The sequence below is a fragment of the Pseudoalteromonas aurantia 208 genome (assembly GCF_014858725.1).
GTDB lineage: Bacteria > Pseudomonadota > Gammaproteobacteria > Enterobacterales > Alteromonadaceae > Pseudoalteromonas > Pseudoalteromonas aurantia.
Genome location: NZ_AQGV01000012.1, coordinates 634,386 through 692,056, shown reverse-complemented (window position 1 = coordinate 692,056; position 57,671 = coordinate 634,386). Strand labels below are relative to the sequence as shown.

The following is a 57,671-nucleotide window of genomic DNA, read 5'->3' as shown; positions in this document are numbered from 1 at the left end:
CGTGATCATCAAACATCATGAGTGTTGACGTATTGGCAAACAACCGTTGCGCCTTTGGTAATTGGGTAATAAAGGTTTGTAATGCGATCCACTCGTTAGAAAACTTGCTCACCTTGGCTGGATTGTTGCCGTCGTACGTAATTAAACTTCGATCAATCAAAGTCCATGCAATAGGACTAAAAGCGAGCAAATAGTAAGCGATAAACTCTTCAAAATGAATAAGGTGATTACATGCATGTGCACTGGTAAAGTGTGGTTCATCTTTTTTAAAGTGATACCCCAAAGACCATTTACTGCACTTTTTCCATGGGGTTTTTGGCAAAAAGTTATGTCGGCAGAATAGTTGTTCTTGTCGCAACTTAGGTAATTGCAACCCATTGTCCGCTTCTTTATACAAGCCAAGTTTATCTATTAACTGACCTATAGCAAGTAGCATTGCTCCCGCTACATCATCTGCATAGATCTGATCGCCAGACATTAACAATAAGCTTGGGCCAACTTGTCTGCGCTGTCGATATTGCTGTACTTGATCATCGGCACTGGCTAAGCTATCTGCACTAGGGTGATGGGGGTTACGACATGAGCCATGTAGAATTTGAGTCAGGTTATGCGGAATAACAATTTGTGGTGATGACAACCCAGCATAGCAAAGCGCATCAAGTTGCTGCATAACACCATCAAAGTACAGCATATAATCTAAGGCTACATCGACTGAAAACTCATTTTGGTACGGCCTGATAATCACAGTATGTAAAAAGCAAGACTGACCTAAATTAAGCGTTTTTTGTTCACTCTGTACAGTATAATCAGCCACAGTGAACTCTACCCGTACCGCAACACTAGTAACCAATTGAACACATACTTGATGACGCTCGGCGCGACGAATAATCGGGCCAAGTAACATCAAGGGTAAATTGCTAGTACAATCAGACATTCACTTTTGACGCTAAGTTAAATAAGCGATAAAAGTTTTCTGTGGTCGCATCAGCCAATGATTTAAACGGCAAGCCTTTTAAATCCGCAATATAATAGCCAACATCTTGTACATAAGCTGGTTGATTAGCTTTTCCTCGATAAGGAACAGGTGCTAAATAGGGGGAGTCTGTTTCTATCAATAACCTATCTAGAGGCAGTTGCTTAACGACTTCTTTTAGCTCAATTGCATTTTTGAACGTGACAATTCCTGAAATCGAGATGTAAAATCCCATATCAATGGCCTTTTTAGCCATATCCCAATCTTCTGTAAAACAGTGTAATACGCCACCACATCGCTCAGCATTATGTGACTTCATAAGAGAAATGGTATCTTCTCTTGCATCTCGAGTATGAATAATAAGTGGTTTGTTTAACTCATTGGCTACTTCAATATGCCCGACAAAACTGTCTTGCTGCACTTTATGTGTGTCTTTTGCGTAATAATAGTCCAGCCCAGTTTCACCCACAGCCACTACACGCTCATGGGATGCTAATGTTCGCAGCAATGCTTTATCCAATTGATCTTTTTGGTCTAAAGGGTGAACGCCACAGGATGCGGAAATATCTTTATAAGGAAGAATAGTTGCAAGCATGTTTGGGAATTGCTCTAAGGTCACGCTCACACACAAAAAGTGCTCTACTTGTCTTGCTCTTGCTGCTTGTAAAATTTCAGGTAAGTCCTGACCTAGCCTGTCAAAGTCAAGTCTATCTAAATGGCAATGGGAATCTACAATCATAACTACTCTTACATGGTGTAGGTGGGTTTATCGGCATTAAGCATCGTACCCAATAGCTTAATTATTTTATCGTTAACACGATCTTTGTCTTCAGTAAAACCGATGCCAACACCGGGTGGATTTGAATTTTGCGCACCTTGAGGTGTGATCCATACGATCTTGCCCAAAACTAAGTCATGCTCTAATGCATCAGGTAATGTTACTCTCATATTGACAGCCTGACCCAATTCATAGCGTGTATTTGTTTTAATAAACAAACCACCGTGCTTTAAAGCTGGCATATAACAACGATACAGTTCATCTAAATCTTCAAAATCTACTAATAACTCTTGCACAATGTTACATCCTATTTTATTGCGTTTTGTAACGTATATATTAGCTTAGCTAACCCTAACGATTGATTTAAGCCTAGGATCTGTTGTGTATCTAACATAAAGCGATGCAGAGCTTTTTGCGCATCATTATAAGCGCTAAAACCCAAACCTTGTTGTAAGCGGTATTTAAGCTGTTGATTGATAAACACGTAAAAAACAGAGTTCAATTGAGTGTGCTCTGTCAAAATCCCTTGTACTTCAGCAAAATTATGACTTTCTTTTAAGTGACTTGCAAATGAGTAGAGTGCTTGAATTTTATCTAGCATACCATCTTCGTGCCACTGTACTAGTTTTAAAGGTTGCAAATAGAACTGCTCTACCCATACAAATTCATGCAATGGAATATGCTGCTCTGATAACCAGTTTTGTGCACACGACACCTCACTCACAGCCACAGATTGCTGACCACAGCGGCTGAGAACCGTTGCTGGTAATTGACTTTTATCATTGCACGTTAACAAGATATATCGATTTAAGTTCGGCTCTTCTAATGTTTTTAACAATGCATTAGCCGCAGAATGCGTCATTTTTTCAGCATCTTTGATAAGGACAACTTTATTGCCACCTTGTAGCGCTGAGTGGTGTATAAAATCACTTAAGGCCCGAATAGCATCTACACCAATACTATTTGATTCCGCACTTATTAGCAGCTTATCTGGATGAGTCTCTGCTGCCAGTAGCCCACAAGCCTTACAGGCATTACAAGGTCTAAAACCCTCTGGTCGCTCACATAATAATGTACTCGCAAGCACTTTAACTAAATCAAATTTGCCAACACCAGGTAAACCAATAAATAATTGTGCATGATGAAAACGCTTTTGCTGGAAGCTATCTCGTAATTGCTGCCATAAAGCATGTTGCCAAGTATACATACTATGCTTTCACACCAAGATAAAATGTGTCTAACGCAGCAATAATATCTTTATGTACACGCTCTATTGGTTGTTCAGCATTAATAATGACGCAGTGTTCATCAGCGTTTGCAAGCGTTAAATACCGCGCACGCGTCCGCTCGAAAAAACTCATCGCTTCAAGTTCAATTCTATCAAGCTCTCCACGGCCTTTAGCCCGAGCTAACCCGATTTCGGGTCTAATATCTAAATATAGCGTCAAGTCAGGCTTTAATCCTTGTAAAACGATACCAGAAAGTGCAGTTAACGCCTCTTGCGGTAAACCTCTGCCTCCCCCTTGATATGCTTGTGATGACATATCATGGCGATCACCCACGACCCACTGACCTTTGTTAAGCGCCGGTGTGATAACATTATGCAAAAGCTGCATACGGGCTGCATACATCATCATAAGTTCTGTTTCTGCTGCAATGCTTTCTTCATGCTGCTGTTTGACAAGATCACGTAGAGCTTCTGCTAATGGCGTTCCTCCTGGTTCTCGAGTCTGAATAAAGTCAATGGCTTTATCCGCTAAAAACTGCTGGCATGCCTGCATTGCCGTTGACTTACCCGCGCCTTCAAGGCCCTCTATTACGATAAACTTAGCTGTCATTACGTCTCTTTAAAATATACTTTTGCACAGCGCGATTATGCGCTGCTAAATCTTTTGAAAATTGATGCTGTCCATTACCCTTGGCAACAAAATAAAAATAATCCGATGCCTCGGGGTGCAAAGCTGCCCGAATAGCATCTTGCGATGGCATTGCAATTGGCGTTGGGGGTAACCCATCTATTCTATAAGTATTATATGGTGTCAATTGCCGTAAATCTTGCCGTTTAATATCCCCATCAAATTGCTCTCCCAAGCCGTAAATCACCGTAGGATCGGTCTGCAACCGCATTTTAGCGTGTAATCTATTTATGAAAACCGACGAAATAAGGCCCCGCTCTGGCGCATAACCTGTTTCTTTTTCAATAATTGAAGCCAATATTAATGCCTGATATGGTGTGTTTATTGGCAAATTATTTGCGCGATTATTCCATTCTATATTTAATACTTCATCCATTTTGCTTTTGGCTCTTTGGATGATTGACACCGCACTTGTGCCAGCAGTATAAGCATAAGTTTCTGGGAGTAAATACCCTTCAGCAGATCCTTCAAGTGCCAGTAACTCTGTAAGCTTTTCTAATTTAACATCATACTCAATAAAACGACTGGCTTTAAGTTTAGCTAGAACACCACGTAGCTGCTCGCCTTCAATGATTGTAAAAAAAAACTGCTGTTGCTGCCCTTCATTAATTTTATTAATTGCAGAAAGCACCGTTAAACCACGTAAATCGTAAACACCGGCCTTCAATATAACTTTTTCGGGGAATAGTTTGGCATAGAGCTTATAAGGTAGACAGGATTCTAGCAACTGTTTGTCTTCCCATGTTCGACATAGCTGATTAAACCCTATCCCTTGCTTAACATGATACAAACTTTGCACATTGTTTAGTGGCAATACCTTAAACTTCGATATTTTATATGTCAAAAATATCCCTATAAAGGCGATTAAAGTCATTAGTAACAGCAAAGTTTTTTTCACTTCTATACCTTGTTATTGAGTTTTCTAATGGCTTGGCATGCCATGTCTAAATCATAAACTTTATTCTCTAATTGAGAAACATGAATACATTCCATTAAACTATTACATACCACAACCACATCCATCTCAAGTAGTTGGTCTAATTTTATTTGTATAGGCTTAATTAGATTCTGTTGAGCTAAGTGTTTTAGATATACCCCTTCAATACCACATTTATCTAGTTGCGGTGTGTAAAACACACCATTTTTGCAAGCTATAATGTTTCCAACAGATGTTTCTATAACGTGGTTGTCTATATCCATCACAAGCACATCATCAACACTAAACTGCATTGCGTCCTGCTTAATCAAAACTTGCTCTAACCGATTTAACGTTTTTAGACCCGCCAATAATGGCTGATGCCCCAATTGGATATTGCTAATGCCCAAGCGTAAGCCACTTTGAGAAAGCTGCTTGTAATGCCCTGGAAATTCACTCACTGATACATATATCGTTGGAAGCACGGCTATTGGTGGGGTATAACCTCGTCCGCCCACACCACGAGTAACGATTATTTTCAAAACTGCGTGTTGATGCTCTGCCGCTACATTTTCGCAATGTGTTGTTAAATATTGCCAGTTAAGCGCCGTAAACCCCAATCTCTCTTGGCATTGCTGTAATCGCTGTAGATGCAATGACCAAAGTGACAGTTGTCCTGCTGTGATCTGCACCGTCGTAAAAAAACCGTCTCCATACTGCAGTCCGCGGTCTTTGCAAGAGATCGTATCTGTCGTTACTATATTCATCTAACACCTACAAAAAAAGCCTGGCATTGCCAGGCTTTTATTTTTCCTTACTGACTAGATATTATACCCTTTTAAACAGTAAAGAACCATTTGTGCCACCAAAACCAAAGGAGTTACATAGCGCATACTCTAATTTAGCATCTCGTGCCGTATGGGCTATGTAGTCAAGATCACACCCTTCATCAGGATTATCTAGGTTAATCGTTGGTGATACTTTTTGTTCTTGTAATGACAAAGCGGTAATAATTGACTCAACAGAACCGGCCGCACCAAGCAAGTGCCCCATCATTGATTTAGATGAACCAACCATTACTTTATCTGCAGCTGCACCAAACACAGACTTAACAGCTTGAGTTTCTGCTTTATCACCTGCATTTGTTGATGTACCGTGAGCATTAATATACCCAATTTGATCGGCATTAACTCCTGCATCATTTAGTGCATTAACCATAGCTAATGCTGCACCTGAACCATCTTCTGGCGGTGAAGTCATGTGAAATGCGTCACCACTCATGCCAAACCCGACAAGTTCGGAATAAATTTTTGCACCTCGCGCTTTAGCATGCTCATATTCTTCAAGCACCATAACACCCGCACCATCCGACAACACAAAACCATCACGATCTTTATCCCATGGACGAGATGCTGCTTGTGGATCGTCGTTGCGAGTTGATAATGCTCTGGCGGCGCTAAAACCACCCATTCCTATCGGTGTTGAGGCTTTCTCTGCACCACCAGCAACCATGGCATCTGCATCGCCATATGCGATCATACGCGCGGCGTGTCCAATATTATGAAGCCCTGTTGTGCACGCTGTTACAATAGAAATATTTGGGCCTCTAAGGCCGTGCATAATTGATAGATGACCAGAAATCATATTAATAATGGTCGACGGCACATAAAATGGTGATAATTTACGTGGACCACTGTTTAATAGCTTAATATGATTCTCTTCTATCAATGTCAGTCCACCGATACCAGAACCAACGGCAACCCCTATACGCGGTGCATTTTCGTCTGTTATCTCTAGACCTGAATCTTTAAAAGCTTGAACTCCCGCAGCGATACCATATTGGATAAATAAATCCATTTTCTTAGCATCTTTCTTTGGCATAAACTGTGTTACATCAAAGTCGTTAACCAACCCTGCAAACTTAGTTCCAAAACTTGAAGTATCAAAATGAGTAATGTTTTCGATGCCACTTCGGCCATCTAATAAGCCCTGCCAGGTTGATGATACATCATTACCTAGCGGCGTAAGCATACCTAAGCCAGTTACTACAACTCGACGTTTAGCCACGGAGTCCTCCAAAAAAGGGATTATTATATTTTACGAGGGGATATAAAGACTAAGGGCAGCGAATGCTGCCCCAGTGATTAGTTACTTACTCTGCGTGAGCTGTAACGTAATCGATCGCTGCTTGAACAGTAGTAATTTTCTCTGCTTCTTCATCAGGGATCTCTGTATCGAACTCTTCTTCTAAAGCCATTACTAGCTCAACAGTGTCTAAAGAGTCTGCACCTAAGTCATCTACGAAAGACGCTTCGTTTTTAACTTCTTCTTCTTTAACACCTAGTTGCTCTATGATGATTTTCGTTACGCGTTCTTGGATGTCGCTCATTCTTCTTTCCTTTATTTAAACGCATTTGCGTTATTTTCAGATTGCGGCGTAGTGTACGGCGCATAATACTGTGATTCAAGGATTTGCTCAGAATTTTTTATCTGGTCAAACCTGTTACTAAATGTTTTGTTCTTTTATCGCTCATTTTAAAAGCAATTTCAAGTCTGTTTGTAACACGATCACAAAAATTTAAATTTATTCTTGCACTCTTCAGTGCCTTAAACCATGTACATTGCGCCATTGACATGAAGTGTCTCACCAGACACATACGCGGCAGCATCTGACGCCAAATAACACACTGCAGCTGCAATTTCTTGTGGTTGACCTAAACGCCCTGCTGGCACATTTGATAATGTCGCAGCTTTTTGCTCATCCGTTAACTCATCAGTCATATCAGTTTGAATAAAACCAGGTGCAACCACATTGACAGTAATACCTCGAGAAGCAACTTCTCGTGCTAGCGATTTGCTAAAACCAATAACACCAGCTTTCGCCGCCGCATAATTTGCTTGGCCTGCATTGCCCATCGTACCAACAACTGACCCAATATTAATGATTCGACCTGACTTTTTCTTCATCATTGGGCGTAATACAGCTTTAGACAAACGATAGACCGAACTCAGGTTAGTATCAATGATATCATTCCACTCATTGTCTTTCATTCGCATTAATAAATTGTCACGCGTAATGCCTGCATTATTTACTAGCACATCAACATCACCTAAGTCAGCTTTAATTGCAGCAAGCGTTACCGAAATAGACTCTGCGTCAGTCACATTCAATGCGTACCCTTTACCTTTATCTCCAAGATAAGCACTGATTTTCTCTGCTCCAGCTTCACTTGTCGCTGTTCCAGCTACAAGTGCACCTTGTGCAACAAGCTCAGAAGCAACCGCTTTACCAATCCCACGACTAGCACCTGTTACTAGTACAACTTTCCCTTCCAGTGAAAACAAATTACTCATATTAATTCTCTAATTATTTTGCAGATTCAATAGTAGCAACAGTATTTACTGCGCTACATGCTACTGATTTATCTATACGTTTCGCTAATCCAGTCAATACTTTGCCAGGACCAAACTCATATGCTTGGGTGATACCCAAAGCTGCAAGTTTTTGAAATGTCTCAGTCCATCGAACCGGACTATATAATTGACGAACCAACGCACCTTTAATTTCTTGTTCTGAGCGTGCAATTACAACATCAACGTTGTTGATAACGTCAACTTTAGCGTCAGAGAAAGCCAACTGCTGTAAATCTGCATCGAGTTTATCTGCCGCAGGCTGCATTAGCGCACAATGAGAAGGGACACTTACTGAAAGAGGCATCACCCGTCTTGCTCCCGCTTCGTTACACACCGCTGATGCTCTTTCGACAGCCTCTTTATGACCCGCAATCACAACTTGACCTGGCGAATTATAATTTACTGGGGAAACAACTTGGCCTTGTGCACTCTCTTTACAAGCATCCGCTATTATTTGGTCATCTAGACCAATAACAGCCGCCATAGAGCCAACACCGGCAGGCACCGCTTCTTGCATGTACAATCCACGCTTTTCTACCAGTTTTACAGCCTCACCTAAAGAAATCACTTCAGCACATACTAATGCTGAGTATTCACCTAAACTATGCCCAGCCATTACAACTTCGCTTTCTAAGTTGCTCGCACGCCATTCGCGATAAATTGCAACACTCGCTGTAAGTAATGCTGGCTGAGTACGGTGCGTTTGATTTAAGTCGTCTTCAGGACCATTTAAAACAAGATCAGCCAAGTCGTATTCTAATGCTTCTGACGCTTCTGAAAATGTTTCTTTGACAATCTCTGATGTGGCAAGTAACTCTGCTAGCATACCGACCGCTTGAGATCCTTGTCCTGGGAACAAAAGTGCAATTTTCTGTGACATATGGTGCTCTTAATAATAATAGTTGTGCCATATCGCTCATCACAACTACTTCATTAGTTTTCGAGCGAAGATGACGAATGTTCTGATTTTGCTGCTATTTGTGCAAAAGTGGCTTGGATTTTATCCGGAATACAACGCTCGACTTCGCGCGAAGCTTCTTCAATTGCAGCAAGAAATGCTTTATTCGAAGCATTTCCGTGGCTTTTTACAACAATCCCCCGCAATCCTACCAGACTTGCGCCATTATACTGGTCGGGGTTCACGCGTTTATACAGTTTTTTTATGACTGGTTTAAGTACAAATGCTAGCAACCGATAAAATACATGCTTTTTCAATGATTTTGTAAACTTATACATAATAAGTTTCGCTATTCCTTCACATGTTTTTAAAGCCACATTACCCACAAATCCCTCGCACACAATAACATCGGCCTTACCAGAAAACATATCACTACCTTCACAATAGCCTTGATAATTGATCTGTGGTGTTTCTTTCATTAACTCGGCGGCTCTTTTTATTGTGTCATGGCCTTTTATTTCTTCTGAACCTATATTAAGTAAGCAAACTTTAGGGCTTGGAATATTTTGAGCTTGACCTGCAACAATTGATCCCATTACCCCAAATTGAAATAAAGTATGCGCGTCACAATGTACATTCGCTCCCAAATCTAACAAATACACTGGTTGTTTTTTTTCTGTAGGCACTGCTGAAATTAATGCTGGTCGCTTGATACCTGGTAGCATTTTTAAGACATAATGAGCCATAAAAAATAGTGCCCCAGTATTACCTGCACTGACACACGCCTGTGCTTCTCCGGCTTTAACAAGTTCAAGAGCAACTCTCATTGACGACGACTTTTTATTTCGCAGCGCTGATGCAGGCTCACAGCTGTTCGTTACAACTTCAGAACAATGCTTAATAATTAAGCGGGGATGGTTTATCGAGTCGAGACTGGTTAAGCGCTCTCTTATAACACTTTCATTACCGCATAAGAGTAACGTTAAATTGGCATGTTTGTTTACTGCAGAAACAGCAGCGGGGATAGATGAACGGGGGCCGTAATCGCCCCCCATCATATCTAACGCTATGGTTAGATGAGTCAGCATAAAGTAATCTCTTAGTTAGAAATTACTTTAACGCCTTTGTAGTAACCATCTGCAGTCACATGGTGACGACGATGAGTCTCGCCTGAAACCTGATCTACAGTTAAAGCTGGTCCACTGATCGCATCGTGTGAACGACGCATACCACGTCTTGCGCGAGACTTTTTGCTTTTTTGTACTGCCATGAGCCTTCTCCTAAGAATCTTTCTTAAGTTGTTTTAAAATGTCAAATGGATTTGGTTTACTTTCTTCTGCATCTACTTCTCCAAAGCTGGCTGGCTTTTCAGAATAAGAGCAGTTAACTTCGTTATGTGTAGGAACTATTGGAATAGCCAAAATCAATTCATCTTCGATTAATGCTCGAAGATTAACTTCTCCATCTTCATCCAGTTCTACTATATCGTAGTTATCAGGAAGTTCGTCCGACTCTGTATCCGCCTTTACAGGTGAATAAGCAAAATCTTGGACCAAATCCAACCCTAGTTCATCATTACAACGCTGACAAACAACAGTTAGATGTGCTTGGATTGAACCATACACAACTGTTAACCCTTGTTCATCATTTTTGCAATGAATCTGTACCGCTATTTCACCGCTTTGATCACGCACAACTTGCTCTAAACGAGAAAGTTCTTCAAGCTGAACAACACCATCATAACTAAGTTGGCGCTGAGCTGCTCTGCTTGGATCAAGAGTGACGGGAATTTTCACCTTTTGCATAGGGGCTGCATCATATAGATTGTTAGTATGTTAGTCAAAATAAATCTCAAACTTTCCTTTGTTTTTCGCCTGATTGCGTCCTATTCTAGCGACATAATTATAACGACGTCAGAGTATTTATGAAAATCCCTCTAATTCTAGCCTCAAGTTCTGAATTTAGGCAGTCTATTTTAAAAAAAATAAATCTCCCTTTTTCTTCTTTCAATCCTGAAATTGATGAAACCGCACTCAATTGTGAAACACCCGAGCAATTGGTTTTGCGGTTAGCAGAACAAAAAGCACACACGGCTAAAAAGTTCTATTCCCAAGGCCTTGTCATAGGATCCGACCAAGTAGCCGTGCATCAAAATCAGGTTTTAGGAAAACCACATACAAAACCAAATGCCATTGCGCAATTGCGCCAATTTAGTGGCCAGAAAGTGACCTTTCTAACTAGCCTTTGTTTATACAATATTGAACAAAACAAAAGTACTTCCCTGGTTGAACCGTTCCATGTTTATTTTCGCATTTTGAATGATAAACAGATCAATGCCTACTGTGATATCGAACAACCTTATCAATGTGCGGGTAGCTTCAAAAGTGAGGGTCTAGGGATCTGCTTATTTGATAAATTGGAAGGAGACGACCCCAATAGCTTAATAGGTCTTCCGCTAATACGGTTGACACAACTATTATTAGCTCAAGGAGTCGATGTATTAACTGCAAATAATCTGTCGTAGTTGTACGTAGCTATCACATATCGTTAACGCTTTTGATGCTGACAATGATAATTTGTCAGCGGCCCCCCAACTCATGGCAACAGCATCCATATTCGCATTGCTTGCCATCGTCATATCTAATAAAGAGTCACCCACCATCAACGCCGAACTTGCATCTATTCCTACTTCATTGAGGATCTGCTTAAGCATATCAGGTGCGGGTTTCGAATGAGCTTCATCCGCAGTTCGACTCGTAATGAAATAATCACACAGTTGCGACTCATCCAAAACTCTATTCAGTCCTTGCCGACTTTTCCCTGTCGCGACAGCTAACAGCAAACCCTGATCACGCAGGTCGCTCAATAATTTTGCAGTTCCCTCAAACATCACAGGTTGTATACTATCACTTGCTTTATAATTCGCTTGATACCCTGTGACCAGCTCGGTCCAATAATCTTCTTGTTCAGGAAACAAGGCCGCTATCGCAACATCCAATGACAACCCAATAACCGCTGCGGCTTCACTGGTAGTAGGTTCAGGTAAACCCACCTGCAATGCGGACAATTTAAGACAATGGACAATTTTTGGTATAGAGTCCATCAGAGTGCCATCCCAATCAAAAATTATCAGTTTATACTTCATCAACTTAGCTCCGTAGAACCTTCAAACAATTTTTTAACGTTTTATCTAATGGCGCTTCTACTCGTAAGGTTGTCTCAGTTTTAGGATGGAAAAAGCGAATATCATGCGCATGCAAAAATAAACGATTTAAACCGAGTTTACGCATTTTACCGTCAAATACCTGATCACCATATTTGTCATCACACGCAATAGGGTGACCTTTACATTGTGTATGAACACGTATTTGATGCGTACGACCAGTCACAGGAGACGCCTGTACCAAAGTGCAATCATCAAATCGTTGTAACACTTTAAAACGAGTGTGTGATGCTTTCCCTTCTTCAAGGTCAACTCGAACAACTCGCTCACCTGACTGTAAGGTGTTCTTTCTTAGCGGCTCCGTCACATTTTTCAATTTTGATGCCCATTCACCCGTCACTAACGCCCAGTAATTCTTTTCCATGGTTTTTTCACGCAGCTGCTCATGCAAACTTTTTAGTACCGAGCGTCGTTTAGATATTAACAAACAGCCAGACGTATCTCGGTCTAAACGATGTACCAGCTCCAAGCTCTTTTCATCCGGTCGAAGCGCACGTAAAGCCTCAATTAAGCCATAACTCAAGCCACTGCCTCCATGCACTGCCATACCTGATGGTTTATTTATGACAATCAAATATTTATCTTCATATATAATCGCATCTTCAAGACCCGCTACTTTATCTAGGTTTTTTGGAACGAACTCTTCCCTCTCTGCAACTTTTACAGGAGGAATACGCACTAAATCATCTAGTTGTAACCTATATACGGGCTTAATACGCTTCTTATTTACACGCACCTCGCCTTTTCGCAAAATCTTATAGATAGCACTTTTTGGTACCCCTTTTAAATGCGTCAACAAGAAGTTATCTATCCGCTGACCATCTTGATCTTCGGTAATAGTTACGAAGCTAACTTTTAGAGCCGGTTTTTCTGACATTGCCTAATCACTGATTTGAGTAATAATTTAGTTGCTATCACGAGTATATTAGTGGGATAATTGGTCCGCAATTTTTGCGGATTCGCTTTTTATCGCAAAAATCAACCGTGATGCACATCTTGGGTGCCAGATCATACAGATTGAAGCTTGGATCTCCAACGCTTTTTAGCCCCAATTAAAACACGTGCGTTTAGCCCACTGCGTTGCGCGTAATAGAATGTAGTGTGAAGCTAAGCATGGTTAAGCTTAAAAAAGCAAAAAATAGAAGATATATGTCTGATTGTTTAACACCGAGCCCTTTAGCCCGTGCAAACACCAAACGCAAATAGCGATGCTCACAGGTGCCAGTAACAATGGCGAAGTTAGCCAAATATAAGGCACTGTGAAGCCGGTGATACTGATTGTTCCCATTTCCCCAGTCGGGAGACTGTATTAAATACCTAGGAACACTAAATGTCGGCGAGTGATATCAATCAGGCTTAACTAAAAATTGAAATGTAGAGTAACAATATGAAACGTATGCTAATCAATGCTACGCAGCAAGAAGAAATGCGCGTCGCACTGGTTGACGGCCAACGCCTTTACGATCTAGATATCGAAAGCCCTGGTCACGAACAGAAAAAAGCCAATATATACAAGGGTAAAATTACCCGTATCGAACCATCTCTTGAAGCAGCCTTTGTAGATTATGGCGCCGAGCGTCACGGTTTCCTTCCTTTAAAAGAAATAGCAAAAACGTACTTCCCTTCCGGATACACTTTCAATGGTCGTCCGAACATTAGAGATGTGATTAAAGAAGGCCAAGAGGTTATTGTTCAAGTTGATAAAGAAGAACGAGGCCAAAAAGGTGCTGCACTTACTACATTTATCAGTGTTGCTGGTAGTTATTTGGTACTCATGCCGAATAATCCTCGTGCAGGTGGAATTTCTCGCCGTATCGAAGGTGACGAGCGTATTGAGTTAAAAGAAGCACTAAGCCGACTTGATTTACCTAAAGGTATGGGATTAATCGTTCGTACTGCTGGTGTTGGTAAATCTTTTGAAGAGTTAGAATATGACTTGAAAGCGCTACTTGTGCATTGGCAAGCAATTCAAGAAGCCGCGGATAGTGATAAAGCCCCTTTTTTAATACACCAAGAAAGTAACGTTATTTTCCGTGCGATTCGAGATTATTTACGCCGCGACATCGGTGAAATATTAATTGATAAAGCCCGAGTATTTGAAGAAGCAAAGGCGCATATTGAACGCTTTCGCCCTGACTTTATGAGCCGTGTGAAGTTATATCAAAATGATGTACCTTTGTTCACTCACTATCAAATTGAAAGCCAGATTGAATCAGCCTTTCAGCGCGAAGTGCGCTTACCATCAGGTGGCTCAATTGTAATTGACCCAACTGAAGCGCTAACTTCTATTGATATTAACTCTTCAAAAGCAACTAAAGGTGGCGATATTGAAGAGACAGCACTCAATACTAATTTAGAAGCCGCTGATGAAATTGCTCGCCAATTACGATTACGCGATTTAGGCGGTTTAATCGTTATCGACTTTATCGATATGACACCGCCTCGCCACCAGCGCGAAGTGGAAAATCGTCTAAAAGATGCAGTTCGACCTGATCGTGCTCGAGTACAGATTGGTAAAATATCTCGTTTCGGTTTACTTGAAATGTCTCGACAACGTTTACGCCCAAGCTTAGGTGAAGCAAGTCAGCATTCATGTCCACGCTGTAATGGTCAAGGCACGATTCGTTCAAATGAATCAATCGCGCTTTCTATTCTTCGTTTAATTGAAGAAGAGGCGATCAAAGAAAATACGGCACAAGTTAATGCGCAAGTTCCTGTTCGTGTTGGGGCTTATTTACTAAATGAAAAACGTAAATCAGTTCACCGTATTGAAAAGCGCCATAACTGTGACGTGGTGATTATACCTAACCAGCATCTAGAAACTCCTCATTACGAAGTCGTTCGGTTACGCAAAGATGAAACTTCTGAAGCCGCTAGCTATGAACAAATGAGTGTACCTGAGCCTGAGACCATTGAAGTCGCACGAACCGTAACAACGGTTAAAGAAGAACCGGTTCTAAAAGGTGTCGTTATGCCTTCAGCACCTGCACCTCAACCTGTCTCTGAAGCAGTCACAACGCCTACCAACTCAAATGAACCATCAGAACCGAGTTTACTTTCTCGTATTGGTAGTTGGTTAAAAGGTTTGTTTGAAACTGAAGAAGTTAAGCCTGAACCTACTCCAGAGCCAAAACCTTCGGAAAGAAAGCCGCGTCGAAATAACGACAATCGTCGTCGTAATCAACGTAGACGTAACTCAGGTAAAAAACGAGATGAGCACGTTGAAAGTAATGAAACTGAACAAACTCAGTCTCAACCTGTCAACAATGATAGCAGCGATAAAAACGAAGGCCGTAATAAAAGGCGTCGTCAAAATAACCGTAAACGTACTGACCACCAGAAACCAAGTAACGAAGGTGATACTGCAACAACTGACGCTACAGAAGCTAAAGAAGTTAAAGCTAAGCCGCCACGTCGCCAACGAAGAAATCTGCGTAAGAAAGTACGTGTCACCGAAGAAAAAGTTGAAAGTGTTGAATTAGACGCGACTCAGCAAGCACCAGAGCAATCAACTGTAGCTGTAGCTGAAAAACCAATTAAGCGAGTGAAGAAAAAAGACAATGCTGAAGCAACGTCTCCTTCTAATGACGACAATACACCGCAGCAAGATATTGTTGAAAAAGCATCACCTCAAGACCAAGCAGTGATTGCAGTTGATGACAATGAGAAAGATGCACCAAGAACCCGCTCTAGGCGCTCTCCTCGCCATTTACGTGCAGCTGGTCAACGCCGCCGTAAACCTGAAGTGGAAAATAACGAAGAACCTGCGTTTGTTCCTGTTGCAGATCAAGCTGCTGCTGAATATGAAGCACAGTTGAAAGCCAGTGACGACGTTGAACAACCCACAGATACTGTTTCAACGCCGATTGTTGAAACCCCAGTCACTGAAACACCGGTTGTTGAAGCACCTGTTACTGAAGCACCTGTTACTGAAACACCGGTTGTTGAAGCACCTGTTACTGAAGCACCTGTTACTGAAACACCTGTTACTGAAACACCTGTTACTGAAACCCCAGTCACTGAAACACCGGTTGTTGAAGCACCTGTTACTGAAGCACCTGTTACTGAAGCACAAGTTGTTGAAGCACCTGTTACTGAAACACCTGTTACTGAAACACCGGTTGTTGAAGCACCCGTTGTTGAAGCACCTGTTACTGAAGCACCTGTTACTGAAACACCTGTTACTGAAACACCGGTTGTTGAAGCACCTGTTACTGAAACACCAGTTGTTGAAGCACCCGTTGTTGAAGCACCGGTTACTGAAACACCAGTTGTTGAAGCACCCGTTGTTGAAGCACCTGTTACTGAAGCACCCGTTGTTGAAGCACCTGTTACTGAAGCACCAGTTGTTGAAGCACCTGTTACTGAAGCACCAGTTGTTGAAGCACCTGTTACTGAAGCACCAGTTGTTGAAGCACCCGTTATTGAAGCGACCGTTGTGAACACACCAGTGCTTGATAATTCTCATGGTACGTCTCGTATCCGCTTTAATCAAAATGCGAGTGCACCGATGAAAAAGGCCAGTAGTGTAGAAGACCCTAGTGTTGTAATAACCCCTTCTGCAATGCCACATGAAGCCCGAGAATTAGTAGAAAACTCAGGCCTTTCTGCGGGCTCTAAAGCCCCAGCAGGACGAGCTAGTGCTGCTATGGCATCACCTGCTCAAGTTGGCTAAAAGATAAAAACTCAATTAAAAGGCCGCTTTTTTGCGGCCTTTTTTACCCTAATACAAATACACTCCTACCTATGTTGATAACGGTAAAGGCCTTAATCAAACCAATAGTTCTGACCTCCTCCAACCTATTAAGCTATCAATAACTTTTTACGGAACATCAATACAAACCCTTCAAGTCCATACGCGAACACACCCAAATAATAGTTTGTTAATCTATACAGTTTTATGCTTAACTCAGCAAAGAAAGCTTGTGACAAGAAGATTGATTGCGATAAGACGGCACCGCGATGAAAAGCGACAGTAATACTTTAAGTCTAGTAAAGGTAGCATGGTAAAGGCAGTGTTAATTTCAGCATGGTTTGTAGATGTCACAGAACTTATTTGCCTAGTGTGGGATCAGCCACTTATCGCTGCGGCCGATTTAAACTCTGTTCTTTTATCATTTACTAAGTGATACATATTCTATTGAATATAAAGTGCCTCTCTTGATAACACTTTTTCTAGATAATGCTTTGTTTCATCATAGGGTAAACGACTTTGGAGTGCTTCTAAAACTAACTCAGGAGACATCGAGTTAATTACACGACTCGCCTTCTTTATATTTCGTGAATCATCACTATTAAATACCCTAGCAACATTGCCTGCTCCAGTGTTGTAAGCAGCTATAGTACAGTACTTACGACTTATGGGGTCTTCTATATGTCTTAAATATCGATCATTTAATATATGTAAATATGCAGTACCCGCTTCAATATTATTGTTAGTAACATATAAGTAAGGTTCTGACATAGGCTCATCTATATCATACAAAAACCGATTTACGTCAACGCCTGCACTGGTTGGTACAACTTGCATCAATCCATAGGCTGGAATATGAGACTTAGCCAGTGGGTTAAAGTGACTTTCGGTATGCATCACCGCGAGTACTAAACTACCGTCAATTTCAAACCGCTTACTGTGAGCGGTTATTTGATTGAGGTAACTGCTCGCTCGCTGCTTAGCGAGTGTATTTTTTGGCAACTTTATCACAAACTCTGTAACAGAGCTGTCACTGCGCCCAGATGGTAACTCTTTGATACTTTCTTTTAGGCTTTTGAGTCTATTGTTTTGCAATGTCAGTAGGTCAGCTTTTTTCTTCTCAAGTACTTGTTGTGCATTATAGTTTTGGGGGTTAGTCAACGCATTAGGAGACAATACATCGTTTTCCCCCGCTAATAGCGCGTCAAACTGCTTTTCAAGCAATTGCTGCTGTTGTTGTGTTTGATTTTGTATCTGCTGCTTTGCATCAAGCAGTGCTTTTGCCCGTACTTTATTATCAATAATATAAGATTCACTTTTCTCAATTGCAGCTTGCTGCTCTTTGACTGATTGTGTTTTAAAAAATTCAGTTAATAATGCACTATTTGATTGTAGAAATCGTTTAAATACAGCCTGTGCATTTTCCTGAGAAACATCAGTATCAGCATGATGCTTAATACTAACCACTAATTGATCTTGCTCGAAATCGACAATTAATCTGGTATTTTCAGCTTGAGAATAATGTACATACCGACTTGTTGTCGAAGTCTGAGCATCACCCCATTGTTTAATCAACTTATCTCTAAAAGCATCAAACTCTGCAAAGTGCTCTTCAACATATTTGTGGTATTCATTAAGGTGCTGTGTCTTAAATTGCTCAAACTCATCCTTGTCTTGCACTGAATGTTGACTTGTTTGCCAACCATTCATAGCCTCATCTAACTCGGCGTATAATTGCGCTTGACTTGCTTGAAGTTGGGTCGGTAGAAGATGAGTGGCAACAACAAATGCGATAAATTTTTTCATTATGCTGTTCTCCAAAATAGATAAAATACAGTATTCGCGTAATAACGTGTTATTACGCGAATACTGAGCCGTGATTAGTTTGTCAGCTTAGCAATTTCCTTTTCTAAATCTTGCTCTGCTTTAAATGCTTTAAACTCTTGATATAGAAACTGCTCATCTTTGGCATTTATCTTTGGCTTAGTTTCTTTTATGAGGTCTTTAAAAAGCGTTTTTGTCAGCTCAGGAGATAACGTAGTCAATGCACAGAAATAATCTTTACCACCAATCTCCACAACATCAGCTTTAACAATACGAGATCCACTGAGTGTTTGTTTAGTTAATTGCTTAGAAACCGAACTAAATGTAGTACCGACTGTTGTCTCTTCATTCGCATCAGTTCTGTTTGCAAAAGTTTTGTCTAAGCCTTCTATACGCGTTTCTATCTGCTGAGAAAGCGCGAGACGTGCATTCGCAACAGCCATTTTTTGGTCTATTGAAATATTACCCGAATATTTAATGCAATCAGCCGCCGCGATCCCATTTTCTACAACAGGGTTCAATACCCACTCTGGTATATTTACACTCGAGCTTGATGCAGCGTCATTTTTAGTTGAACTACACGCAGATAGCATCCCAGCAATAATCAAAGTTGTTAACATTGGTTTCAATTTCATAGTGGTTCCTTTTAGCATTGAGCGGTTTAGAGTTAATCTAGCAAAAATACATCGCATTAACAGTAATAAAGTGTAAAAACGATTTTTAACAATTTATTGCTTTAAATATCATTTCTTTTTATCTAACTTAGGGAAGTTACTGTAATATATTCTCAATTATAATTGAGTGCAAAGGACGCATTTTTGAATTTAAACGTCATAAACACCCTAAAAAAATTACTACTAATGAGTACTTTAACATGTTTAAGTGCTTGCAACGTCACGCACTTTCAAAAAAACAATGCAATTGCATTGGCTCAAAAAGGTGAACTTGTCTCAGCAAGGACAACTATAAAACGTAACTATAGTAGTCAAGGCAAGAATAGACTTTTATATCACCTTGAACTTGCCACTTATTTCCAATTAGAAAAAAAATATGCGCAAAGTAACGAACACTTAAGTGAAGCAAAAGACCTACTTGACTCTTTTTACACGAAGAGTATTTCTGAGCAAGCATTGTCGCAATTTAGTGGTCCTACTTATACTACTTTTCATGGTCAAAAATATTACCGTCCATTGCTACATATGATGAAAGCCATGAACTACAATGCACTTGGCACGCTTCAACCTACTCGCAGGCAAGAGATGCTAGACGCGTCACTGATTGAAATGCGACAATTAAACGTTTACTTAGAAGGATTAACGGAAGAAACAGGTGGTTATCATGCGCCAAGTAGTGATGAATTAACCAATCAAGTTTATGCCATTTTTCAACCTCTTTTTTCACCGAGCGATTTACTCACTAATATTGAATATAAAGATGATGCCTTTGCACATTATTTAAGTGGTCTACTTAATGAACAAAGTGGTGAGTTGGATAGCGCTAGATTGCAATATCAACGTGCGGCACTGGCGTATGAAAAAGGGTTTGCAAAACAATACCAATTGCCAAATCAAACCACCGAGCAGGTTTATAAAAATTTAGTAAGAGTAATGAAACAGGCTGGAGGTTATGAAGAAGAACTCAGTCATATCCAATCGAAAGTCCAATCTCATAACGATTATGATGGCAGCCAATTGACCATTTTACAGAATCTTGGTGTGGCGCCAAAGCGTAAACAATTTAACCTCATTCTAAGGGCCGATCACAAATCCAAAGCGTTGGTAATCACACCTATTCCGATGGGGTCACATCGAGAACAACAAATTCAGATGAAATGGTTTCAAATGCTTTTCGCTGACACCAGTTTATTCGACATGATGCAAAACTATGCAATGGGTGACATATCTGACGTCGCACTCGGACTATTAACAAAGCGTATTCCTCTCGGTGGATTATGGGACGATGCTAAGAAAGTAGGTCTGATTGATGCTTTAGAATATGGAGGAAGAATTTCAGTTACCTACTTATCCCCTTCAGAAACGAGAGTCCAAGGCTCAGAAGTTTGGGTTAATGGCAAAAAGCAATCGGAGCTAAAAACTTTTTATTCAATTGAATTATTAACACTGCAGAGTGCACTAGAAAATGCTAATACTGAAATCCAATTAGCTTTGACTCGCGAAGTTGTAAAAGCAATAACAGCACAACAATTACTAAATAAAACAGGTTTACAAGAAAACAATGTATTCAGTGGTATCGCCAAGTTAGCAACGTCAGCCGTTAATGCTGTCACGGCTTCTGCGGATACACGGCAATGGCAGTCTTTACCCGCAGAAATAAGAGTGTCTCAAATACCGTTGCCAGTGGGGCAACACCAAGTCACCATCAAAACAGTGCTGAATTCTGGACGTGTAATAGAACAAACGGACAATGTTGATGTAAAAGGATCTATGTCCCTGTGGCAAACCAGAACTTTTATTAATTCGCAAAAGCAACCGACATCATCTGCACAATCAATTTTTACTTTGGAATAAATGGTATGAAAACAACACCTAAATTAATCACAATGACCCCTCTTTATATTGCTCTATCTCTTGCTTTGGTAGGGTGTAAAAGCACAGAGGTACGTCGCGTAGACTCGAATCAAGAAGTTGCTCTATCTGATAAATGGAATGGCAAAGACTCTCAACTTGTATCAGAAGCAATGGTCAACGACATGCTGAGCTTTCCGTGGGTTAACGATCATCTAGCTAAGGAAGGTACAAGGCCTGCAGTAATTATTCAATCAGTTCGCAATAAATCTCATCAGCATATTGCTGTTGATACTTTTTTAAACGATTTAAAACGCGCAATTTTGCGCTCTGGACAAGCGGATTTTGTTGCCAGCGCAGATTTACGCGGTGAGATTAGAAATGAGCGAAAAGATCAGGAACTTAACTCAAGCTTAGCAACACAAAATGAAATGGGCCAAGAGCAAGGCGCTGACTACGCCCTATCAGGCACTATTAACTCTTTTTTAGATGAACAAGGAGGCAGCCGCGTGACTTTCTATCAAGTAGATTTACGTTTAATTGACATGACAACAAACCGGGAGGTATGGAATGGCCAGAAGAAAATTCAAAAAGTTCAGGAGCGCTCACGCTTTGGTTTCTAAAACCAGCGTGGCATTTTGTGTCTCTGTTGCATTACTAAGCGGATGTAAAACCACTCAGAACAGCTCTGAAAATATAACCAAACCCACTTGGCTGACGACCACACCTACATCAGCATATTTGGTATACGGTGTTGGCAGTGCCAAAAGCATAGGCGACACGCGCCAAGCCCAACTTGCTGCGCAAGAAGCTGCTCGTTTGGAGCTTGCAAAACAGTTGAATGTATCAATATCAGGAACTACCACCGTACAACAAACTGCCAATGAAAAGTCAATGCAATTTCATGTTGATGAATTGATAAGCTCTAACGTCCCGACGATTCAGCTGCAAGGAGTGAAGATAGAACAAGAATATCAGTTAAATGATGTTAACTATGCACTTGCTTCATTTAATCGTACTGAAGCCATAATGCAAACTGAACTCAGTATCAATGCGCTCGATACTCAGATAAGTGAATTTAATATACAAGGCACTAGTAAATCAGAGCTGCTAAAAAAAGCGGTTAAAATAAAAACGTTTGCGGCTAAGCGCGGTAAACTGAACGCATATTTACATATGCTCCAAAGCCCTTTCGTCAATATACCGGCCAAAGTAAATAAGCAATTAGAAACAAGCGAGCTCATACTAAACAACCTTAGTTTCAATGTTGTCTCTGATAATATGCAGCACGCAAAAGTAGATGACCTTCTCTCGAGTGCCCTTACTCGTAATGGCATAAAAGTTACACAATCTAATGCTGATTTCGATCTAAGTTTTAGAGTTGAGTGGCAAGAGAAATACCAGTCAGGTACTTATTATTCTGTTGCAGAAAGTTATATGGTCGTTATTGAAAATGGGGAAGAAAAAGCACACTTTAATAGCCGTGTTAAAGCAGCCTCTTCTTTCAAAGACACAGCCAAGAGCAATGCAATGACTAAGCTCGCCGAGAAATTATCAACACAGCTTGCTAAATTTATTATTTCTGGTCATTCGTAGTCGGCATAACACGTATAGAGGCCACGCTAGTGGCCTTTATTCAAACAACCCTTGATTCATTCACTTTCATCGTAATGGCGTTCAAGCTGATCTTTCAAATTAGGTGGGATCCCTTTTATTGTTAAGGTATCGGTTGCAGCATTATAAGTCACTCGCTCGCCCAAATGTTTGCGTTCAAATCCTATACTTACACCACCTCCAAGACCAGAAAACTTAACCATACTTGTTACGGTTTTCTTATCTACTGGGAATGATTCTTCTAAGGCATAATCTTGATCTTTATAAAAATCATCAAATTGTGTATCGCCTGATTTCGACAATGTATCTGATAACGTTTCAATATTGGCATCTTCTCCTGATGCGATACAATCATTACAATAATCAAATACTTCTTTTCGCAACGTGTCTTTTTCTTGCTTATCAAACTGCTGTTCACTCAAATAGTCTTCTACCGCTTCTAGCATGACTTGAGATTGTTGCTTCGGATCTATTCCCTCTTCACAGCCCAAAAAGTCCAAAAAGAAGTCAGCTACTTTACGACCCGCTCGACCTTTAATAAACGAAATATATCGCGCGTCATCTGGTTGAGTGTCCCATGCTGATAAATCAATTTTTGCGGCCAGTTGCATACGGGAAATATCTAAATGTCGAGATGATGACAAATCGAGTTCCGATGTTATCGAATAATGGTCCTTAATATTAATTAGGGCGATTAATATATAATCGGTTGCAACGTATTGATAATGGCAAAAAACTAAATAACCTGTCTCATTAAAAGCATATTTATTCAACTCTTCTTTTAATACCTCAGTCGCCTGCTCCGTCATGTGCCAAAATCCAAGTTCATCATTTCGATAACTTTGCATAGCAGCCGACACCTGACTGTTTTTATCTCCACTAAACGCGCAATACCCTTTACCCGGCTTTCCGTTGTAAGCGTGATGTAACTGTTCGATAAACACATTTACACGGTCATTAACTTGCATTTCATCATTGCGCAAATGGATTTGTGTATCTTCATCTTTCTTGTCTACATAATGTACAACAAGTTTATTCACCTCAATGCTCATCTTTGTTTTTCACGCCTCTAGTGTTAAAATAAATAAATTATAACACTTTAATATTGAACTTACTGATGCCTATCCAATCAAAATACTCCAACGAGCAAGTTGAAGAAATTGTTGACCAGCTATTAAACGTACTTACTCAGCAACATTCTACTGTTGACTTGAGCCTTATGTGTTTAGGAAATTCTATCACGCATATTCTAAAAGAACATGTGCCTGAAGGAAAAAGACAAGCTGTTGCCAATAACTTTGCAAAAGCATTACAGCAATCGGTAAAATAACTGAATGAATTTATCCCCTCAAAATCCTTTTTCATCAAAAGCAAGCCAGTTACTCAGTTGGGGACATTGGTTCACTTTTGCTAATATTGGATTAGTCCTGCTGATCAGCAGTAGTTACCTTTTCGCTGATAAAAGTCCAACGACTTTACTTGGTTGGTTCTACATGTTGATCACTTGGGTTAGCCATACCAGCTTTATAACGTTCAGTGCATTTGTGCTCACGATTTTTCCTTTGAGTATGGTCTTTCCATACCCTCGACATATTAGAGGTATGGCGGCAATTTTAGCGACTCTGGGGATAGCTTTATTGAGTCTTGATGCGTTTGTTTATTATAAACTCGGATATCACCTCAATTTTTCATCATTGTCTGATATTGTCAGTGTTCTATGGAAAACAATCATTGGTCATCCAATTATTGCAACTATGGCTGCGGGCGGATTTATACTGATTATTTTTGCTTTGGAACTGGTTGCGGGAAATCATGCTTGGCACAATCTTGCAAAATTAAAGCAATATCGATTTCCTCGTTATGCAACTGGTGCACTGGTATCTTGCTTTGCAATGAGTCATACAATTCATATATGGGCTGATGCAAATACGTATTTTGACATTACTAAGCAAGACAATGTTTTACCACTATCTTATCCAACTACAGCTAAAAAATTACTTGCCAGGCATGACTTACTCGATATTGAAAAATATCAGCAAGCAACTGATATACAATTTGATCATAATGACAGCCAATATCAACTCCCCCGTGCGCTGCCTAATTGCCAGCCTAGAAAAGCATCGGTCAACATTGTTTATTTTCAGACACACGCTGAACTGCTTAGTTTCACGAATGATCACGATGAATTGGTTGCGGTTTCACAGTTAATTCAGCCGACAAATCACGATGATGCGCGGTTTAATTTGACTTTCGGGCTACCTGCATATTATAGGAACCCGCAAACTCAACACGCTCATCCAAGTTGGGATCCATCAAAACGTTTGATTTTTCCTAAGCACCTAGGCGATACGGCAGCTGAAGAGGGAGGAAATGCTTCACTTATCATCATTAATGGTTCTGAAAGCACCGTAAAATTTGACCCCAAACATCTTTACTTTGCTTTTGCATTAGCAGCAAAAAACAGTGATGTTATCAGCGCAAGTTCCTATTTCACAAACGTAACAAAACTACAACAGATTGATGGGTTTAAACAATTACAAGACATCACGTATACTCTGCTCGCTTCTCATTTAGAATGCTCAGAGCTTGCCAAAGCCACCATGATTGGTAGGGACTTAATTAATAGTCGTACCAGTGTTGGCGTTAACTTTACCCAAGGTGTGCTTGTCGCGTTTAAAAAGGATCGGATCACCCTAATCAAGCATGATGGCAGTTACGAGCATATTTCCGGCACCGATGGATTTGCCATTGAACAAAAGTTAAATGTGCCATTTTTAATTCAAAGTATAAAAACGCTTAAACAGTTTTCTAACCCTCCCCCAACCTGATAACTTGCCATTAACCTGTAAACAGCTATCTTTTTAATATGAAGATAGCTGAAGGATGCACTATGTTTAGGATGATTTTTGTATTATTACTCTTTCTGAGTACTGCTATTCAGGCAAAGACGGTAGTTAACTATTATAAATGCGTAACAAAAAGAGGAACTACATACAGCCAATTTCCTTGTGGTAGTAATGGCACTCAACACACCCTAACCCATTCGAACCCCAACAAGTCGACACCGTCTGAACAGCATTTCAAAACCCTAAATCAGCTTGAGAAAAAACAAGTTGTACGTAATTTGAAAAAGTCATTACGTGCTAAACGTTACCAAGTGGCCATATTAAATAGAGATCTTGATAGAGCTACCCGTGATCAACAAGAGCGTATGCGACATATTATGGATGATAAAAAGCGCAAAGAAACGGTGAAAGACATTAAAAAGAAATTAAAATCTCTCAATAAAAAACACCGAAAGGAAGTAAAAGTTGTTTCGAAACAAATAGCAACACTTGAGAAAAAACTAAAACGGTATGAGTAATATGCTAAGCACTTGACTCCGTCCATATAAATCATGCTACTCTAACATCAGGTCTGACCACTTAATTAATGAGCTGTATGAAACCCTTTTTAATAGCGCAGATGATATTAGCCGGCTTTACAAAGCACTACCGGCTATTTCAGTCAATCACTTCTGACGCCCCGAGTGCTTTTGCAAGCCAAGACTGGGATAAAATACAATCAATAAGCACCACTCGGATCAGTCATTATGATGAGCGTGTAGACGAAACAATACAGCACCTAAAAAATGCTCTACCCTGTGCTAATTTATACGAAGCATTATGGTATGACATAAAACAGCAATATCTAAGCTTGCTAACGTTTCACCCACAAGCAGAATTAGCAGAAACCTTTTACAACTCTGTTTTTTGTCGGCTGTTTCATCGTCGTTATTTTAATAACACATTTATTTTCGTTGAAACCACGCTACAGCATGCCCCTGCGCTTCCTATCGAGGCTGAATATCGAAGTTACTTTCCAGTAGTTGATGGATTACGACCCACAATAAAAAGTATCATCGATCACATAGATTTTCAGTGTAGCTTCAGAGATTTAGACCTAGATATTCGCAACTTAATGAAAGCATTTATTAAACAAGCACCTGACACACACCATCAGGGTCACATGATGCGTTTTGATATGCTTTCAAAGCCATTTTACCGTAACAAAGCAGCCTATATCGTAGGCCGTGTTGTGTCCACCAGTGGTGTGCAACCTTTTATAATCGCTGTATTACATCATAGCCAAGGTGGTTTATATATTGACGCACTACTGACCAGCTCATCACAAATGCGCGTTATTTTTGGCTTTGCTCGCGCTTATTTCCTCGTTGAAACACATGCTCCATCAGCGCTAATGCGATTTCTAAATCAGCTCATGCCAAGCAAAACCCCCGCCGAACTGTACAATGCCATCGGCTTTCATAAGCAAGGAAAAACGGAGTTTTACCGAGAATTTTTACATTATTTAGCACAAAGTGAAGATAAGTTCGTCATCGCCCCCGGTACTTTGGGCATGGTAATGATGGTGTTTACGCTCCCGAACTTCCCGTATGTATTTAAAGTCATAAAAGATACCTTCTCAGAGAGTAAGCCTTTTGGCAGAGATACCGTACTCAAGCGCTATCAATTAGTTAAAAATCACGACCGTGTTGGCCGTATGGCCGATACCCATGAATACTCCAATGTGGTGATCCCTAAGGAACGCATTTCAGCAACACTTTTAACGCAACTTATGGCAACCATCTCAACCAGTATGCAAGTCGAAGACGACTATGTCGTGATAAAACACTTATATATTGAACGACGTATGACGCCTCTTAATTTGTACCTCAATAACGCCAGTGAGCAACAAGTTCATCACGCAATGATTGATTATGGACAAGCCCTTAAAGAAATGCTCCACGCAAACATTTTCCCTGGAGATATGTTATTGAAAAATTTCGGGGTAACAAAACACATGCGAATTGTTTTTTATGATTATGATGAGGTTCAGTATTTAACCGACATGAATTTTCGAGCTATGCCAAAAACTTCACTAGATGATTTATATTCGGGTATGGATGAGCAATCTATCGCCCCTCAAGACGTATTCCCAGAACAACTATATACATTTGTGCTAACAAACCCTAAACTCAAAGCTATCTTTAAAGATGCTCATCCAGAGTTATTAACCGTTTCCTACTGGTTACAAGCACAGCGAGATGTCATTAATAAAGTAAATAAACAAATCTACCCATATCCTCAACAACAACGATTCGCTCATTTAGAACAAACAAAAATAAAGGAACGTCGTGAACATAAGTAAAATAGATCTTAACTTACTAGTATATTTAGACACGTTACTACGAGAGTGTAATGTTACACGGGCTGCCAACCAACTCAGCATTACGCAACCTGCAATGAGTAATGGGCTAAAGCGCCTTCGAACATTGTTTAACGACCCTATTTTAGTTCGTACTAGTGAAGGTATGGTGCCAACTGAAAGAGCATTAGAGTTACAACCCGTGGTACGCGGAATCCTGATGACTTTAGAAGAAACACTCGCGCCAAACCGAGAATTTGAAGCTGGGCAAAGCAAACGCGTTTTTCGCATCATGGCCAGTGATTATGCGGCAAGTACTTTGGCACCAAAATTACTGAATAAGCTCCATGAAGAAGCCCCAGAAACCACTTTAGATATTTTAACGCCTAGCGATGTCACTTTTCACGATGTTGAAAACGGTAAAGTCGATATGGCAATCAATCGCTTTGAAAACTTACCTCAATCATTCCATCATAAACGGATCTGGAAGGATAGTTTTTGTTGTTTAGTTAAATCAGATAACCCGATCATCGAACAGTTTAGTCTCGACGCTTATTTAAAAGCACGCCATATATGGGTGAGTAAAACGGGATTTGGGGTTGGTGTAGGGATGGACCCAGAGGATGTTCAAAAGCTTGGCTGGGTAGATGAAGCCCTTGCCCATTTTGGTAAGCATCGAAATATTGCTACGTTCACACGAAATTACCATGTCGCGATTCATTTGGCTAAAGAGCAAAACCTAGTAGCAACTTTGCCATCTAAAGCAGCCAATATTTATAGAGATGATCCTGGGTTAGCCATATTAGAAGCGCCCTTTCCAATTCCACCATTTGAACTAGATATGATCTGGAGCCCGTTACTGCACCGAGATGCCAGTCATGTATGGTTAAGGCAAAAAATTGCCGAAGTGGCTAACGCGCTTAAATAATCTATCGCCTCTTGTAAATTGCTCATACTTTGCGCATATGAGCCCTGCTCCTAAATTAAAAATTGACTATAAATACCACTCATTATTGGATACAATATCCGAAAAAGGATATTTATGCGCGTTATACTCTGTCTCTTTTTCTATTTACTGGCTGTTTATCCCAAAAATGCCATCGCATTTGAAAATGTCATAAATCGTCAGGGAGAGCCCAATTATATGCACCCCACGGATGACTATGGCCATAGTCCATACAATCCGCTATTTGATGCCGGAGCTTGGCATGGTCACTTATTGCCTATTAACGATAATGAGCTTGGCGGCTTCACTGGCCACGCCTTAATTACAGAAGAGTACCTACACTATATCGCCAAGCGCTTTGATAAACTAAGTATTTTTAAAAATGGCGTCCGAGTTCCTTTGCAGGGCAAAGTATCTACTCACCCAGGTGTTTTGGTGCAAACCTTATCAAACAAAAGCGAAAATGTAGAGGTCACTTTAACACTCAGATTTGTTGGCCCTCGCACCTCAATGGTCAAAACCGAGATCAAGACACTTACTCCTTTAACGTTGCACTTTGAAGGGCAGCTGTTGGCCGCATACGATCAAGAAAATACCATAAGTGCCCGATTTCCAACATATCAGCCAAAGTTCGAATCGGATGATAATACGATTACCATCCGATTTGGAAAAGTAAGAGCTAAATGGGACCTGCTTACCTCAGGTACATCCGCTTATGTCACACAAAAAACCATTGCGACCACCACCCGTATATCTCCTGTTGGCTTTAACAGCACAGCCAATATAGCAAGCGACACAACATTTTATACTACCTATAGCCACGTCTTAAATACTGATGAAGAACAGCAAATTCAGCAATTTAACCAACAGCTTTTTGCTGACCCAGAATCCTATTTAATAAAAAGCAAACTACGCTGGCAAAGCTATCTCAAAGTAGCTGATAATTTCCCCGTCGACAAACAGCGCCTCATGACTAAAAGTATTGAAACCTTAATTGGTAATTGGCGTTCAGCCGCGGGGGCTCTCTCATTTGATACTGTGACTCCATCCGTTACAGCTCGTTGGTTTTCAGGCAACCTGACATGGCCTTGGGACTCATGGAAGCAAGCTTATGCAATGAGTCAATTCGCACCTGATATTGCTAAATCGAATATCAACGCGGTATTTGAATATCAAATCACAGAGAATGATCCAATCAGAAGCAATGATGTAGGCTTTATCCCCGATCTCATTGCATACAATAAAAGTGCTGAACGTGGCGGTGATGGAGGCAACTGGAACGAGAGGAATACCAAACCAAGCTTAGCTTCATGGGCCGTGTATAAGACCTATCAACATACCAAGGATAAACAGTGGCTTACTAGCCTTTACCCAAAGTTAAAAGCCTATAGATCATGGTGGTTAAACAATCGTGATCATAATAAAAATGGTATTCCTGAATATGGTGCCACACTCGATGCGGCGCATACACATAAAGTTCATGGTTTTAAATTCAAATTTAATGAGCGTACCTTTTACGGATTAGATTTATACAACTCATTACTTAAAGCCAATATCAGGCTCACGTCACCCGCGCAAACCGCCGCATCGTGGGAATCAGGTAGAGATCATGCCGCCAATTTTGGCTACATCAACTCGGTACAATTAAATAAATATATAAAACAAGGCGGAAGCATATCTGACTGGCAGGTAAAATTTGCCGAAAATTACAATACGCAAGGGCTGCTTACTGGGTACTCTTTACTACAAGAGTCAGTTGACCAAGCTAGCTATATGGTCTCTGACGCACGTTATTTAGCAAAAATTGCCCGAATATTAAATCAACCTAACGAGGCAGTCACATTTGAGAAAAGTGCCGCAATAATAAGCCGATACGTTAATCGATGCATGTTTGACACTCAGTCTGGATTTTACTATGACATTTCAATTGAAGCCAAACCATTAGCCAATGGCTGTGCAGGCTATGCGCTCACCAAGCGAGGAAAAGGCCCTGAAGGTTGGTCGCCACTATTTAATCAAATAGCCACCGACGATATGGCGAAACAAGTTAGAGCTGTAATGCTCAATCCACAAGAGTTTAATACCTATATTCCATTAGGCACCGCGGCACTGACTAACCCCGCTTTTGGTCCGAACATTTACTGGCGAGGAAGAGTTTGGTTAGATCAACTCTATTTTGGGGTGAAAGGACTCACTCATTATGGCTACAAGGAAGATGCAAGAGCATTAATAAATCGGTTTATTGAGCACGCTGATGGTTTACAGCAAGATGGCCCCATTAGAGAAAACTACCACCCTTTAAACGGCAAACAACAAGGTGCCCCCAATTTCTCATGGAGTGCGGCACACCTATACATGTTACTCAGCGAATTTTAACACGAGCATAGTATCTATGAATATTTAGATACTATGCTCGTGTTTATATTGGCATAAAACCAAAGAGCTAACAGAACCTATTCAAATTTAATTTACTCCATAATCACGCGCCTTAAATTTCAAGCTCAATGATCCATGTTAAAAAGAGTCGAAGGGGATATTACATCCGACTCTTTACTCTATTGGTTGCCTGAGCGTTTGCAGGATCATCCGGCCAAAAATGCTTAGGGTATCTGCCCTTCATCTCTTTTTGTACGTCTTTATAACTCGATTGCCAAAAGTGTCTTAAATCTTGGGTTAACTGCAGAGGCCTGCGTGCTGGTGACAATAACTCCATCAGCAAAGGTAATTGGCCATTACACAACTTTGGCGTCTCAACTAAACCATATACTTCCTGCATACGCACAGATAACTTTGCCGGCCCGTCAATTTGATAATCAATGGTAATATTGGAGCCACTTGGTACAGTGATTTTTTTTGGCAGTAGCGCATCTAGCCGTTGCTGTTGTTGCCAATCTAACTGACTCAAAACCGCTTCTTTTAGGGCAAGTTTTTTCAGCTGTGGTAATTGCTTAATATCACTCAAATAGGGTGCAAGCCACGTAGCAATATTATTAAGCAAACTCTGTTCATCAAGCTCTACGAATTCCAATGGACTATATCGTTGCGCTAATGTCATACGGGTTAATAGCGGTAACACTGTGTCATAATCTTTAAATAACTTTAATCCATACTTTTCGATAAGCATGAGCCAAGCTTGAGTACGCGCAGCCACATCAATTTTTTGACTACTTGGGGTTGCTTCAATAACCAAGTTGCCAATGAGCGTACGGTCTTCATGTAAAAACCGTTCTTTCTTTTCATCAAACTCACACACGCTCTGTTTTGTGAATAAATATGGTAATGCCTGTAAGAGTTGTTCAATAGATACATCTGTGGCATTAAATATTCTTTGCCCTTTATGACCGCCTAACGATGCAATAGCAATATAATCACTGCCTAACCAATGACTTTCATGGCTATTAACGCCAGCGCCATTAGCCAATACAAAACCTTGTCCTCGCCTTTTTGCTAACCTATCAGGGAATGCTAATGCAATGGTAATATCCAAGTGCTCAGTCGCCAACACGTGCGGTTTAGTTAATCTCAATCGTTTTAACCACGGCATCAACTGCTGACTAAAAAGCTTAGTCGGCCTTTCAAACTGTGCTTGTAAGGCAACCCTAAGTTCAGGGCTACTCGTTATTCGGCTTTCTATCAAGGCCACAAGGTAGCATGCTAACGTACTAATTCCCGAATATTCAGTTTCTAATTGCTGTGCTTTTACTAGCATATGGGCTAACCGCGGCTCTGTACCAAATTGATAAACTTTGTGGCCTAGCGTGGTGAGTTTCTCATTGTTGTCGAGAATTTCCAGCATTTTTAATAACTGAGTAGCCTGCTGAATTTGTATCTCACTAGGATGGTCAAGTAGTGGTAAAGCACGAATGTCACTGCCCCAGACTTTAGCCTCTAATAGTAAACTACTTATGTCTGAGCTTAAAATTTCGGGCGTGTCGTGTCCCTCTCTACGTTCAAATTGGTCACGGCTTCCCAAACGATACACAACCCCAGCTTCTATTCGCCCTGCCCGTCCAGCTCGTTGCACCGCAGATGATCTTGATATGGAGGCCGTTACCAGTTCTGTCACACCGCTTTTTAAATTAAACTGTGCAACTTTACGCTTTCCACTGTCAATAACAACTCTGATACCTTCAATGGTTAAAGATGTTTCCGCCACATTCGTTGTTAAAACCACTTTTCGATAACCCGTTTTGGCTGGGGCGATCGCAGCCTGCTGAAGGCGTTTATCTTGATTACCATATAACGGAGCCACCTCAGTATCGGACAATTCGTAACCTGCTAAAGATTGAGCCACGTGCGTAATTTCTTTTTGCCCCGGTAAAAAAACCAACACACTCCCGTCTTGCTCATGCAACGCTTGACGAATAAGGGGGGCAATCGCATCTAACCATCGCGTCTCATTTGCCAGCGAGGTATAAATCGTATCAACAGGAAAACTGCGACCTTCGCACACAACAAGAGGACATTCTAAAAATGCTTGATACCTGTGTGTGTCTAGCGTCGCTGACATTACCAATAGTTTTAAATCCTCACGAAATGCGGCTTGCGTTTCCAAAGCTAAGGCCAGTGCAGTATCTGCCGCCATTGAACGCTCATGAAACTCGTCAAAAATGACAAGGTCAACCCCTGTCAATTCCGGGTCGTTTTGCAGCCGTCTTGTCAGTACACCCTCAGTGACTATTTCTAATCTCGTCTCAGCAGAAACCTTCACTTCATTTCTGATTCGTAAACCTATACTGGCCCCAATTGATTCTTGCTGTTGACTGGCTAAAAAACTAGCGATATTTCTCGCTGCTAGCCTTCTTGGTTCCAGCATAATAATATGTTTGAAGTGCCCATCTCTGACCATTTTTAATGGCAGCCAAGTTGACTTACCAGCCCCTGGTGGCGCTTGTAGCAGCACACAGCTATGTAATTTTAATGTATCAATAAGGGAGTTATAAACCGATTCGATGGGTAACACAACATACTCTGAAAAAACATTTTAGCGCTATATTAACACGTTAAGATAAGTAATTAGCACTCTTTAGAAGGCCCAATTGAATGGCCTCGTTATCACCTTAGGTAGAAATCAAACAGGCACTTGCAACCCTTCATAACTACTTGATATAACAATACTCCCCAGCCTGACTTGTTCTTTGTAGTTTTTCAATAAATAGTCAAAATCAATCGGCTCTGAGGCGGAGACAGAGTCTAGCCCTATCCATGTGTTTCTATTTACTTCTTTGGCCAAGTATAAGCCACTGTCGGCCAACTCTAATACCTGCTCCCATGATGCTTGCTTAAATTCACCTGTCATTAACGGGTAAGGTGCAAATCCAATTGAACAAGTACATTGTACAGTTTCACCATTAACAATAAACGGAAAGCGCTCGACCTGTTGTCGTATTCGCTCAACCACCTCTTGTGCATCGCGGGTCGACATATCCGGCATAACCAGTAAAAACTCCTCTCCGCCCCACCTTACTAATAAGTCACTACTTCGGGTGCATTGTTTCAATATATCAGCAAAGCTTTGCAGCACTAAATCACCCGCTGCATGACCATAAGTGTCATTAATCCTTTTGAAATGATCTATGTCTATCATACAAAATATAATGTCATGCTTAGGCTTTAGTGCATTTATCTGACTATCAATGGTGCTGAAAAAATAATGTCTATTATTTAGTCCCGTTAAACTATCGGTAAAGCTCAATGCTTGCAGACGTTCATTACGCTCTTTCAATTCTGCTGTGCGTTGTGCTACTTGCGTTTCTAAACGAGTTGTATAACGAATATTTTGCCAGCGCCAATAAACAAACACGATGGCAGCAGCACACAACACCCCAATCAATAACCAACGCTGCTGAGTCAACTTAGAGTTTTCTAATACCTGTCTGTGCTGAACAATTTGTTGCGCTTTTAATGTGTTATCTTTTTCCAGTAGGCTCACTTGCTGTTGTTGATGTGCCAACGCATATTGTGCTTCAAGCTGAAGTACTTTGTTGTTCCGTTTTTGTTGGTCAAGTGCACGTTCGGTCAGTGAATAACGTTTTAAATATAGGTGAGCTTGTTGATAATTTCCCACTTGCGCAAAAGCACTGGCCAATAGCCGCTGCAAACTTGACTGTTCTTCTAAGTATCGTGTATGAAACGTTTGATCAAGCCCAGTCATAGCCAGTGTGATAGCTTCTGTAAACATACCTGCCTGTAAGGTACTTGCTGCCAAAGCAAGTTGGTAATTCAGCTTTGCTTTTGTATCTGCCACCAGCATATATTTGGCAGAAAATTCACTCAGTAGCGTTTGACTCAATAAATAATCACCAAGTTTTAACGCCACTTGCGCTTCGGTCAATAATAACTCTGCTGATAAACGCTTATCTTCTAGAGGAAGTTTTCGTCCTAAATCTAATTCGTGTTGTGCTTGACGAAAACTTCCACGCTCAAGATGCGTTCTTGCTTGCCACAATTTAATGTGCACCAACAACTCATCCCCAGATTGTAAACTGTTCCCAATTTGTACCACTCGGTTAATATACCGTGCTGCATGGTCAAATCGTTCTAAGTCTAACTCTAAGTCGATAACCGCAAGCAGTGTTTTGACCATAATACGAGGGTTATTTAATTGCTCAGCCATATCCAGTGCTTCGTAATGCATTGATAAACTATGTTTATAATCACCAAAGTGCTGACGAATACTGGCTTCAATCAATATCGTATGAATAACTATTTCACGCTGAGCGTAATGCGCTGCTTGACTTCTGATCACCCTTAATTGCGGTAAGGAGCTTAACTCATAACCACTTTTCATCTGAAATTTTAGTTGCTCAAAAGCCGCACTGATTGTTTGTTTTTGTTGGGTAACCGTATCTGCACTATGTGCTTCATAAGCAATGAGCAACATACAATAGCACCAACAGCCTTTAAGCCAGCTCATTGTATGCCTCGCATTAACATCGCTTCATTTACCATATGCCAAGGCGCTACTTTTTCATTAATAAAGCCTGACTCAGTCAGTGCTTTCCTTAAAATACCGCGCTCTTTTAAAATTGCCAACCCTTTATTCAAGGCTGCAAATACTCGTTTCCCATCTGGGTGGCGTTTACTGACAACAAAATGGCGTGAATCTGGAAGAAATAGTTTCAATTCATTAATTGGCACATATTCCCGCCCTTCAAAATTTAACACCAATGACTGACTGACACTGAAATTAACCAGCATAGCATCAACAATTTCTGTTTCTACCATTTCCAGCATGGTCTCCCAAGGGCCTATAAAGCTAACAATATTAACGTCTGTATTATTTAACGCGCGCCAGTCAACTTTCCACCGAGGATTGGCCACCACTGTTAACTGATTTAATCGTTCTGCTGGCATGTTATGCAATGCAATATTGCGCTTTGCAACATAAAAACCCGCTTCGTACTCGCCATACTCAACTAGAGGTTCACTCACAAACAAGGAACCTTTGTAATCGAGTAGATCTTCATGCCACGTCGAGCGTGCAAGTACTAAGCTCTCACCGGCGATAAGGTCCGAAAACTCTATGATATTAACTGACGGTTTTGGGTTAAAGATCACCTTTCGTTGTTCACCTCCAAGGTGAAGCGCTTGCTGCAACAGAACCATTTCAATGATCTCAATATGAGACCCTTTTGTTGATGGATGAAAGTCTTCAACGTCTAATACAGAACGACCGTCTAAAAACTCTTCATATCGTAAACTAAAGTTTTCACTACTAATAATATCAACCACCAAAGGTGCTTGGGCCTGAACATAAAAAGACGAGAATAGGAAAAATAGGCACCACTTCATTTACACTTCCAATAAACAAAAACAAGAAAAAATATTCTAGACACTTAATTATACAAGAATAAATCTTTTTTGGTTAACCTAATAGAAACATTATTTAAAAAGGGGGGTAATGGATATAATTTATTATTGAATATCAGCTGGGTAGGAGGAAAAATATCAAACTAAAAACAGATAGAATACAGACTGCACATCACGCATTGTCATGCGCAGTCAAAAAACTTTATTCGGGTTCGTATCCCAAGTTAGGCGATAACCAACGTTCAGCTTCGGTGAGCGACATATTGGTGCGCTGAGCATAGTCTTCCACCTGATCTTTTTGGATACTGGCAACAGCATAATACTTACATTCAGGATGAGCGAAATACCAACCGGATACTGCTGCTCCTGGCCACATTGCATAAGAGCTGGTTAATTGCATACCAATACGTTGCTCCGTATCTAACAACTGCCAAATCTTCTTTTTCTCAGTGTGCTCAGGGCACGCAGGATAGCCCGGTGCTGGACGTATACCTTGATAATTTTCACGAATTAGTTCCTCATTCGTTAAATTCTCATCAGGTGCATATCCCCAGAACTCTTTACGCACTTGCTCGTGCAAATACTCAGCAAACGCTTCAGCCAAACGATCAGCCACCGCTTTTACCATAATCTTATTGTAATCATCTTGTTTGGCATCAAATGCATCTGCCAAATCATCTTCTTCAAGCCCACCTGTAACCGCAAATCCACCGTAATAATCGGCAATACCTTTAGGTGCTATATAATCAGCTAAGCAGTAATTTGGAAAGTCGGTTTTTTCTGTTTGCTGACGCAAGTGACACGACTTAGTAAGTACTTCAGAACGCGTTTCATCGGTATAAATTTCAATGTCGTCGCCCACTCGATTTGCTGGAAATAAGCCAATGACACCCAAAGGGTGTAACGCACCACTTTGCTCATACTCATCGAGCATGGCATTGGCATCTTTAAACAAGCTCTTCGCCTCTTCCCCGACAATTTCATCATCAAGTATACGTGGGTATTTGCCCGCTAATGACCAAGTCATGAAATACGGTGTCCAGTCGATATACTTACGTAGTGTTTTGATACTGACGTTACGAAACTCCGTCACACCTAACTTTTTCGGTACCGGTGGCGTATAGTTTTTCCAGTCAATTTGAATCGCGTTATCACGTGCCCGCTGCAATGTAACAGGTTTAGAACGCGGCTTTTTACGCGCTTGCTGTTCGCGTACTTTGACGTACTCAGAGGATGTTTTAGCCAAAAACTCGCTCTTTTGGGTGTTACTCAATAGACTTGACACCACCCCCACCGCACGACTGGCATTGTTAACATACACAACTCCTTTGTCATATTGTGGCTCAATCTTAACCGCGGTATGTGCTTTGGACGTTGTCGCACCGCCTATCAATAACGGTAGCTCAAAATTACGACGTTTCATTTCTTTGGCAACATGGACCATTTCATCAAGCGAAGGCGTGATCAATCCCGAGAGGCCAATCACATCTGCCTTTTCATCAATGGCTGTTTGCAAGATTTTTTCCGCTGGCACCATCACACCTAAATCGACGACTTCGTAGTTGTTGCACTGTAGAACAACACCCACAATATTCTTACCAATATCATGTACATCGCCTTTTACGGTCGCCATGACAATTTTACCATTGGTCGCGCCTTCTTCTTTTTCTGCATCAATGAAAGGGTCTAGGTAAGCTACCGCACGTTTCATTACCCGTGCAGATTTAACCACTTGAGGTAAAAACATTTTACCTGCGCCGAATAAATCCCCCACCACATTCATGCCATCCATTAATGGCCCTTCAATAACTTGTATGGGTTTATCCATACTGGCACGACATTCCTCAGTGTCTTCATCAATGTAGTTAGTAATACCTTTTACCAAAGCATGTTCGAGACGCTTTTCAACTGGCCAAGTACGCCATTCTAGATCTTCCACCTTTTCAGCTTGTGCCATACCTGAATATTTAGGCGCAAGCTCCACCAGCCGCTCACCAGCGCCTGGATCGGTATTGAGTACCACATCTTCAACGGCTTTTCTGAGCTCTTGTGGAATATCATCATAAACAGCAAGTTGCCCTGCATTTACAATCCCCATATCCATACCAGCTTTGATAGCATGGTATAAAAACACCGAATGAATTGCTTCACGAACGGGGTTATTACCACGAAACGAAAATGAGACGTTCGATACCCCACCTGACACTTTACAATGCGGTAAACCTTGTTTTATACGACGTGTGCCCTCTATAAATTCAACCGCATAATTGTCATGCTCTTCAATACCGGTTGCCACAGCAAAAATATTCGGGTCAAAAATAATGTCTTCAGGTGGAAAACCTAATTGGTCGACTAAAATTCGGTATGATCGCTTGCATATGTCGAACTTTCGTTCTTGTGTTTCCGCTTGCCCTGTTTCATCAAACGCCATCACCACCGTTGCAGCACCAAAGCGTTTAATGATCTTCGCTTGGCGAATAAATGGCGCTTCCCCTTCTTTCAAAGAGATCGAGTTAACAATAGCCTTACCTTGAATACACTTTAAACCTGCTTCGATTACGTCCCATTTTGACGAATCAACCATAATTGGTACTCGAGATATATCAGGTTCAGAAGCAATTAAATTTAAAAACTTCACCATCGCCGCTTTTGAGTCCAACATGGCTTCGTCCATGTTAATATCAATGACTTGGGCACCACTTTCAACCTGTTCACGGGCAACGCTCAAAGCGGTTTCATAATCTTCTTCTAATATAAGACGTTTAAAACGCGCAGAACCAGTGACATTTGTACGCTCACCAACGTTAGTAAATACTGCTGTAGCTTGACTCATTGACGACTTCCTAATTCAGATTACAGGCTTCAAGACCAGCCAAACGCATACGCACGTCTAACTCTGGTAATGGCCGCGGAGCTACATGCTCGAGACCATCAGCAAAGGCTTTGATATGCGCAGGTGTGGTGCCACAACATCCGCCAACAATATTAATGTAACCTTCCTTTCCCCAATCAATAATTTCTTTCGCCATCTCATCTGCTTCTAAATCATACTCACCAAATTCATTGGGCAAACCGGCATTCGGGTGAACCGATGTAAATGTCTCACACACTCGCGATAACTCGACAACATACTGACGTAATAGATCGGGTCCTAACGCGCAATTTAAGCCAATTGAAATGGGCTTAATATGGCGAATAGAGTTGTAAAATGCTTCCGTTGTTTGGCCAGATAAAGTACGCCCTGATGCATCTGTGATAGTGCCTGATATCATAACAGGTAAGGTTACGTCCGCTTGTTCAAACGCTTCTTCTACCGCGTATGATGCCGCTTTTGCATTGAGCGTATCAAAAATAGTTTCTATTAATATGAGATCTGCCCCACCTTCAATAAGGGCGAGCGTTGACTCGACATACGCTGCAACTAATTTGTCAAAGGTGATATTACGATAACCCGGATCGTTAACGTCTGGTGAAATTGAACATGTTTTTGAAGTCGGCCCTAGTACACCTGCAACATAACGCGGTTTATTGGGGTTTTGTGCTGTAAACTCATCACACACCGCTCTTGCCAATTTAGCCGACTCTATATTAATTTCACGACTAAGACTTGCCATCTCGTAATCATCCATCGAAATAGTCGTGGCATTAAATGTATTGGTTTCAATAATATCTGCACCAGCAGCTAAAAACTGGCTGTGTATATCTCTGATCACATTTGGCTTAGTCAGGCTTAATAAATCGTTATTACCTTTGATCAACACATGCCAATCTTTAAAGCGCTCACCACGATAGTCTTGTTCCTCAAATTTGAATTCTTGGATCATGGTCCCCATTGCACCATCAAGGATCAAAATACGATTTTTCATCGCCTCGGCTAAAGCGATACTTTTATTCTGCGGTAAATTATTCGGCATAGTTGTTAGTCCTTACATCTTGGCTAACGAGATTAATATCATACGGTGTGGTTTGGTAAACATAGTAGTTTAACCAATTTGAGAATAACAAAAAGGCATGGCTTTGCCACGTTTTTGAAGGTGTTTTATCTGCATTGTTATCTGGAAAATATCCTTCAGGCATTGCGGCATCAGGGCCTTTTTCGAGGTCACGCCTATATTCTTTTTGCAGTGTATCTGCATCATACTCAGGATGACCCGTTAAGTACACTTGACTTCCAGATTGGTTTTTAACCAAATACGCACCAACCCTTTCTGAACCAGCCAACGTAATGAGATCCTCAGTTTGGCGTATTTTCTCTTCATCTATGTGGCCATACCGTGAGTGTGGTACGACAAACTCATCGTCAAAACCTCGGGTCAACGCACCATGTTCAAAATAACAACGATGTTTAAACACCCCACAGAGTTTATTCTTTTTCAGCACTCGCTTTAAACCATGATGATGAAATAACCCTGCATGAGCTGCCCAACACGAGAACAACGTCGATGTCACATGACCTTCAGCCCAATCAAAAAATACTTGTAGTTCATTCCAATACGTTACGTCTTCATATTCAAGATGCGCGAGGGGTGCACCAGTCACAATTAAAGCATCATAATTTTGATTCTTCACATCTGAAAAATAACGATAAAACATATCTAGGTGTTGCTCTGAGTTTTCAGAGCTTCGGTGCGTATCTAAACGCAATAGGTCAACATTGACTTGTAAAGGAGAGTTGGCCAATAAACGAATAAACTGTACTTCGGTTTCTACCTTGTTAGGCATCAAGTTTAGAATTGCCAACCGCATAGGTCTAATTTCTTGCGACTTCGCACGACTTTTTGGCATTACAAACACGTTTTCTTGACGCAATTGCACAATAGCAGGTAATTCGTCTTTGACGGTGATCGGCACACGCTTCTCCTGAGTTTAAGATACCTTGTTATTATGACCACAACCACAGAAATTTCAACCTCTAGATGTACAGACGTCTAAACATTTATACTTTATTTGATTGTTTCTTTGCCTGAAGTTGTAATAATCAAAAAAATGACAAACAATTCAGTAAATATAAGGACAACAGATGTTGGGTGTGGGATTAGGAGAAATTGCAGCTATCAGTGCTGCAATGGTATGGGCAAGTTCAACAGTCATCTACAAGCGTTTTAGTCACTCTTTATCACCGCTAGAATTAAACATAAGTAAAGGCGTAATGGCCTGCACCATGATGTGTATTAGCCTAGTGCTACTGCAAGATAGTGCCATACCCAGTGAAATAAATGCATGGATATGGTTAGTTGCCAGTGGCGTAATTGGAATTGCAGTGGGAGATAGTGCGTATTTTGCAGCCCTGAGAAATATAGGTCCAGCAAGAACATTAGTGATTGAATCTATGGCACCCGCCATCACTGGCATACTCAACATTTTAATACTAGGCACCTATTTAAATGCCATGGCATGGACCGGTATTATTGTTACCACAATAGGCGTCATCTTAGCGATTAAACCACGTATAAAATTGCCTCCTCTTGATAAGAAAAAATACAAAATTGGGGTGTGCTTTGCGCTACTGGCAGCCGCGTGTCAAGCAGCCGGAATGGTCATGTCTAAGGCAGGAATGGCAGATGAGGCAACGAGCAGTTTATGGGCAGCTATGATCCGTTTATTTTCAGGCACCATGACAGTTGCTATGCTGGTTGTATTTTTGAAGGATCACAGCATTAATCAAGCTGTGAAGCTGAGCGGGATCAGTAATAAGAAATGGCTGATCGTTGCGGTATTCTTTGGCACTTTTATCGGCCTATGGTTACAACTTGGTGCGGTCAAATATACCGACCCAGCTATCGCGCAAACTCTGCTAGCCACCGCACCGTTAATGGTCATGACATTGGCTTTGATAAAAAAAGAAGTGATCACTCGAAATATGATTATAGGCGGGGTATTCGCGTTCTTTGGTGTGGCTGTATTATTAAGCGCATAATTATTAAGTACGCAGTTATTAAGTACATAATTACTAGGTACATAATTTTGCGCTGAACATATTAACTCTCACAGCACGAGATACAAAAATGTAGGAAGGAGGCCAGAGCCCGCTTTTGCAAGCGAGGATAGCCCATATGGAGAAAGGAGTGTCTAGGTAGGGTTATAGAAGAAGGTTATTTGCTTTACAAAAAATGTCATAAAGCATCATAATTTAGATACAAAAAATGCTTAACATTGCGTTCAGCCTTTTTGCTGTTGAGTAATTTATGAGGGCTTGTTGGCCTAAAAAGAGTGATTTTTAGCAACCTACCCGGTTGTTTTTTGCATAAAAAAACAGTTAAAAATTAATAGTTAGTGAACATGCAAACTAATACTTGCCCAAAGCCGTGCTAACTAACCTCAGCTCTGGATAAGCGAATTTGCCCAATGAAGCTATTTTTCTCACTCTCGGCGTTGCTTTCATTTGTCATAGCCCGCTATTACTGTATAAAAGCGCCTTGATATTGAACAAAATATCATCCTTGGATTGGACGTAAGTTTGTTTTCAAAACATTTTCTATTCCAAAACCCTTATCCAAACCTGAGGTTAACTAAATATATTCAGTTAGCACGGGATTTATTCTGTAGAGTCCAGCAGAGCTGATTAGCGACGAACTTGCTCGCACAATAAATAAGATGCGAACCCTTCACTATTGATGATGTGATCGACCTCACTGACATACCATTTACCATCTGCCAATGTGTCAGTGTTGAGTATATTCACCACCGCACCTGCGCCAATGGCAGGAGCCCCTATCACCTTGGCTCTAATTGACTTAGCTGCGCGATTAAGTCTTCCATGTTTAGCCATCGCTGCTTGTGTTGCATATGCTTTATTGGCGTATACATAGGGCAATACGATTGCAGGCTGACCGCTCCCAGCTGTTACTGGTTTGCGCATCGCCTCATTCATATCATAAAAATAGGCTTTAACTTCCCCAACAGCACGATAGGCATCTTCCGTAAAATGCCAAGATAGTATCTGGCTTACGTCAATATCCACTTCTTTTAACGGCTTTCCTGATAACGATTTTCCCGTCCCTCTGCCCATAAATATCAATTTATCTTGGGCAATTTTCAAAATAGCATCGTACTGCTCAGCCAATTTACTTAATAGCTGTAAATCACTTTCACTTTGTTCAATATGCGGTAACTCTATGGTACTAAACTGCGCACCAACCTTTGGGTCTAAGCCATGTTCCGAGGCAATATCGGAGACGAGATCCCCAAGCTTTTGTGGCGTATTAGGATCAGCAGGCCACGATTTTTGCTTTGGTGCTTTCAACCCTGTCTGCCAGAGCACTTTATTGCCAAACAACTCAAGTGAACGAATCGGCCCTGATACGCTATATTCCCCCACTTCAAATGATCCTAAAGGAATAAGTTTGGCCGCTTTATCGGCCGCACCATTTTTATATCCCATGGCAATTTCAACAATATCGGTCGGCTTAGGGTTTTGTATTGGTGCTGTTCCGAGGTTATCAAATCGTACGTAGCATGCATCACTTTGCAACCCCGTTTTCAAACTTACACGCACCTCGACCATTCGGTCTCGTAGCCGCTCTGCCACCTCATTGCCATTTGCTTTAATTGAAAACTGAGGTTGTAAATTCATCTTTTTCTCCTCAATCCCATATATTAATGACGTTATCTGAAATCGGTTTTGTGATCACTTCAGGCAAGAAGATGGCGATATTTTCACAGTAAATCGCGCCTTTTTCCGCAAGCCCGTGGTTCGCCTCTAAAACGAGCTCAACCATTCCGCTGCTGCGTCCATAATGGCGCCAACAGATATTATCTAAGCAATCTCCATCTCGGGTGATATACGTTACCCCGTTCTCATTCATTGGCACACCTCATTATTTAGTGTTTGCATCATGACGCTTTAATTCCATCGAGAACTTAATTTCTCTTGGAATACCATCATTCAAAAACAACGTTCGATCTTCACTGATTGACATAATGATCCAATTGCCCAAAACACGACCAACACTGGGATCTGACTTACCACTTGCTTGCACATAGGTAAGTTTGAGTGGTAGCTGAGTCATTGCCTCTGCTCGCATACTATCAATTTGGGTAAGACCATCTTTCACCAGCTGAGGATATATTGTCCCCGTCAAGCTAAGCGTTTGATCTCCTATCCCCACAAACTGCATTGCGGGGCTGCTATTTTCTGTTTGCGATTCCTGTGTTTTCCAGCGGTAATCCGTATTAAACTTTAAGTTGTCAAAAGCAGCGCCTCCAACAGAAAATTTAAACTTACCTAACTGCATCATATGTGATGCATTACCTACTTTTTCCATTAAGCTACCTCATCAATATAACGAGTACGCAAATCACGTTGCGCTTGCAATTGTTGTTGTTCAAGTACCTGTTTTATCTGTTCTGCAATTTCAACTGCAGACATGCCAGGCGTAGTATTGACGGTAATGTTGGCATTGACCGTAACACTGCCGCCACTGACTGGCGTTTTACCTGATTGTACCGTTGATGTGTGCGTGCTGGTTGGTGCCAACGATTTGATGTTTAAAGTATTGCCTTTAGTCGCTGTGCCATCGATTAATTTAGGTGAATCGACTTCACTCACCTTATCTTTTCCAAATAATGTATCAACCAACAAGCCAGAGAGGCCACCACCTAATGCCCCCACAACCGCATTGGTTGCATACCCAGCAACTGGTGCGAGCATGCGTATAGCACCATTTTTCGATTTACCCATTTTGTTCGAGACCCATTCACTGGCTCCCCAACCTGCTGCTGTACCACCCATAGTGATTGCTTTTTGCTTTAATGATAGTGAATCATCATTTGCAGCTTTTAATATCGTGTGCCCATTGAGTATACGTCCGGCGTTAGTGCCTACAGCCGATAACTTATTCATCGGACCATTATTAATACCCGCGTTTTTTTCCATCTCTGCAGCCATGCCGGCAAACATATTCGCTTCATTAATGACATTATTTTTTACGTAATCTAACGAAGTACTTATGTAGCTACCTGACTGTGTCGTAGCACCTGAAGCAGTGTTTACACCCTCCTTTGAATGCTCCTCACTTTTTGATGGTGTATCAGCAAATAAACTCCCGATTAAACCACCAAGCGCATTTGATGCCGCACCAATACCTGTAGCACCCAGTATTTTTGTGACTGGACTTGCCATTATCTTGCTAAATACACCGCCTTTTTTACTTACTGTGGGCATCGTATTGTGCGCTTTAGATGAGTCACCTTGTGCTATTACTGAGCTGCTTGTCGTTTCAGTATTGGCTAATTCACTGGCACGAGTATCGGCTTTACTGCTTTTTCGCTCTTGTGCTTTACTGTCAGAGTCATCTAGCGTATTGCCAAACCACCCACCTAACATGCCGCCTAACGATTCACCACCGAACGCGCCTAATGCACCACCCACGATGCCACCAATGGCCGTGCCAAATACAGGAATAACCGACCCAATTGCAGCCCCGGCAGCAGCGCCCGCAAGTGCGCCACCTGCACCTCCAGCGGCTTGTCCAACTTGCTGTGACTTTTCTTTTTTCGTTAAGCTATCATCTGATAAAGTTGACGCGACATCCATCGCCCCCATTACCGCCGTTACAGGCGCTGCTAATTTGCCAAATAGCTTACCAAATGGGCTTCTTGTGATACCTTTAATTAACCCTTTGCCTTTAAAGCCTCTTTTTACCGACTTACTGAAAATAGGATCATTCGCTGCAATTGGTTTACCCAATTTGGTAGCACTTGCCTTGGTACGGCTTTTACTTACTTTTCTATTTTGCTCAGTCTCTGATAATCCGCCCTCAATAATCGATAACTTCGGCTTTGCTCTAGACTTCGCTTTTAGCTGTGTCTTAGCGTCTGTAGTTGAGTCTTTAGCCCAAGGCTTTTTATTGCTCTTTGGCACTTGTTTTTCGTCTGCAACATTATCATTTTGGTAAGTTGAGCGACCTTTATTCCCTCTGTTTTTGCGAGAGCGTCTATTGCCTCTTTTATTGCCTTTATTCTTACGCTTTTTAGGTTTTTTCTCTTCTTCTTCAGGTGCTGCAAAGTCAGACTCTGCTTCACCATTTGAAAACATATCCGTGATACCACCTAAGCCAAACCCATCCAATAAATCGGGTAAAGCGCCCGTTAATGACGATAAGTCACCTTTGACGATCCCTTTAAAATCCAGCTTTGCTAATGTCGCCGCATGATCTTGCATAAATGAAGCTGCACCATCAAACCCAAACGCATTGAGTAAATCAGGCCCTGCATTTAATAAAGAATCAAGGTCTCCACCCATAATCCCTTTTACATCTAACTGCTTTAAAGCAGGCAATGCCGCTTCCATAACACCGGCAGCACCATCTAAACCCAAGGTCTTTAATACCCCAGGTCCGGCATCCAGTAACGTCGAAATATCACCACTGGCAATACCCTTCATATCAAGCTGTTTCAGTGCTGGGAGCGCGTCGCTAAACTTATCCGCTGCCTCGCCTAAGCCAAATGCTCTAAGTGCCTGAGGACCAGCGTCCATCAATGAGGTCAAATCCCCATTCATTATCCCTGTTGGGTCTAGCTGTTTAAGTGCAGGCAAAGCCGCTTGAATTGCATCTGCTGCGCCGCCCAAATTAGCTGAACGCAGCATATCTGGCGCGGTATCAAGTAGACTCGTCAAGTCACCTTGTGCCACGCCCACTAAATCTAATTGCTCCAGCGCAGGGATTTTTTGTGTAATAGAATTATGTATACCCTCTAAATCAAGCGTCTTAATTAACTCAGGGGCGACATCTTTAAGCGAGTTTAAGTCGCCAGTCATTAACCCTTTCATGTCTAACTGCTGCAGGGCCGGCATCGCAGTTTGTATCGCATCTGCAGCGCCACCTAAATTCGCAGTACGTAAAATGTCTGGCGCTGTATTTAATAAACTGCTTAAGTCACCCTCTACTGCCCCCGCTAAGTCGAGCTGGGCAAGTGCTGGAATATTCTGTGCTATTGATTGATTCAAGGCATCAATATCAACGGCTTTAATGAGCGCTGGTGCCGCATCTTTTAGCGAGCTTAAATCGCCTTGCATAACGGCACCGATATCAATGCTGTTTAATGCAGGTAACATGTTCTCGATTGTTTGTGCCGCTTGCGGCATGTTTAACGCATCAAGTGCAGCGGGAGCTGCATCTGCCAAAGAGCTTAAATCGCCCTGCAAAACTGCGCCAGCGTCTAACTTATCTAGTACTGGAAGTGCCTTACCAACTACATTGGCAGCTTGGCCAAATCCCATATGCTCTAGCACTTGTGGTGCTGTCGCCGTTAAGCTCGACAAGTCACCATCCATCATGCCTGAAATATCTAACTGATTAAAAGTCGCCAGCCCCGTTTTGAGTGAGTCGCTCATTTGCGGCATATTCAACGCATCTAAAATATGTGGCGCTGTCGAGGTCAATAAATCCAGCTGTTGAGAAAGTGCTTTCTCGCTATCACTGGCTGCAAACTTCGCACTGTGCTGCGACAATACATCAGTTAGCCCCGTAACATCTATTGAGTTACTTATCTCTGGAATTGCTTGCGTTAAACTTGATAAGTCTTGCTTTATAACTTGCTGAAACTGCCCAAAATCAAGCCCCTCAATATGCTGACTCAATCCAAAAATAACCTCTGATAAGTTGCCACCTTTACCTACTTGTACCGCAAGCTCATTTGCCGCAATATTATTAGCCGTATCAGCCTCGCCTTGCGCTGACTTTTTCTGCGTCTTTATCAATTCAACAGCGCCATTATCACCAGAGTTACTGACAGCCACCCTACTCAAATTTGCCAATTGCTTTTTGAGCACGTTACCATTGTCAAGCATGAGCTGGTTCACATTAAACTTCGCCAATTGAGCCAATACAGGTTCAATGGAGTCGGGCTGCACAATTGCACCTGACGCTTTGATGCTCTTTACCGCCTCAGCGATAAACTGCGCTGCTTTTGCGTGATCTTGCTGAATTTTTGGTAACTTATTTTTAACTTTATTGGCGTTATTTGCCTTTTTTTTGCTGGCTGCGGGAGATTTTCTCGCACCGCGTTTTTGATCAGATGATCCGTGACGTTTCATAGCTATACCTGGGAGATGCAAAGAAGTGAGCTGAGTACTTGCCTGCCAGTACACCCGCCTGCATCAATAGCAAGACTTGTACATAACTGAAATAACAAGCGTGAAATAGTGGGCCGATGGCCAGTAGAGTTGAAAAAGATATGCCAAATAACAATAAGTGAGTACCACTTCGTGAATCGTGTTAAATGTGATTTGGCTTATCTATTTAAATATCATCGTTGGATTGTACGTAAGTTTGTTTACAAAATATTTCCTATTCCAAAACCCTTATCCAAACCTGAGGTTAAATAAGATCATAAAACATGCAGTCTACAGATAAAAAAGGCAGGTCAATGACCTGCCTCCGTTTCTTTTTTATATTCAACGGCTGCTTCGAACCAGTCGCATAGCTCTGGTTCTGTTAAGCCGTTTAATTCTTGTAAGCCCCACCCGGTGTATTTTGCGAGGGCTATCACCATGGACTTTAAGCGCTTGGGCGGGATACGAGAAAAGCCTGTAGCTTTTCTCTTAGTTTGACAAAGTCGCTCCAGTCTAATTCTTCAATGACGTCTGGAGATACTTCACACAAATGTGAGAAGTAACGAATTTCGCTTTCTGATTCGCTTAAATCCGTTTTGTCTACCATTAATCTATCACGTACCTTTGGTCGTCTCATCTTTAGCTCTGCATACTCATGCGCATCGACCGTGACTGGGAAAGTCAGTTTAATGATATCTGTCATAACTTATTAAGCTCCAATTGCTGTGCGAAGTAACGCCATTTGGTCAACACCGTTAACGATACGAACATCATTGGCTAAATCGATGTCATAAATCACATCTGCGCCAATTTCTAACTTGTATTTTTGTACTGCGTATTGCATGGTTAATTTGGCTTCTTCGCCATCTTTCCAGTTACCCATATCCATTTCTTTGAAGAAACCAGACAACGTTACTTTTACCGGCACTGGTGCTTGACCTTGTGCTTGAATTGCACCACGAGCAACAAGTGGTTTAGTGTCGCCACCCCAACCCCCCATAAGTTTCAATACATCTGAACTGTATTCAAGCAGCGTAATTGTGCCTTCCATTTTTTCAAGTTGACCTACATCTAATTCAATAGGCGCTTGAAAACCAGACGTTATTTCACGAGTTTTAACCGTTACTTTAGGTAACGTAATCTCATCAGCGATACCAAGGTAGCCCTTACCATCAACAAATAATTTGAATTTTTTTAGGATCTTAGGAGATGTTGCCATTATACGATTTCCTCTAGGTAGTTGTTAGTAAGGATGCTTTTAAAGGTAATGTGTTCAGCCGGTGTTGGTGGCGTGAAATCAAAGCTAAAATATACTTTACCCGCTTGGATATTAATTGGCGTGTTAAGCTCTTCATCAGCCCAGATTTCGCCACCTAAAATAGCACCTTGTGCTTTAAGGCTATCGAGGTAACCCTGTACACTTTGTACAACATCATCGATGTATGTTTTAGTAATGTTACGGTCAACCGCCCACATGTGAGCACGAAGCAATGAATCGTTAATCATATCGGCTGTACGTACCACCGATAAGAATGCCCATTTAGGGTCATCAGAGCATGTGCGGTTACCCCACAACTTGAAGCCATTTTGACGGATAATCGTTGCCACTTCATTTTCATTCAATAAGTTAGCACGAGCATTTGAGTCACCTAATTGGAAATCGATTGGGCGTGCTGTAGCAACAATACCATTCATATTGGTGTTACTTGGGCTCCACCAAAAACCACGGTCGTTGTCTGATTTTGCAATCATACCGGCAACACGCGCACTGGCTGGTTCAACGACTGATTGACCATCACGGAAAACACGCACCGCAGGGTCAACCACAAATACACGACGAGAACCGAAGTCTTTACGATATGCTTTTGCATCGTCATCATTGGTATTTGGACCATCAGCGATGATCACAGCACGTAAACGGTTCGCAATCGCCACCATGTCTGTTACAACTGGGTTTTTCTCAGAACCATTTTTCTGATGTGTATAGCCAGGTGCCACTAAAATACGCGGTGCAACGCCCACCACTGATTCAGCGCCTAAGAATGCTTGCATCCCTTCATACGAACCATCAGCAGCCACACCGCCTACAATTCGTTGAGTTACCGTTGCTTCATCACCGTCCGCAACACGCACAACAATAATGACTGCGCCCGCTTGGTCAAAAATACCATCCACAGCAGGAACCAAAGTCCCTTTTCTGTCATATTCTACGTCTGTGACCGCTTTTTTAACTTTATCAGTCAGTACTTTTAACTCATCCGCGGTAGGCGCGGTGTCATTATTTTCAGCTTTGAATTTAGTGACTTCAACAGCCAGAGCCGCATCACGCAAAGTTTGTAAGCGCGCTGCAAAATCGGTATTACTAGGATTAACTAATTTAGCCGCTTCTGCACGTTTACCAGCAATAAGTACCGGTGTATTTAAAGGAAAAGCGTCTTCATCTGCAAAAGGCGCCGTACCTATCAAGCCAATTACTGAGCTTTTTACTGTTTTAATTGGACGAGTGCCTGATTGCGCCTCGATTACCTCTACACCATGTAGAAATTTTGACATATGAATCTCCTTTAAGGGTATGTCAGTTAGAAACAAAAAAACCACGCTTGGCGTGGTTTTTGAGAATGTTAAAAATATAAGGCCATTTTGATTGGCCGTACTAGGGGTTGTTGTTCTTTGCTGTTCTATTTTTGTTCTCTTTGAGCATGCTTTTATCACAGCGCTTAATATGTGGCCTAGTAATCTAAGCGAATATTAAGCAACAAAGACAAAGGAGTGCTCAAAAGAACCGGTAGGCAGCGCTTGATTGGCTTTTCTACTATGTTATCGGCTGACTCACATGGAATAACCATGCTACACAGCCTCTCACTTGTATAAAATTCAATCAAACCGCTGTAAAAATGAACCTAAAAGATCAACAGCCCCTAAATAAACTAAATTAGATTTGTATACCTTCGATGAGCACTGGTTCACCACTAATTAAATACAAACCACTGATATCAATCGATAGCTTCCCATCACCTGTTGGTTGCACTGCGACTGACTCCAGTTCAAAGCGAGGTTCCCACTTTTCTAGTGCATTAGAGACAACCAAGGTGATATCTCCCACCATACTGGTCGAATACGGACTATCCAGTAAGTCAAATAAGCCACAGCCATAATCTCTGCGCATCACCCTGCTACCGATAGGTGTGGTCACAATGTCGTGAATACTTTGCTTTAAATGCTCAACCCCCGCGAGGGGCTTTCCTGTTTTTGCGTTCATGCCAAGCATAACGTTGCCTTATATACCTGAAATTAATGATGATTAAGCGTTATCCGCCAACTGTAAAGCCGCCTTCGCCTTGCGCCAACTGCCCGCCACAGTCGGTGGGGTCACCAATACGAGCAACCGCTTTACCTTCAATGGTAAAGCTGCCTGCGCCCGCTGATATCGCCTTGCCTTCATGTTTTACACTTGGGTCTGTTGACAATACATGCGTACTAATGGGGTCGCCTTCTCTAAGCGCCGGCTTACCCGCCACGGTAAAGCTTCCCTGTGTTGCACTGGCTTTACCCGGTAAAAACAGCGCGTGAACATTGGTCATCGCACCATCTAATGAGATTGCTGGCATACTTACTCCTGTGCACTAATATTCGCGCCATTGAGCTTTAATGTGTTAGCCGCTTTAATCCCGATCCCGGCACTGGCGTCCACCTTCACATCTCCCCCAGTTGCACTAATGTCGACTGTTTTACCAGATAACTTAAGCGCTTCTGTGGCTGAAACCGTGATGTTTTGTGTTGCGTTAACCGTTGCATTGGCGGAGGTAATTACGGTGATATCTTTTTCTGTGGTTATATTAAGTGTTCCGGCAGATACAACATCAACCGTTGCCTCTTCACCTTTTATATCAATATAGTAGCGATGCTTTTCGCGGTCATACTCAACCATGGAGCCATCTTGATATACCGTGCGCTGCACGTGTTGACGGCTCTCTTTTGCTACATCGCTGGCCACTTTGTCTACGTTATGGTCTTGTTGATATAAACTCCCTAACACCACCCCTTGCGCTAAGTCACCACACGGGGCCAATACCACCACTTGCTCACCGACTTCTGGGGCTTGCCAAGTTAAATCGTTAAACGCTTGCGCTGTAAGCCAAGGTAACCAAGAGGTTAACCAATCACCAATGGTGACTCTAACTAGCGCTTTTTCGTAATCCACCTCATTCACAGTGCCTAACGAAATTAACTTAGCGAGCCGATGCTGCATGTCGGCTTGGGCTAAATTGGTTTGTAATGGGTTGGCTATCATTATTAAGCACTCCCGTTCCCAGATGGTGACTCAACCGCTGCAGGCGTTTTAGCAATAAGCCAATGTTCGCCCCCTTCAGGGCCTAAATACACTTCACTCACCGGTGGTAAGTCACAGACTTCCACAATTTCAACCTGATAATAAAATTGCCATGTTAATGTGGCTTTGCCAATTGTGCTATTCGCCTGTTTGGTAAATCCAAATTCAATATGATAAGGCACAAAAAACTGCCATGGAGTGGCCATATCATCCGCCTGCATCAGCATTTCACATTGCTCAATCACCCCATCTAAACGCGTGAGTAGTGCATCACTATTGGTATGTTCTACCTCTAAGTCCAGTTGCAAGGTTAATACGCGCCGATCAAGCGGGTTCGGGCTCAAATTCTTATTGGAAGTTGGCCCATACGTCACACCTGACTCAGCGCCTTTTGATTGCAACTCACTGGCTTGGCGTTCACTCAATACTTGAATACATAACTGCGCAACTTGCGTTAAATCTGGATAAGGCATGTTCGGCTTTAATAGCCCTACCTGAGCGGTAGCGCCCAATCCAGACGTTAGGCACTCAAGTACCTTTCGTACTAGGGTACTGCGTTGATTCATAATGATTCTCTGATAAAAAGCTCAGCCAGAAATGGCCGAAAGGTTTTAAGGCGGATGATATGACCGAAGTGGTTACATTACCGGCTTTACTGGCCAAACAACATCATCAGGATTTGTATATGTTTGAGGGATATCACGTAATGCTTGACGGTAGCTTTTAAACTCCTCAGTTAAAACCTCACCTGTTTCTTGGCTTTTAGTAACATACCAATCTGTCGCTTTTAAATTGGCATCTCGTATAGCCTTAACTGTTGACCATTTACCAAACTCTAAGATATCTTCAATAGGCATTTGCGATTCTAATGAACTTAAATCTTTTTCCATGATTATTGCTCCCATGTCGGTTTTTCTTGCGTTATATAATTTACAGCAGGCTGACCTGAGTGCGACGTATATTTTGTGTCAACTGAAATAGCACGAGTTGAGCCACAATGTGGGCGTGTATCAACTTTTAATGACACTCTTGCAAAGCCTTGGTTGTAGCCTTGTCCAATCGAGCGATATGAAACAGGTAAAACCGTCCCTTCCATAGCATTCGTTAGCGGAATTTCTTTTTCTAAGTTATTTGGCTCTGAAATAAATACGCTTAAGCTACTGTCGTTCGCTATTTTCTTAACTTCTAGCTGACACGCAACGGAGTCTTGATAAGAAGTCCCTGTAAATATTAAGTGATCTGTATATCCCTCTGATGCAAACATACCTCGGTGGCACATCATAAATTCAATTTTGAAGTAATCTCCATAATCGCCATAAGTCAGGTGGTTCGTTCCTGACTTAAACTCCAACATATTAATGTAATATGGAGGTTGAGGGGTTGAACAACGCGGATAAGCAGAATCAGGCCCATCAGTTTCGCGAGTGTACCCTCCAGCGCTAAGTATTCGCTCAAATGAAAAGTGTTTTTCATTGCCTACTTTCGTTACATCAATGCCATTTATTGTTTCTACAATTGAATTTTTCCAATTATTAAACTCTGTTTCTGCACTTGCGATTTTTTGATCAACCTCTGCTGATTTCGCAGCAACAGTAGCATCAATATTGCCAATTTTATCTTGTACGGTTTGAGTTAAATTGTCGGCGGCGACCACCACATCCGTGAGCCGCTGGCTCATCGGTTTTTCTTGATTTGACATAGTATTTCCTTAACTTTGTTGATTAAGCTTGTTCGAGGGCAACCAAACGAAGCTCTTGTTCAATTTGACGCGCCATGGTGTTGAGTTGAACCAAGGTCATATCAGCTAGTTCTCTATCTACAATCAGGTTAAGATTATCAACGCCGACTTTTACCTCAACACTCTGCGAAGGTAACTGAGCCAACGATAAGGTTAACCACTGGAGTACTTTTACATCTGGTGTACGATAACCAAGCGTCGTATCTGGTTTCGAGTACACACCCAGTAAAATAAGCTCAGGCTCACCTTCACCGCTATAGTTTGGTGACTCAATGAATACCCCTATTTCACGAATCGCATATTCAATCGGCGCATCAAACTTACCTGCTATTTTTAAGCTGCTGCCTTCGCCATCGGAATAATCGGTGTCGGCAATGGCGACCCGTTCTTTTTCGCCCTTAAGCGCTGTTTGAGTTTTATCTGGTGTGTAGGCACTGTCACCAAATGCCATGTGGCTGATTTTGCCTTTAAAACCGCGCTGTGTGGCGGTCATTAACGCATCTAAACCAGCTTGAGTAAATTGCAAGGTTAATGCAGACATTTACGTCGCTCCTTGTAGAGTAAAATAAGTAAGTTGAAGTTGAGATAATGCAGCTGACACCACTGAAGTGGCTGTACATGACTCTGGCCATACACCTTTCCAGCTCGCTTGCGCCTCCATTGCGGCAATATTTACTTGACCATAGCCGTATAGGTTTAAATCTGCGGCCATTACATTTGGCACCACCCCCGTCATATCAAGACTATGCTCTAACGCGCCAATCCCTTTTTGACCCGTAAGTACAGCGCCAAGCGTTGCCTCAGTGTCATTCGGCGTCACGCCGTTAAAGTCACCTTGTTGTTGCAAAGACCCAATACCGGGTTGAGCGTTAAGCGACGCGGCTAAATCAACATACCCCGCATCCGGCCGTACCCCGTTGAATACGCCTTCCTTGGAGAATAATCCCGTCCCTGCACTGGCATGTATTCCCATACCAAATTGTTCTTTTAACGAAATGCCCAACTGCACTTCGACATGAATTGAAGCGCGTTTAACGGTATCAATAATGCGCTTTACTTGCGCAAGCATTGCTTTGGTCAATAACCCTTCCTCGTTACTGTCGAGGTTTTGGTTCACCATCGCGTTAACCAAGATGGTGCCGGGCTGCGCATCTATTTGATGCCACCACTCATGAATATCGGTTTCAATATTTAAACTGTCTAATGCTTTTTTTAAGGCAAACGGCGTCGCTTTAAATTGATGGACGACAAACGCATCATCAATCACTTTCCGTTTAGTGTGTTCAGACCACGCATCATTCCAATCATCTACCGACAACGCCCAAGCAAGCCAAGGTAATAGCTCTGCAGGGCAATCCTGTGGGTGCCAAATGTGCTTTAATAACTGTGATTTATCAGGGTAAGTCAATAACTCAGCAAGTGAGCGCATCAACATTGAGGCATTATGTGGCAACAGATCAGGTAATGCTTTGAAGTCACTCATTCATCACCTCGGCGCACCGATGCATTAATCACCATACCTGTGCAGTGTGCGACTGAGTCGGCAGATATTGGTACATCTGTACTTGGGCTTAATACTTGGCCATTTTCAACACCTGGCTGATTAATAGCGCTAAAGAGCCCCATTTGGCTAATGTCTCGCCCTAATAAAGTTTGCTGTGCAATATATTCATCAAGCGCCGCTTTAACCGTCGCCTCAACACTTGATGCCGAAGGCCCGGGAGCAATTACTAAGTTAACCTCAATATGATACGGCACAACATTTGGGGTAAAAATCGACACTTTATCGCCCAATGGCCTCACTTTTGACGCCTCTTCACTTGGCCCACTGCCATCGGGCAATAAACCAAAATGATTGCGTAACTTTTCAACTAATTCTGTAGAGGGTAAACCGTGCCCTTCATGGCTCAATACGGTGAGTTCCACAGCGCAAGGTTGCGGACTATGTACATACACATCTTTTACCCGAGGGTCAGCTGATAAAGCATGAAACTGATATGCTTGCTTACTTCCTGCGGTGTTTAATCCTTCAAATACCATTTGAATACGACGCCTAAAACGCGTATCGCTTTCTTTTTCATGAATATTTGAGTTCGCAGCTTGGCGAGATAAGTTATATCGCGCCGCAATAGCATCTAAATCATTGCCTGTCGCCGAAGCTAACATATTACCTTTTATGGCATCATTCACTTTGCCATCAAATAACAAAGCTTGATACGCCATCATTTCTAGCATGATGGCCAATGGCTCTGATTCTAAGGTCAGCGCATCTGAAAATTCAGGGTGTTTTACTAAGAGCTTTTCTTTTAGCGCTTTAAGTTTTTGTTCATAGTCCAACACCGTGATGCTATCGGGCAATGGTACTTTTGACATATCGAGTAGATTAAACATATTCATCTGCAGCACCTTCAATTAGCACCAATAAAAAAGCCTACACACTGTGTAGGCTTAATTGGTGGAGTTGGAATCTATGTAAAACGAGTTATTATTGATTAATAACAACACTGTATATCTTTTCTTTGATTAACCAGCTTAGGTATATATTACCGATTTTTACGGTTTGAAACAGGTCAATGCTGACCGTTTAAAAACATTCAGAATGATTCGCTTAAACAAATCATTTTGAATGTGTTTATTTGTATGTCGTTATCTTCACTAGACCCTGAAGCAAGTTCAGGGAGACGAAGAAGATATGTACTTCAAGGTGATAGATAATTTGCTCGATGACAGTTGCACTACTGTCACTACTCTTCACCCCACTCCATCGTATTCCTGACGCAGGTCAGGATCCATTTACCATATAAGCAAAACGCTTAAATTCACATCATA

53 protein-coding genes (1 of these 53 only partly in view) are annotated in these 57,671 nt (G+C 41.6%); 12 read left to right on the top strand and 41 right to left on the bottom strand.

Translation table 11 applies throughout. The features are described 5' to 3' along the window. From PAUR_RS07155 to yceD, 14 genes are all read right to left on the bottom strand, one after another. Positions 1-934 carry the 5' portion of a metallophosphoesterase family protein gene (locus PAUR_RS07155; RefSeq protein ID WP_192507102.1) on the bottom strand. Its footprint begins 929 nt before the window's first position, so only the first 934 of its 1,863 coding nucleotides appear in the window; the start codon lies at positions 932-934; its stop codon lies beyond the left edge, outside the window. Continuing rightward, complete coding sequence (locus tag PAUR_RS07150) at positions 927-1,712, bottom strand: TatD family hydrolase (RefSeq protein ID WP_192507101.1); 786 nt, start codon at positions 1,710-1,712, stop codon at positions 927-929. Before PAUR_RS07150 ends, PAUR_RS07155 begins: the two co-directional genes overlap by 8 nt. 8 nt (positions 1,713-1,720) lie before the next feature. Next, on the bottom strand, positions 1,721-2,047 hold the full coding sequence (locus PAUR_RS07145; protein ID WP_192507100.1) for a PilZ domain-containing protein: 327 nt from the start codon (positions 2,045-2,047) through the stop codon (positions 1,721-1,723). Positions 2,048-2,058: 11 nt separating this feature from the next. Then, positions 2,059-2,958, bottom strand: coding sequence for a DNA polymerase III subunit (locus PAUR_RS07140; protein WP_192507099.1), 900 nt, complete (start codon positions 2,956-2,958; stop codon positions 2,059-2,061). Between the two features lies 1 nt (position 2,959). After that, positions 2,960-3,589 carry a dTMP kinase gene (gene tmk / locus PAUR_RS07135; protein ID WP_192507098.1) on the bottom strand — a complete coding sequence of 210 codons (630 nt, stop codon included), beginning with the start codon at positions 3,587-3,589 and terminating at the stop codon, positions 2,960-2,962. Beyond that, positions 3,579-4,565, bottom strand: a complete 987-nt coding sequence (gene mltG, locus PAUR_RS07130) for an endolytic transglycosylase MltG (protein ID WP_192507097.1) — start codon at positions 4,563-4,565, stop codon at positions 3,579-3,581. Before mltG ends, tmk begins: the two co-directional genes overlap by 11 nt. A 2-nt stretch (positions 4,566-4,567) precedes the next feature. Beyond that, positions 4,568-5,350 (bottom strand): aminodeoxychorismate lyase, encoded by a 783-nt coding sequence (gene pabC, locus PAUR_RS07125; RefSeq protein ID WP_192507096.1) that lies wholly within the window; start codon positions 5,348-5,350, stop codon positions 4,568-4,570. 61 nt (positions 5,351-5,411) lie between these two features. Continuing rightward, positions 5,412-6,650 carry a beta-ketoacyl-ACP synthase II gene (gene fabF, locus PAUR_RS07120; RefSeq protein ID WP_192507095.1) on the bottom strand — a complete coding sequence of 413 codons (1,239 nt, stop codon included), beginning with the start codon at positions 6,648-6,650 and terminating at the stop codon, positions 5,412-5,414. 85 nt (positions 6,651-6,735) lie between these two features. Further along, positions 6,736-6,972 carry an acyl carrier protein gene (gene acpP, locus PAUR_RS07115; protein WP_010364517.1) on the bottom strand — a complete coding sequence of 79 codons (237 nt, stop codon included), beginning with the start codon at positions 6,970-6,972 and terminating at the stop codon, positions 6,736-6,738. A 218-nt stretch (positions 6,973-7,190) separates the two neighbouring features. Beyond that, positions 7,191-7,937: a 3-oxoacyl-ACP reductase FabG gene (fabG, locus tag PAUR_RS07110; protein WP_192507094.1), complete on the bottom strand. Its 747-nt coding sequence runs from the start codon at positions 7,935-7,937 to the stop codon at positions 7,191-7,193. 13 nt (positions 7,938-7,950) lie between these two features. After that, entirely contained in the window at positions 7,951-8,877 is a 927-nt protein-coding gene (gene fabD / locus PAUR_RS07105) for an ACP S-malonyltransferase (protein WP_192507093.1), read from the bottom strand. Positions 8,878-8,930: 53 nt separating this feature from the next. Beyond that, the gene (gene plsX / locus PAUR_RS07100) at positions 8,931-9,983 is read right to left on the bottom strand and encodes a phosphate acyltransferase PlsX (RefSeq protein ID WP_192507092.1); all 1,053 of its coding nucleotides are present in this window, start codon (positions 9,981-9,983) and stop codon (positions 8,931-8,933) included. A gap of 11 nt (positions 9,984-9,994) precedes the next feature. Beyond that, positions 9,995-10,165, bottom strand: coding sequence for a 50S ribosomal protein L32 (gene rpmF / locus PAUR_RS07095; RefSeq protein WP_070985127.1), 171 nt, complete (start codon positions 10,163-10,165; stop codon positions 9,995-9,997). Positions 10,166-10,175: 10 nt separating this feature from the next. Further along, positions 10,176-10,700 (bottom strand): 23S rRNA accumulation protein YceD, encoded by a 525-nt coding sequence (yceD, locus tag PAUR_RS07090; RefSeq protein WP_192507091.1) that lies wholly within the window; start codon positions 10,698-10,700, stop codon positions 10,176-10,178. A 119-nt stretch (positions 10,701-10,819) separates the two neighbouring features. Here yceD and PAUR_RS07085 point away from each other — a divergent pair, with 119 nt between their 5' ends. Then, entirely contained in the window at positions 10,820-11,419 is a 600-nt protein-coding gene (locus PAUR_RS07085; protein WP_192507090.1) for a Maf family protein, read from the top strand. Here PAUR_RS07085 and PAUR_RS07080 read toward each other — a convergent pair. Then, entirely contained in the window at positions 11,396-12,040 is a 645-nt protein-coding gene (locus PAUR_RS07080) for an HAD-IA family hydrolase (protein ID WP_192507089.1), read from the bottom strand. The two genes, PAUR_RS07085 and PAUR_RS07080, sit on opposite strands and share 24 nt — an antisense overlap. 4 nt (positions 12,041-12,044) lie before the next feature. Beyond that, positions 12,045-12,995 (bottom strand): 23S rRNA pseudouridine(955/2504/2580) synthase RluC, encoded by a 951-nt coding sequence (rluC, locus tag PAUR_RS07075; protein ID WP_192507088.1) that lies wholly within the window; start codon positions 12,993-12,995, stop codon positions 12,045-12,047. A gap of 510 nt (positions 12,996-13,505) precedes the next feature. On the opposite strand from rluC, the gene rne reads away from it, so the two are divergent. Continuing rightward, the gene (rne, locus tag PAUR_RS07070) at positions 13,506-16,793 is read left to right on the top strand and encodes a ribonuclease E (protein ID WP_192507087.1); all 3,288 of its coding nucleotides are present in this window, start codon (positions 13,506-13,508) and stop codon (positions 16,791-16,793) included. A gap of 462 nt (positions 16,794-17,255) precedes the next feature. On the opposite strand, the gene PAUR_RS07065 is transcribed toward rne, so the two are convergent. After that, a complete protein-coding gene (locus PAUR_RS07065) occupies positions 17,256-18,617 on the bottom strand; it encodes a transglycosylase SLT domain-containing protein (RefSeq protein ID WP_192507086.1) in 1,362 nt (453 codons plus the stop codon). Between the two features lie 74 nt (positions 18,618-18,691). Beyond that, complete coding sequence (locus PAUR_RS07060) at positions 18,692-19,270, bottom strand: LPP20 family lipoprotein (protein ID WP_192507085.1); 579 nt, start codon at positions 19,268-19,270, stop codon at positions 18,692-18,694. Positions 19,271-19,495: 225 nt separating this feature from the next. Here PAUR_RS07060 and PAUR_RS07055 point away from each other — a divergent pair, with 225 nt between their 5' ends. The 3 genes from PAUR_RS07055 to PAUR_RS07045 are packed head-to-tail and all read left to right on the top strand — an operon-like array spanning position 19,496 to position 22,756. Beyond that, the gene (locus tag PAUR_RS07055; RefSeq protein WP_225738304.1) at positions 19,496-21,163 is read left to right on the top strand and encodes a hypothetical protein; all 1,668 of its coding nucleotides are present in this window, start codon (positions 19,496-19,498) and stop codon (positions 21,161-21,163) included. A 5-nt stretch (positions 21,164-21,168) separates the two neighbouring features. After that, complete coding sequence (locus tag PAUR_RS07050; protein WP_192507083.1) at positions 21,169-21,783, top strand: penicillin-binding protein activator LpoB; 615 nt, start codon at positions 21,169-21,171, stop codon at positions 21,781-21,783. Beyond that, complete coding sequence (locus PAUR_RS07045; RefSeq protein WP_225738303.1) at positions 21,731-22,756, top strand: LPP20 family lipoprotein; 1,026 nt, start codon at positions 21,731-21,733, stop codon at positions 22,754-22,756. The genes PAUR_RS07050 and PAUR_RS07045 overlap by 53 nt, the downstream gene beginning before the upstream one ends. 56 nt (positions 22,757-22,812) lie before the next feature. On the opposite strand, the gene yejK is transcribed toward PAUR_RS07045, so the two are convergent. Continuing rightward, entirely contained in the window at positions 22,813-23,826 is a 1,014-nt protein-coding gene (yejK, locus tag PAUR_RS07040; RefSeq protein WP_192507082.1) for a nucleoid-associated protein YejK, read from the bottom strand. A 65-nt stretch (positions 23,827-23,891) separates the two neighbouring features. On the opposite strand from yejK, the gene PAUR_RS07035 reads away from it, so the two are divergent. From PAUR_RS07035 to ygjK, 6 genes are all read left to right on the top strand, one after another. Then, positions 23,892-24,104: a YejL family protein gene (locus PAUR_RS07035; protein WP_192507081.1), complete on the top strand. Its 213-nt coding sequence runs from the start codon at positions 23,892-23,894 to the stop codon at positions 24,102-24,104. A gap of 4 nt (positions 24,105-24,108) precedes the next feature. After that, complete coding sequence (locus PAUR_RS07030; RefSeq protein WP_192507080.1) at positions 24,109-25,602, top strand: DUF3413 domain-containing protein; 1,494 nt, start codon at positions 24,109-24,111, stop codon at positions 25,600-25,602. Positions 25,603-25,664: 62 nt separating this feature from the next. Next, complete coding sequence (locus PAUR_RS07025; protein ID WP_192507079.1) at positions 25,665-26,138, top strand: DUF4124 domain-containing protein; 474 nt, start codon at positions 25,665-25,667, stop codon at positions 26,136-26,138. A gap of 77 nt (positions 26,139-26,215) precedes the next feature. Continuing rightward, positions 26,216-27,964, top strand: coding sequence for a bifunctional isocitrate dehydrogenase kinase/phosphatase (gene aceK, locus PAUR_RS07020; protein WP_192507078.1), 1,749 nt, complete (start codon positions 26,216-26,218; stop codon positions 27,962-27,964). Beyond that, positions 27,951-28,889: a LysR family transcriptional regulator gene (locus tag PAUR_RS07015; RefSeq protein WP_192507077.1), complete on the top strand. Its 939-nt coding sequence runs from the start codon at positions 27,951-27,953 to the stop codon at positions 28,887-28,889. Before aceK ends, PAUR_RS07015 begins: the two co-directional genes overlap by 14 nt. A gap of 114 nt (positions 28,890-29,003) precedes the next feature. Next, positions 29,004-31,283: an alpha-glucosidase gene (ygjK, locus tag PAUR_RS07010; protein ID WP_192507076.1), complete on the top strand. Its 2,280-nt coding sequence runs from the start codon at positions 29,004-29,006 to the stop codon at positions 31,281-31,283. Positions 31,284-31,443: 160 nt separating this feature from the next. On the opposite strand, the gene hrpB is transcribed toward ygjK, so the two are convergent. From hrpB to PAUR_RS06980, 6 genes are all read right to left on the bottom strand, one after another. After that, complete coding sequence (hrpB, locus tag PAUR_RS07005) at positions 31,444-33,870, bottom strand: ATP-dependent helicase HrpB (protein WP_192507075.1); 2,427 nt, start codon at positions 33,868-33,870, stop codon at positions 31,444-31,446. Between the two features lie 108 nt (positions 33,871-33,978). Continuing rightward, a complete protein-coding gene (locus PAUR_RS07000) occupies positions 33,979-35,823 on the bottom strand; it encodes a GGDEF domain-containing protein (RefSeq protein WP_192507074.1) in 1,845 nt (614 codons plus the stop codon). Next, positions 35,820-36,701 carry a hypothetical protein gene (locus PAUR_RS06995; RefSeq protein WP_192507073.1) on the bottom strand — a complete coding sequence of 294 codons (882 nt, stop codon included), beginning with the start codon at positions 36,699-36,701 and terminating at the stop codon, positions 35,820-35,822. The genes PAUR_RS07000 and PAUR_RS06995 overlap by 4 nt, the downstream gene beginning before the upstream one ends. A gap of 220 nt (positions 36,702-36,921) precedes the next feature. Then, a complete protein-coding gene (gene metH / locus PAUR_RS06990; protein WP_192507072.1) occupies positions 36,922-39,552 on the bottom strand; it encodes a methionine synthase in 2,631 nt (876 codons plus the stop codon). 10 nt (positions 39,553-39,562) lie between these two features. Beyond that, the gene (locus PAUR_RS06985; protein ID WP_192507071.1) at positions 39,563-40,633 is read right to left on the bottom strand and encodes a homocysteine S-methyltransferase family protein; all 1,071 of its coding nucleotides are present in this window, start codon (positions 40,631-40,633) and stop codon (positions 39,563-39,565) included. Beyond that, a complete protein-coding gene (locus PAUR_RS06980) occupies positions 40,623-41,570 on the bottom strand; it encodes a homoserine O-succinyltransferase (protein WP_192507070.1) in 948 nt (315 codons plus the stop codon). Before PAUR_RS06980 ends, PAUR_RS06985 begins: the two co-directional genes overlap by 11 nt. A gap of 169 nt (positions 41,571-41,739) precedes the next feature. Here PAUR_RS06980 and PAUR_RS06975 point away from each other — a divergent pair, with 169 nt between their 5' ends. Then, positions 41,740-42,636 carry a DMT family transporter gene (locus PAUR_RS06975; RefSeq protein WP_192507069.1) on the top strand — a complete coding sequence of 299 codons (897 nt, stop codon included), beginning with the start codon at positions 41,740-41,742 and terminating at the stop codon, positions 42,634-42,636. Positions 42,637-43,281: 645 nt separating this feature from the next. Here the strand turns inward: PAUR_RS06975 and PAUR_RS06970 are convergent. The 16 genes from PAUR_RS06970 to PAUR_RS06895 all read right to left on the bottom strand — a co-directional run bounded on the left by PAUR_RS06970 (position 43,282) and on the right by PAUR_RS06895 (position 57,239). Next, complete coding sequence (locus PAUR_RS06970; protein ID WP_192507068.1) at positions 43,282-44,292, bottom strand: phage late control D family protein; 1,011 nt, start codon at positions 44,290-44,292, stop codon at positions 43,282-43,284. Positions 44,293-44,302: 10 nt separating this feature from the next. After that, on the bottom strand, positions 44,303-44,524 hold the full coding sequence (locus PAUR_RS06965) for a tail protein X (RefSeq protein WP_192507067.1): 222 nt from the start codon (positions 44,522-44,524) through the stop codon (positions 44,303-44,305). A 12-nt stretch (positions 44,525-44,536) separates the two neighbouring features. Then, positions 44,537-44,983, bottom strand: a complete 447-nt coding sequence (locus PAUR_RS06960) for a phage tail protein (protein ID WP_192507066.1) — start codon at positions 44,981-44,983, stop codon at positions 44,537-44,539. Further along, positions 44,983-48,756 carry a hypothetical protein gene (locus PAUR_RS06955; protein WP_192507065.1) on the bottom strand — a complete coding sequence of 1,258 codons (3,774 nt, stop codon included), beginning with the start codon at positions 48,754-48,756 and terminating at the stop codon, positions 44,983-44,985. Before PAUR_RS06955 ends, PAUR_RS06960 begins: the two co-directional genes overlap by 1 nt. 463 nt (positions 48,757-49,219) lie before the next feature. Next, on the bottom strand, positions 49,220-49,477 hold the full coding sequence (locus PAUR_RS06950) for a phage tail assembly protein (RefSeq protein ID WP_010364460.1): 258 nt from the start codon (positions 49,475-49,477) through the stop codon (positions 49,220-49,222). 6 nt (positions 49,478-49,483) lie between these two features. Next, entirely contained in the window at positions 49,484-49,993 is a 510-nt protein-coding gene (locus tag PAUR_RS06945) for a phage major tail tube protein (protein WP_192507064.1), read from the bottom strand. After that, the gene (locus PAUR_RS06940; protein WP_192507063.1) at positions 49,993-51,327 is read right to left on the bottom strand and encodes a phage tail sheath subtilisin-like domain-containing protein; all 1,335 of its coding nucleotides are present in this window, start codon (positions 51,325-51,327) and stop codon (positions 49,993-49,995) included. The genes PAUR_RS06945 and PAUR_RS06940 overlap by 1 nt, the downstream gene beginning before the upstream one ends. A gap of 379 nt (positions 51,328-51,706) precedes the next feature. Beyond that, entirely contained in the window at positions 51,707-52,042 is a 336-nt protein-coding gene (locus PAUR_RS06935; protein WP_192507062.1) for a GPW/gp25 family protein, read from the bottom strand. A 40-nt stretch (positions 52,043-52,082) separates the two neighbouring features. Next, on the bottom strand, positions 52,083-52,382 hold the full coding sequence (locus PAUR_RS06930; RefSeq protein WP_192507061.1) for a PAAR domain-containing protein: 300 nt from the start codon (positions 52,380-52,382) through the stop codon (positions 52,083-52,085). A gap of 2 nt (positions 52,383-52,384) precedes the next feature. Continuing rightward, positions 52,385-53,065 (bottom strand): phage baseplate assembly protein V, encoded by a 681-nt coding sequence (locus PAUR_RS06925; protein WP_192507060.1) that lies wholly within the window; start codon positions 53,063-53,065, stop codon positions 52,385-52,387. A gap of 2 nt (positions 53,066-53,067) precedes the next feature. After that, positions 53,068-53,670 (bottom strand): hypothetical protein, encoded by a 603-nt coding sequence (locus PAUR_RS06920; protein ID WP_192507059.1) that lies wholly within the window; start codon positions 53,668-53,670, stop codon positions 53,068-53,070. Positions 53,671-53,742: 72 nt separating this feature from the next. Next, positions 53,743-53,994 (bottom strand): tail fiber assembly protein, encoded by a 252-nt coding sequence (locus PAUR_RS06915; protein ID WP_138674515.1) that lies wholly within the window; start codon positions 53,992-53,994, stop codon positions 53,743-53,745. Between the two features lie 2 nt (positions 53,995-53,996). Next, positions 53,997-54,803 (bottom strand): hypothetical protein, encoded by an 807-nt coding sequence (locus PAUR_RS06910; RefSeq protein WP_192507058.1) that lies wholly within the window; start codon positions 54,801-54,803, stop codon positions 53,997-53,999. 22 nt (positions 54,804-54,825) lie between these two features. Next, positions 54,826-55,383, bottom strand: a complete 558-nt coding sequence (locus PAUR_RS06905) for a phage tail-collar fiber domain-containing protein (protein ID WP_192507057.1) — start codon at positions 55,381-55,383, stop codon at positions 54,826-54,828. Continuing rightward, a complete protein-coding gene (locus tag PAUR_RS06900; protein ID WP_192507056.1) occupies positions 55,384-56,325 on the bottom strand; it encodes a phage tail protein I in 942 nt (313 codons plus the stop codon). Continuing rightward, on the bottom strand, positions 56,322-57,239 hold the full coding sequence (locus PAUR_RS06895; protein WP_192507055.1) for a baseplate assembly protein: 918 nt from the start codon (positions 57,237-57,239) through the stop codon (positions 56,322-56,324). Before PAUR_RS06895 ends, PAUR_RS06900 begins: the two co-directional genes overlap by 4 nt. Between the last annotated feature and the right edge of the window lie 432 nt (positions 57,240-57,671).

What these genes read in the sequence shown, in the direction of transcription:
- PAUR_RS07050 (WP_192507083.1), top strand. Translation starts at nt 21,169, where the DNA reads ATGAAAACAACACCTAAATTAATCACAATGACCCCTCTTTATATTGCT.
- PAUR_RS06970 (WP_192507068.1), bottom strand. Translation starts at nt 44,292, where the DNA reads ATGAATTTACAACCTCAGTTTTCAATTAAAGCAAATGGCAATGAGGTG.
- PAUR_RS07030 (WP_192507080.1), top strand. Translation starts at nt 24,109, where the DNA reads ATGAATTTATCCCCTCAAAATCCTTTTTCATCAAAAGCAAGCCAGTTA.
- PAUR_RS06975 (WP_192507069.1), top strand. Translation starts at nt 41,740, where the DNA reads ATGTTGGGTGTGGGATTAGGAGAAATTGCAGCTATCAGTGCTGCAATG.
- PAUR_RS06945 (WP_192507064.1), bottom strand. Translation starts at nt 49,993, where the DNA reads ATGGCAACATCTCCTAAGATCCTAAAAAAATTCAAATTATTTGTTGAT.
- PAUR_RS06935 (WP_192507062.1), bottom strand. Translation starts at nt 52,042, where the DNA reads ATGCTTGGCATGAACGCAAAAACAGGAAAGCCCCTCGCGGGGGTTGAG.
- yejK (WP_192507082.1), bottom strand. Translation starts at nt 23,826, where the DNA reads ATGAGCATTGAGGTGAATAAACTTGTTGTACATTATGTAGACAAGAAA.
- acpP (WP_010364517.1), bottom strand. Translation starts at nt 6,972, where the DNA reads ATGAGCGACATCCAAGAACGCGTAACGAAAATCATCATAGAGCAACTA.
- rpmF (WP_070985127.1), bottom strand. Translation starts at nt 10,165, where the DNA reads ATGGCAGTACAAAAAAGCAAAAAGTCTCGCGCAAGACGTGGTATGCGT.
- PAUR_RS06905 (WP_192507057.1), bottom strand. Translation starts at nt 55,383, where the DNA reads ATGTCTGCATTAACCTTGCAATTTACTCAAGCTGGTTTAGATGCGTTA.
- PAUR_RS06955 (WP_192507065.1), bottom strand. Translation starts at nt 48,756, where the DNA reads ATGAAACGTCACGGATCATCTGATCAAAAACGCGGTGCGAGAAAATCT.
- PAUR_RS07060 (WP_192507085.1), bottom strand. Translation starts at nt 19,270, where the DNA reads ATGAAATTGAAACCAATGTTAACAACTTTGATTATTGCTGGGATGCTA.
- metH (WP_192507072.1), bottom strand. Translation starts at nt 39,552, where the DNA reads ATGAGTCAAGCTACAGCAGTATTTACTAACGTTGGTGAGCGTACAAAT.
- PAUR_RS07140 (WP_192507099.1), bottom strand. Translation starts at nt 2,958, where the DNA reads ATGTATACTTGGCAACATGCTTTATGGCAGCAATTACGAGATAGCTTC.
- PAUR_RS07000 (WP_192507074.1), bottom strand. Translation starts at nt 35,823, where the DNA reads ATGAGCTGGCTTAAAGGCTGTTGGTGCTATTGTATGTTGCTCATTGCT.
- PAUR_RS06965 (WP_192507067.1), bottom strand. Translation starts at nt 44,524, where the DNA reads ATGAATGAGAACGGGGTAACGTATATCACCCGAGATGGAGATTGCTTA.
- PAUR_RS07080 (WP_192507089.1), bottom strand. Translation starts at nt 12,040, where the DNA reads ATGAAGTATAAACTGATAATTTTTGATTGGGATGGCACTCTGATGGAC.
- pabC (WP_192507096.1), bottom strand. Translation starts at nt 5,350, where the DNA reads ATGAATATAGTAACGACAGATACGATCTCTTGCAAAGACCGCGGACTG.
- PAUR_RS06930 (WP_192507061.1), bottom strand. Translation starts at nt 52,382, where the DNA reads ATGCCAGCAATCTCATTAGATGGTGCGATGACCAATGTTCACGCGCTG.
- PAUR_RS06950 (WP_010364460.1), bottom strand. Translation starts at nt 49,477, where the DNA reads ATGACAGATATCATTAAACTGACTTTCCCAGTCACGGTCGATGCGCAT.
- PAUR_RS07025 (WP_192507079.1), top strand. Translation starts at nt 25,665, where the DNA reads ATGTTTAGGATGATTTTTGTATTATTACTCTTTCTGAGTACTGCTATT.
- PAUR_RS06925 (WP_192507060.1), bottom strand. Translation starts at nt 53,065, where the DNA reads ATGATAGCCAACCCATTACAAACCAATTTAGCCCAAGCCGACATGCAG.
- PAUR_RS06940 (WP_192507063.1), bottom strand. Translation starts at nt 51,327, where the DNA reads ATGTCAAAATTTCTACATGGTGTAGAGGTAATCGAGGCGCAATCAGGC.
- PAUR_RS06900 (WP_192507056.1), bottom strand. Translation starts at nt 56,325, where the DNA reads ATGAGTGACTTCAAAGCATTACCTGATCTGTTGCCACATAATGCCTCA.
- PAUR_RS07045 (WP_225738303.1), top strand. Translation starts at nt 21,731, where the DNA reads ATGGCCAGAAGAAAATTCAAAAAGTTCAGGAGCGCTCACGCTTTGGTT.
- PAUR_RS06915 (WP_138674515.1), bottom strand. Translation starts at nt 53,994, where the DNA reads ATGGAAAAAGATTTAAGTTCATTAGAATCGCAAATGCCTATTGAAGAT.
- fabG (WP_192507094.1), bottom strand. Translation starts at nt 7,937, where the DNA reads ATGAGTAATTTGTTTTCACTGGAAGGGAAAGTTGTACTAGTAACAGGT.
- rne (WP_192507087.1), top strand. Translation starts at nt 13,506, where the DNA reads ATGAAACGTATGCTAATCAATGCTACGCAGCAAGAAGAAATGCGCGTC.
- fabD (WP_192507093.1), bottom strand. Translation starts at nt 8,877, where the DNA reads ATGTCACAGAAAATTGCACTTTTGTTCCCAGGACAAGGATCTCAAGCG.
- PAUR_RS06960 (WP_192507066.1), bottom strand. Translation starts at nt 44,983, where the DNA reads ATGGAAAAAGTAGGTAATGCATCACATATGATGCAGTTAGGTAAGTTT.
- PAUR_RS06985 (WP_192507071.1), bottom strand. Translation starts at nt 40,633, where the DNA reads ATGCCGAATAATTTACCGCAGAATAAAAGTATCGCTTTAGCCGAGGCG.
- plsX (WP_192507092.1), bottom strand. Translation starts at nt 9,983, where the DNA reads ATGCTGACTCATCTAACCATAGCGTTAGATATGATGGGGGGCGATTAC.
- yceD (WP_192507091.1), bottom strand. Translation starts at nt 10,700, where the DNA reads ATGCAAAAGGTGAAAATTCCCGTCACTCTTGATCCAAGCAGAGCAGCT.
- aceK (WP_192507078.1), top strand. Translation starts at nt 26,216, where the DNA reads ATGAAACCCTTTTTAATAGCGCAGATGATATTAGCCGGCTTTACAAAG.
- PAUR_RS06910 (WP_192507058.1), bottom strand. Translation starts at nt 54,803, where the DNA reads ATGTCAAATCAAGAAAAACCGATGAGCCAGCGGCTCACGGATGTGGTG.
- PAUR_RS06995 (WP_192507073.1), bottom strand. Translation starts at nt 36,701, where the DNA reads ATGAAGTGGTGCCTATTTTTCCTATTCTCGTCTTTTTATGTTCAGGCC.
- ygjK (WP_192507076.1), top strand. Translation starts at nt 29,004, where the DNA reads ATGCGCGTTATACTCTGTCTCTTTTTCTATTTACTGGCTGTTTATCCC.
- PAUR_RS06920 (WP_192507059.1), bottom strand. Translation starts at nt 53,670, where the DNA reads ATGAATCAACGCAGTACCCTAGTACGAAAGGTACTTGAGTGCCTAACG.
- rluC (WP_192507088.1), bottom strand. Translation starts at nt 12,995, where the DNA reads ATGTCAGAAAAACCGGCTCTAAAAGTTAGCTTCGTAACTATTACCGAA.
- PAUR_RS07085 (WP_192507090.1), top strand. Translation starts at nt 10,820, where the DNA reads ATGAAAATCCCTCTAATTCTAGCCTCAAGTTCTGAATTTAGGCAGTCT.
- PAUR_RS07035 (WP_192507081.1), top strand. Translation starts at nt 23,892, where the DNA reads ATGCCTATCCAATCAAAATACTCCAACGAGCAAGTTGAAGAAATTGTT.
- PAUR_RS06895 (WP_192507055.1), bottom strand. Translation starts at nt 57,239, where the DNA reads ATGAATATGTTTAATCTACTCGATATGTCAAAAGTACCATTGCCCGAT.
- PAUR_RS07055 (WP_225738304.1), top strand. Translation starts at nt 19,496, where the DNA reads ATGAGTACTTTAACATGTTTAAGTGCTTGCAACGTCACGCACTTTCAA.
- PAUR_RS07065 (WP_192507086.1), bottom strand. Translation starts at nt 18,617, where the DNA reads ATGAAAAAATTTATCGCATTTGTTGTTGCCACTCATCTTCTACCGACC.
- tmk (WP_192507098.1), bottom strand. Translation starts at nt 3,589, where the DNA reads ATGACAGCTAAGTTTATCGTAATAGAGGGCCTTGAAGGCGCGGGTAAG.
- PAUR_RS07150 (WP_192507101.1), bottom strand. Translation starts at nt 1,712, where the DNA reads ATGATTGTAGATTCCCATTGCCATTTAGATAGACTTGACTTTGACAGG.